General features: G+C 44.6%; 46 protein-coding genes, 3 tRNA genes and 1 pseudogene (1 of these 50 running past the window's edge). 45 read left to right on the top strand and 5 right to left on the bottom strand.

Translation table 11 applies throughout. The features are described from left to right. The 26 genes from EO124_RS03370 to EO124_RS03245 all read left to right on the top strand — a co-directional run. A protein-coding gene (locus EO124_RS03370; RefSeq protein ID WP_241230656.1) for a glutathione S-transferase C-terminal domain-containing protein crosses the window boundary here: on the top strand, nucleotides 1-1,070 show its 3' portion. Its footprint begins 22 nt before the window's first position; the window shows 1,070 of its 1,092 coding nt (coding positions 23-1,092); the start codon falls outside the window, past its left edge; it ends in the stop codon at nucleotides 1,068-1,070. A 9-nt stretch (nucleotides 1,071-1,079) separates the two neighbouring features. Then, entirely contained in the window at nucleotides 1,080-2,438 is a 1,359-nt protein-coding gene (locus EO124_RS03365) for an MmgE/PrpD family protein (RefSeq protein ID WP_206512529.1), read from the top strand. A 75-nt stretch (nucleotides 2,439-2,513) separates the two neighbouring features. Then, a complete protein-coding gene (locus EO124_RS03360) occupies nucleotides 2,514-3,356 on the top strand; it encodes a transporter substrate-binding domain-containing protein (RefSeq protein ID WP_127058328.1) in 843 nt (280 codons plus the stop codon). A gap of 20 nt (nucleotides 3,357-3,376) precedes the next feature. Beyond that, complete coding sequence (locus EO124_RS03355; RefSeq protein WP_127058327.1) at nucleotides 3,377-4,105, top strand: amino acid ABC transporter permease; 729 nt, start codon at nucleotides 3,377-3,379, stop codon at nucleotides 4,103-4,105. 5 nt (nucleotides 4,106-4,110) lie between these two features. Continuing rightward, nucleotides 4,111-4,833: an amino acid ABC transporter permease gene (locus EO124_RS03350; protein WP_127058326.1), complete on the top strand. Its 723-nt coding sequence runs from the start codon at nucleotides 4,111-4,113 to the stop codon at nucleotides 4,831-4,833. Between the two features lie 22 nt (nucleotides 4,834-4,855). Next, nucleotides 4,856-5,614, top strand: coding sequence for an amino acid ABC transporter ATP-binding protein (locus EO124_RS03345; RefSeq protein ID WP_127058325.1), 759 nt, complete (start codon nucleotides 4,856-4,858; stop codon nucleotides 5,612-5,614). Continuing rightward, nucleotides 5,611-6,189, top strand: a complete 579-nt coding sequence (locus tag EO124_RS03340; protein WP_127058324.1) for a GNAT family N-acetyltransferase — start codon at nucleotides 5,611-5,613, stop codon at nucleotides 6,187-6,189. Before EO124_RS03345 ends, EO124_RS03340 begins: the two co-directional genes overlap by 4 nt. A gap of 323 nt (nucleotides 6,190-6,512) precedes the next feature. Continuing rightward, on the top strand, nucleotides 6,513-6,905 hold the full coding sequence (panD, locus tag EO124_RS03335) for an aspartate 1-decarboxylase (RefSeq protein WP_127058323.1): 393 nt from the start codon (nucleotides 6,513-6,515) through the stop codon (nucleotides 6,903-6,905). A 57-nt stretch (nucleotides 6,906-6,962) separates the two neighbouring features. Then, on the top strand, nucleotides 6,963-7,820 hold the full coding sequence (panC, locus tag EO124_RS03330) for a pantoate--beta-alanine ligase (protein WP_127058322.1): 858 nt from the start codon (nucleotides 6,963-6,965) through the stop codon (nucleotides 7,818-7,820). Between the two features lie 155 nt (nucleotides 7,821-7,975). Further along, nucleotides 7,976-8,824 carry a bile acid:sodium symporter family protein gene (locus EO124_RS03325; protein ID WP_338142090.1) on the top strand — a complete coding sequence of 283 codons (849 nt, stop codon included), beginning with the start codon at nucleotides 7,976-7,978 and terminating at the stop codon, nucleotides 8,822-8,824. 29 nt (nucleotides 8,825-8,853) lie between these two features. Continuing rightward, nucleotides 8,854-9,459, top strand: coding sequence for a class I SAM-dependent methyltransferase (locus tag EO124_RS03320; protein WP_127058321.1), 606 nt, complete (start codon nucleotides 8,854-8,856; stop codon nucleotides 9,457-9,459). 369 nt (nucleotides 9,460-9,828) lie between these two features. Then, nucleotides 9,829-11,661 (top strand): carbon starvation CstA family protein, encoded by a 1,833-nt coding sequence (locus tag EO124_RS03315; RefSeq protein WP_164726539.1) that lies wholly within the window; start codon nucleotides 9,829-9,831, stop codon nucleotides 11,659-11,661. A 279-nt stretch (nucleotides 11,662-11,940) separates the two neighbouring features. After that, on the top strand, nucleotides 11,941-13,473 hold the full coding sequence (gene zwf, locus EO124_RS03310; RefSeq protein ID WP_127058319.1) for a glucose-6-phosphate dehydrogenase: 1,533 nt from the start codon (nucleotides 11,941-11,943) through the stop codon (nucleotides 13,471-13,473). Then, entirely contained in the window at nucleotides 13,458-14,204 is a 747-nt protein-coding gene (gene pgl / locus EO124_RS03305; RefSeq protein ID WP_127058318.1) for a 6-phosphogluconolactonase, read from the top strand. Before zwf ends, pgl begins: the two co-directional genes overlap by 16 nt. Nucleotides 14,205-14,312: 108 nt before the next feature. Next, nucleotides 14,313-14,549, top strand: a complete 237-nt coding sequence (locus EO124_RS03300; RefSeq protein ID WP_127058317.1) for a Sec-independent protein translocase subunit TatA/TatB — start codon at nucleotides 14,313-14,315, stop codon at nucleotides 14,547-14,549. Between the two features lie 115 nt (nucleotides 14,550-14,664). Then, complete coding sequence (locus EO124_RS03295; protein ID WP_127058316.1) at nucleotides 14,665-14,976, top strand: heavy-metal-associated domain-containing protein; 312 nt, start codon at nucleotides 14,665-14,667, stop codon at nucleotides 14,974-14,976. A gap of 82 nt (nucleotides 14,977-15,058) precedes the next feature. Continuing rightward, nucleotides 15,059-15,502 (top strand): cupin domain-containing protein, encoded by a 444-nt coding sequence (locus EO124_RS03290; RefSeq protein WP_127058315.1) that lies wholly within the window; start codon nucleotides 15,059-15,061, stop codon nucleotides 15,500-15,502. A gap of 103 nt (nucleotides 15,503-15,605) precedes the next feature. Then, nucleotides 15,606-17,417, top strand: a complete 1,812-nt coding sequence (gene typA, locus EO124_RS03285) for a translational GTPase TypA (RefSeq protein ID WP_127058314.1) — start codon at nucleotides 15,606-15,608, stop codon at nucleotides 17,415-17,417. Between the two features lie 8 nt (nucleotides 17,418-17,425). Continuing rightward, a complete protein-coding gene (locus tag EO124_RS03280) occupies nucleotides 17,426-18,214 on the top strand; it encodes a M48 family metallopeptidase (RefSeq protein WP_127058313.1) in 789 nt (262 codons plus the stop codon). Nucleotides 18,215-18,373: 159 nt separating this feature from the next. Further along, the gene (locus EO124_RS03275) at nucleotides 18,374-21,778 is read left to right on the top strand and encodes a DNA polymerase III subunit alpha (RefSeq protein WP_127058312.1); all 3,405 of its coding nucleotides are present in this window, start codon (nucleotides 18,374-18,376) and stop codon (nucleotides 21,776-21,778) included. A gap of 76 nt (nucleotides 21,779-21,854) precedes the next feature. After that, nucleotides 21,855-23,603: a pyruvate kinase gene (pyk, locus tag EO124_RS03270; protein WP_127058311.1), complete on the top strand. Its 1,749-nt coding sequence runs from the start codon at nucleotides 21,855-21,857 to the stop codon at nucleotides 23,601-23,603. Between the two features lie 149 nt (nucleotides 23,604-23,752). Further along, nucleotides 23,753-24,451: a Bax inhibitor-1/YccA family protein gene (locus tag EO124_RS03265; RefSeq protein WP_021840222.1), complete on the top strand. Its 699-nt coding sequence runs from the start codon at nucleotides 23,753-23,755 to the stop codon at nucleotides 24,449-24,451. 11 nt (nucleotides 24,452-24,462) lie between these two features. Further along, complete coding sequence (locus EO124_RS03260; RefSeq protein WP_127058310.1) at nucleotides 24,463-25,356, top strand: LysR family transcriptional regulator; 894 nt, start codon at nucleotides 24,463-24,465, stop codon at nucleotides 25,354-25,356. Between the two features lie 428 nt (nucleotides 25,357-25,784). Further along, the gene (locus EO124_RS03255; protein ID WP_127058309.1) at nucleotides 25,785-27,029 is read left to right on the top strand and encodes an aldolase/citrate lyase family protein; all 1,245 of its coding nucleotides are present in this window, start codon (nucleotides 25,785-25,787) and stop codon (nucleotides 27,027-27,029) included. Continuing rightward, nucleotides 27,019-28,572 carry a citrate lyase subunit alpha gene (citF, locus tag EO124_RS03250; protein ID WP_021840219.1) on the top strand — a complete coding sequence of 518 codons (1,554 nt, stop codon included), beginning with the start codon at nucleotides 27,019-27,021 and terminating at the stop codon, nucleotides 28,570-28,572. Before EO124_RS03255 ends, citF begins: the two co-directional genes overlap by 11 nt. Nucleotides 28,573-28,761: 189 nt before the next feature. Further along, nucleotides 28,762-30,090: a CitMHS family transporter gene (locus tag EO124_RS03245; protein WP_127058308.1), complete on the top strand. Its 1,329-nt coding sequence runs from the start codon at nucleotides 28,762-28,764 to the stop codon at nucleotides 30,088-30,090. Nucleotides 30,091-30,324: 234 nt separating this feature from the next. Here the strand turns inward: EO124_RS03245 and EO124_RS03240 are convergent, their stop codons facing one another. Both EO124_RS03240 and EO124_RS03235 read right to left on the bottom strand, forming a co-directional pair. After that, a complete protein-coding gene (locus EO124_RS03240; RefSeq protein ID WP_127058307.1) occupies nucleotides 30,325-30,786 on the bottom strand; it encodes a tol-pal system YbgF family protein in 462 nt (153 codons plus the stop codon). 5 nt (nucleotides 30,787-30,791) lie between these two features. Continuing rightward, a complete protein-coding gene (locus tag EO124_RS03235) occupies nucleotides 30,792-31,721 on the bottom strand; it encodes a LysR family transcriptional regulator (protein ID WP_021840826.1) in 930 nt (309 codons plus the stop codon). A 624-nt stretch (nucleotides 31,722-32,345) separates the two neighbouring features. On the opposite strand from EO124_RS03235, the gene nifJ reads away from it, so the two are divergent. Continuing rightward, on the top strand, nucleotides 32,346-35,876 hold the full coding sequence (gene nifJ / locus EO124_RS03230; RefSeq protein ID WP_127058306.1) for a pyruvate:ferredoxin (flavodoxin) oxidoreductase: 3,531 nt from the start codon (nucleotides 32,346-32,348) through the stop codon (nucleotides 35,874-35,876). A 208-nt stretch (nucleotides 35,877-36,084) separates the two neighbouring features. Here the strand turns inward: nifJ and EO124_RS03225 are convergent, their stop codons facing one another. Together EO124_RS03225 and EO124_RS03220 are read right to left on the bottom strand one after the other, a co-directional pair. After that, nucleotides 36,085-36,438, bottom strand: a complete 354-nt coding sequence (locus tag EO124_RS03225; protein WP_226974666.1) for a P-II family nitrogen regulator — start codon at nucleotides 36,436-36,438, stop codon at nucleotides 36,085-36,087. Nucleotides 36,439-36,517: 79 nt separating this feature from the next. Further along, nucleotides 36,518-36,700, bottom strand: a pseudogene (locus EO124_RS03220) (ammonia channel protein); the annotation flags it as partial. 133 nt (nucleotides 36,701-36,833) lie between these two features. On the opposite strand from EO124_RS03220, the gene EO124_RS03215 reads away from it, so the two are divergent. Continuing rightward, a complete protein-coding gene (locus EO124_RS03215) occupies nucleotides 36,834-38,378 on the top strand; it encodes a WG repeat-containing protein (protein ID WP_127058305.1) in 1,545 nt (514 codons plus the stop codon). A 108-nt stretch (nucleotides 38,379-38,486) separates the two neighbouring features. Here EO124_RS03215 and putP read toward each other — a convergent pair whose 3' ends face one another. Further along, entirely contained in the window at nucleotides 38,487-39,968 is a 1,482-nt protein-coding gene (putP, locus tag EO124_RS03210; protein WP_127058304.1) for a sodium/proline symporter PutP, read from the bottom strand. Between the two features lie 150 nt (nucleotides 39,969-40,118). On the opposite strand from putP, the gene recQ reads away from it, so the two are divergent. The 17 genes from recQ (at nucleotide 40,119) to EO124_RS03125 (ending at nucleotide 57,263) form a co-directional block, all read left to right on the top strand. Continuing rightward, entirely contained in the window at nucleotides 40,119-41,969 is a 1,851-nt protein-coding gene (gene recQ, locus EO124_RS03205; RefSeq protein WP_127058303.1) for a DNA helicase RecQ, read from the top strand. 11 nt (nucleotides 41,970-41,980) lie between these two features. Continuing rightward, nucleotides 41,981-42,772 (top strand): thymidylate synthase, encoded by a 792-nt coding sequence (locus tag EO124_RS03200; RefSeq protein ID WP_127058302.1) that lies wholly within the window; start codon nucleotides 41,981-41,983, stop codon nucleotides 42,770-42,772. After that, a complete protein-coding gene (locus EO124_RS03195) occupies nucleotides 42,772-43,263 on the top strand; it encodes a dihydrofolate reductase (protein WP_127058301.1) in 492 nt (163 codons plus the stop codon). The genes EO124_RS03200 and EO124_RS03195 overlap by 1 nt, the downstream gene beginning before the upstream one ends. 3 nt (nucleotides 43,264-43,266) lie before the next feature. Beyond that, on the top strand, nucleotides 43,267-45,774 hold the full coding sequence (locus EO124_RS03190; RefSeq protein WP_127058300.1) for a Tex family protein: 2,508 nt from the start codon (nucleotides 43,267-43,269) through the stop codon (nucleotides 45,772-45,774). Between the two features lie 148 nt (nucleotides 45,775-45,922). Then, complete coding sequence (cshA, locus tag EO124_RS03185) at nucleotides 45,923-47,494, top strand: degradosome RNA helicase CshA (protein WP_021840755.1); 1,572 nt, start codon at nucleotides 45,923-45,925, stop codon at nucleotides 47,492-47,494. Between the two features lie 187 nt (nucleotides 47,495-47,681). After that, on the top strand, nucleotides 47,682-48,101 hold the full coding sequence (locus EO124_RS03180) for a Fur family transcriptional regulator (protein WP_021840756.1): 420 nt from the start codon (nucleotides 47,682-47,684) through the stop codon (nucleotides 48,099-48,101). Nucleotides 48,102-48,211: 110 nt separating this feature from the next. Then, nucleotides 48,212-49,048, top strand: coding sequence for a deoxyribonuclease IV (locus EO124_RS03175; RefSeq protein ID WP_127058299.1), 837 nt, complete (start codon nucleotides 48,212-48,214; stop codon nucleotides 49,046-49,048). An 88-nt stretch (nucleotides 49,049-49,136) separates the two neighbouring features. Then, nucleotides 49,137-50,318: an exonuclease SbcCD subunit D gene (locus tag EO124_RS03170; protein WP_127058298.1), complete on the top strand. Its 1,182-nt coding sequence runs from the start codon at nucleotides 49,137-49,139 to the stop codon at nucleotides 50,316-50,318. A 1-nt stretch (nucleotide 50,319) separates the two neighbouring features. Further along, on the top strand, nucleotides 50,320-53,403 hold the full coding sequence (locus tag EO124_RS03165; protein ID WP_127058297.1) for an AAA family ATPase: 3,084 nt from the start codon (nucleotides 50,320-50,322) through the stop codon (nucleotides 53,401-53,403). Nucleotides 53,404-53,614: 211 nt separating this feature from the next. After that, nucleotides 53,615-53,986 (top strand): VOC family protein, encoded by a 372-nt coding sequence (locus EO124_RS03160; protein WP_021840760.1) that lies wholly within the window; start codon nucleotides 53,615-53,617, stop codon nucleotides 53,984-53,986. Between the two features lie 130 nt (nucleotides 53,987-54,116). Beyond that, nucleotides 54,117-54,818 (top strand): tRNA threonylcarbamoyladenosine dehydratase, encoded by a 702-nt coding sequence (locus EO124_RS03155; RefSeq protein ID WP_127058296.1) that lies wholly within the window; start codon nucleotides 54,117-54,119, stop codon nucleotides 54,816-54,818. 1 nt (nucleotide 54,819) lies between these two features. Continuing rightward, entirely contained in the window at nucleotides 54,820-55,251 is a 432-nt protein-coding gene (locus EO124_RS03150; protein WP_006555874.1) for a peptidylprolyl isomerase, read from the top strand. 89 nt (nucleotides 55,252-55,340) lie between these two features. Beyond that, entirely contained in the window at nucleotides 55,341-55,970 is a 630-nt protein-coding gene (locus EO124_RS03145; RefSeq protein ID WP_127058295.1) for a hypothetical protein, read from the top strand. Nucleotides 55,971-56,092: 122 nt separating this feature from the next. Beyond that, entirely contained in the window at nucleotides 56,093-56,932 is an 840-nt protein-coding gene (speE, locus tag EO124_RS03140; RefSeq protein WP_127058294.1) for a polyamine aminopropyltransferase, read from the top strand. Between the two features lie 95 nt (nucleotides 56,933-57,027). Further along, a tRNA-His gene (locus EO124_RS03135) sits at nucleotides 57,028-57,103 on the top strand. A 3-nt stretch (nucleotides 57,104-57,106) separates the two neighbouring features. Continuing rightward, nucleotides 57,107-57,181 (top strand) — tRNA-Gln (locus EO124_RS03130). 6 nt (nucleotides 57,182-57,187) lie between these two features. After that, a tRNA-Lys gene (locus EO124_RS03125) sits at nucleotides 57,188-57,263 on the top strand. Nucleotides 57,264-57,671 lie beyond the last annotated feature (408 nt).

Genomic DNA, 57,671 nt, shown 5'->3' with positions numbered 1-57,671 from the left:
AAGAAGCTAGAGCAGAGATACATTTTACCCGTAAAATGAACGCCTGCCCAATCGATTTTTCACCATTCCAATCCAGCAATCCGCGCGCTATTGGGGAACAAAAAGAATATGAAGGCCGCGATGCATCTAACTTCAATCGTCGCCAGAAATATGCCGATCCTGAAGAACCGCAATTCACTACACCATTTGGTGACGGTGAAGGGGAACTTCCGGTAGAAGAAGGCCGTTACCGTTTAATCTGGTCCCGTCATTGCCCTTGGGCTAACCGCGTATCTATCGCCATTGATTACCTTGGTTTGGATAAAGTAATTTCTAAAGGCGTCGTTGATCCGCTTCGTCCGGCCGGCGTTATCGGCGACTGGTTCTTCACCCTTGACGAAGGCGATGTAGACCCTGTTTTAAAAATCCACTCCCTTGGTGAAGCGTATCGCAAAGGTGACCCTAACTACGATCAGCGTTCTACCGTTCCGGCTATTGTTGACGTGAAAACCGGCGCTGTTGTTAATAATGACTACCATGTATTGACTACCGAAATCGCTACGGCGTTCAAGAAATTTATTGATCCGTCCGTGCCTGATATTTATCCGGAAGACCTTCGTGAAGACATCGATGCGCTTAACGAAGTTATTTATGCGGACGTTAACTTAGCGGTTAACTTGGCGGCTATGGTTAATAATCAGAAAGATTATGAATTTTACTTCAATCGTATTTTTGACCGTTTAGATTGGTTGGAAGAACGTCTCGGCCGTATGCGTTACCTCATGGGCGACACCATTACGGACCCTGATATTCGTTTATTCGTAACGTTACAGCGTTTTGACCTCGTATTCTATCAAAAATACTTTGTTAATAAAAAACGCTTGGTAGACTATCCAAACCTTTGGAATTATGCAAAAGATTTATATTCCATTCCGGCCTTCGGCAATAACACGGACTTCGACTCCATGCGTAAACGTTTCTACTATGTAGACCATACGCCAATCGAAGACTTACCTCGTTTGGTTCCATTGGGTCCTGATGATTCTATCTGGGCTGAACCGAACGACCGTGCTGAAAAATTCGCTAAATAAGAGGCTTTTATGAAGGGGATGGATGAAAATACAGCCACGATTGTGGAGTTAATCCGAGAGACGGATATAACCAATCGTCCTGACTTATTAAATCTAGCCAAAGTGGCCTTTATCGATTACGTTGCTTCCACCTTAGCCGCTCGTAAGGAGTCTAAGGTGGTGGCCTTGGCTAAGGAATTGGCTACGCGACGGCTGGCCGAAGGGAACCGAAAATTAATCGGCCAACCCTTTGAAACGGCGCCTGAGTATGCCGCTTTCTTTAACGGCTTTTGCTCGCATTATTTAGATTATGATGATGCCCAGGCCAATATTGCCGGGCATTTCAGTACCGTCCTGTTTTCCGTGTTATTAGCGGTAGCTAAGCCGACGGATACGGTGCTCGATATTCTGACCGCCTATGTGGTAGGCGCTGAACTGGAGGGCATTTTGGGGGCCTATTTAAACCCTAATCACAAGGTGGCCGGTTGGCATTCAACCGGTACGATTGGTCCGTTAGGTGGTGCGGCGGCGTTAGCTAAATTGGCAAAACTGTCGAGTTCTGAAACGGCTCAATTATTATCCTTAGCCGGCACGCAGTCGGCCGGCATGGGCTTTGAAGCGGGCTCCGATACGAAGCCGCTTCATTCCGGTTTTGCCGCTCGTAACGCAGTATTCGCCTTTTGGCTGTTGCAAACTACGAGTTTGACCGCTAATCAGAATGTGTTTAATAATGAAACCGGTTGGCTTAATACCTTTGGGCAGGTTCCGGTGACTCCGGATGAATTACGTTCAAAATGGTTAGCACCCGGTCAAATCAGTAAGCCCGGCTTGTGGATGAAGTTACATCCCTATTGTTCGGCGGCTATTTGCGGTGTGTCAGCGTGTGAGAAAATTCGCAGGGAACAGTTGTCGCCTCAAGGTTACAGTTGGTCTGATATTGAAACGGTAACGTTTCATTTTCCGCCTAAGGCAGATACGGCTCTTCGCTATAAGAATCCGCAAAGCGGCCAGGAAGGTCGTTTTTCCATGGAATTCGTGGGCTGGCAAATGCTCAGTTTGGGTCATATAGATGATGAACTTTTTAAAGAGTCATCCGTACCGGCTGAGTTTAAAGCAGCCCTTGAAGCGGGCCGATTCAAACGCACGAATGATTTACCGGCGGTAGCTAAAGATGTGCGTGTAATAAAAGTGACGGTTCGTCTAACTGACGGTACCGAATTCAGCTATACCGAAGATGCCCCCTTAGGTTCTCCCAATAAGCCGTTTACGGCGGCGATACTGGCGACTAAATTAACGAATGCCACGTCGGGGGACTTCAGTAAACAATTGCTTGCCATGCTAGTTGACTGGCCAAACGGCACAATGGCTGCCGTGCTAGAGCAGTTATAATATTTGTTGCAAGTTATACATATATGGTGTTGTGAATGAATTCATAATGTTGTGAAAAGAGATGAGGAAAATACAATGAACTTTAAAAAATCTTGGAAACGCTTTGCCTTATTAGGCACTTTAGTTCTTGCTTTAGGTGTTGTAGCCGGTTGCGCCAGCGATGACAGTGCCGATAAAGCGGCTGCATCCAATCCGGATGCGAAAGTGGTAAATGTTGCGACTCGTGGCACATCCAAACCATTCTCCTATACTAATGATGACGGTACTTTGACCGGTTATGACGTGGAAATTTTGAAAGAAGTAGAGCGTCGTGACCCAAGCTTAAAATTCAACTTCAAGCCGATGGCTGTTGACGCTGCTTTCGTAGCGATGGACGCCGGTCAGGTGGATATGATTGCGAACCAAATGCGTAATAATCCGCAACGTGCCGCTAAATATCTCTACACCAAAGAAATTAACAACTACACTGTTCGTAAATTAGTTGTTAAAAAAGGCCGCACCGACATTCATTCCTTAAAGGATTTGGAAGGTAAAACCGTAGCCGCCACTACTAATTCCGAATTTGTTGATTTATTGAAGAAATATAACGAAACCGCCGCTACCCCAATCAATGTTATCTACACTGATAAAGGTACCGTAGAAACGTTGAACTTAGTAGCGACCGGCCGTGCCGATGCTGCCGGTGAGTATGAATACATGGTAAGTACGGCGCAGAAAGATCGTAATTTACCGGTAGAATCCGTAGGTGATACGTTGACTGATGTACCGACTTACTTCTTGCTTCGCAAAGACCCTGAAATGCAAAAAGTAGCGGACAAAATTGACGCCCAAGTAAAAGCTATGCGTGAAGACGGTACGCTTAAAAAATTATCTGAGCAGTATTTAGGTGGCGATTACACCGTTGAGCCTAAGAAATAATTGTTAACGGAGGCAGTGATATGGGACAGTATTTTGACGTTACCTATATGGTGAAGTCCTTTCCAATCCTATTAGCATCGCTCAATATAACCTTAACAATTACGATTGTGGCCACTATTTTAGGCATCCTCTTAGGATGCCTAATCGCCATTGCCCGTGTAAACCGAGTGCCTGTTTTAAGACAGGCACTTACTGTTTATGTCTCCTTTATGCGCGGAACGCCCTTTTTAGTACAATTATTTTTAATCTACTTTGGGGTTCCGGAAATTTTGAGTCACATGGGAATCAGCACGAAAAATGTGCCAGGCTTATTATTTGTTATCGTTGTATTTACGTTACATATAGGGGCGTACAGTTCTGAAATTTTACGCAGTAGTATTCAGGCGGTAGCGCAAGGTGAAAAAGAAGCGGCTATGAGTTTGGGCATGACGAGCTTTCAAAGCTATCGTCGTGTTATTTTGCCGCAGGCTTTTACCATGGCGATTCCGCCGCTTATTAACAGTGTTATCGGCATGATGAAAGGCACTTCTTTGATTTTTAACGTAGGTGTCGTGGACATTATGCGCCGCGCCGATTTGATGGGCGCGAACTCCCAGCGTAGTTTGGAACTTTTTGTAGACGTAGCCATTATTTATGGCCTACTTGTATTGATTATTTCGTTAATCGGGCGGTTCTTAGAGCGTCGTTACTCTATCAGTGAACGGGTAGCACGCAACACAGCAGCACGCACCGCAGTAAGTAAGGGGTGAGGCTCATGGAATCGACGAGTATTATTAGCTTTCAATATATAAGCGGCACCTTTTGGTATGTCCTGGGCTATGTAAAAGTAACCTTGTGGCTTACCTTCGCCAGTGTGGCTTTCGGTATTTTGTTGGGCCTTTTGAGCTCCGTTGCGCAGCTTAATCGCATTCCGGTACTCAAGCAATTGGCTGATATTTTTGTTATCGTATGTCGCAGTTTGCCGAACATGGTGCTTTTGTACTTAGTTTATTACGGCTTGCCAATTTTATTCTTGGCCTTGGAAGACCAGACCGGTGTTCATGTGCCGTATGAAAAAGTGCCGGCCGCACTCGTAGCCGTCGTAGGTTTAACCTTACATACGGGGGCCTATTTAAGTGAAATCTTCCGTGCCGCCATTCAGTCGGTGCCGAAAGGTCAGGTTGAGGCCGCTTTATCTATCGGTATGACTTGGCCACAGGCATTTCGCCGAGTTGTATTGCCACAGGCCGCGGTATTTGCGTTACCGCTCTTTGCCAATCAGTTTTTAAACACCATGAAGAGCACCAGTATCGTGTTCATCATTACGGTGGTGGAATTGTTGGGCGCAGCCAAGCTCTATGTAGAAGATAATTCGGCGTACTTTGAAGCGTATATCGTGGTGGCTCTTATTTATTGGGGCCTCGGCATTGTATTCGAATTTATTTTTGAACGCTTGGAACACATGATGAGTAAGTATAAACGCGGTAATGCGGTGTAATTAATTGAGATTAGAGGATCCTATGATAGAGATAAAAAATGTAAGAAAATCCTTTGGGGACCGTGAAATCTTAAAAGGTATCGACATGACTGTGCCGACCGGTTCGGTTACGGTTATTCTGGGCCCGTCGGGGAGTGGTAAAACGACGTTTTTACGAACTCTCAACTTTTTAGAAAAAGCCGACGCCGGTCAAATGACCTTGAATGATATTACGGTAGATTTGCACAAGGCCTCGAAGAAGGAAATATTGACGATTCGTCGCCATACATCCATGGTATTTCAGATGTATAATTTGTTTTCCAATATGACGGCTATTGAAAACGTCATGGAAGGGCTTGTGACAGTAAAGGGCATGAAAAAAGCCGACGCTCGCGCTAAAGCTGAAAAATGCTTGGAAGCGGTGGGCATGAAAGGCTTTGAAGATTATTATCCCGTGCAATTATCCGGCGGCCAGCAACAGCGTGTGGGCATTGCCCGTGCCATTGCTATGGACCCGGCAGTGATTTTATTTGACGAACCGACCAGTGCCTTAGATCCGGAACTCGTTGGCGAAGTATTGGGTGCCATTAAGAATATTGCCTGTGAAATGCACGTTACCATGATTGTGGTAACCCATGAAATCGGTTTTGCCAAAGAAGTGGCGGACCAGGTTATCTTCATGGAACAGGGCGTTATTGTGGAGCAGGGGACGGCTAAAGAAGTTATCAGCAATCCTCGTGAAGACCGTACGCGCCAATTCTTGAATCGTTATTTGGGTCAGTGGGAGGACTATGTAATATGAGTCAACCAACTGATACTAAAGCGGTCGATGCAACAGCCAAAGCGGCTGATACAGTTGTTAATGCAGCGGCCAAAGCGGAGCCGGCGGGGATTACCTATCGCCAGCTGACTAAAGACGATGGAGCGGCTTATTATAAAGTGCTTAATGAAGGCTATGCCAGTAATTTGGAAGTGGGCGTGGATTTCTCCGCCAGCCACATGACGGAAGCAGAAGCTATCGCTTGGGTAGCTGATCACCCTACCTACGGCTTATTTGTTGACGGTGAATTGGCGAGCTCTATTACGCTACGTATGCCGTGGGGACCAAATCCGGGCCCTCGTGAATTCCCTCATATCGGTCACTTCGTAACATCGCCTCGTTTTAAAAAGCAGGGCTATGCCAAGAAGATGCTGGCGTGGGTGGAAACGGCGGTTTTGCGCGATCAGCTGAAGTCGCCGTTGGTGACACTGGGCACGGCCGACACACATCCGTGGCTTAAAGATATGTACTTAAGCATGGGCTTCACTATTACGAAGGTGATCCAATTGCCGGGTAAAAAACATCATACGATTTATTTTGAAAAGAAAATTGTATAATGACTTCTAATTAAAAATTCTATCCTGCCATGGCACGATAGAATTTTTTTATGCGTAATATTCAAAATGAAGGCTAGGTATGTAAAGATTTTTATGGTATACTGCAGTGGGAGATAGTATTCTGTGGAAACTATACTCTATCTGACACACAATGCTTCATGTATGAATAAACAGCCGTTTTAAGTATGGGCAAGCGCACGGTAATGGCGATGTCTAATACGGGAAGGGCTCAGTTTGTCTATTTTCGGTGTTCGATGGAGAAATCTCCGCGAACGCCGTTTTTTATTGCCTCAATGCTGAGGCCTATAGTAAAGGAGAAACGAATGATACGTGAAGTATTAGCGGGTAAAATTCACCGCGCCACGGTGACGCAAGCCGCTTTAGATTATGTAGGCAGTATTACAGTAGATACGGATTTGCTCGAAGCTGCCGGTATTTTGGAATACCAAAAGGTAGATATTGTAAATGTAAATAACGGGGAACGTTTTCAGACGTACACTATTAGCGGGGAAGCCGGCAGCGGTGTGATCTGTCTGAACGGTGCCGCCGCTCGTTGCGCTTGTCCCGGCGATGTAGTCATTATTATGGCCTATGGACAGTTAAGCGATGAAGAAGTTAAAACTCATAAACCGTCCGTGGTGTTTGTGGATGAAAAGAATGCCATTGTAAGGGTAACAAATTATGAAAAACATGGTTTGTTAGCCGATATGAAGTAATTGTGCTGTCAGAGCAGAGCTATCTTCACAAACAACTTGTGAAAGGACGTAAAATATATGAAAACAGTAAATACGATTAAAGAAGTGCGTGACGCCGTTAAAGCCTGGCGCCGTGCCGGTGAAACAGTAGGCTTGGTACCGACTATGGGCTTTTTGCATGAAGGCCATGCATCGCTGATTAAGCGTGCCGCCGAAGAGAATGATCATGTGGTCGTATCCACATTCGTTAACCCTACGCAGTTCGGACCGAATGAAGATTTAGAATCCTATCCGCGCGATGAAGCCCGTGATGCGGCTTTATGTGAAGAAATGGGAGCGGATTTGATGTTCCGTCCGGATCCTAAAGAAATGTATACGGATGCGAAAGTATCCGTCATCGTGAAGGATATGAATGAGCATTTATGCGGTCTATCCCGTCCGATTCATTTCCACGGCGTTTGTACGGTAGTAACCAAGTTATTTAACATTGTGACGCCGGATAAAGCTTATTTCGGCGAAAAAGACGCCCAGCAGTTGGCCATTATCCGCAAAATGGTGGAAGATTTAAACAGCCCGGTTGAAATTGTAGGCTGTCCAATCGTCCGTGAAGCAGACGGCCTCGCCAAATCCTCCCGTAATACCTATTTATCGGCGGAAGAACGGCAGGCGGCGCTTTGCTTGTCTCGCGGGATTTTTTACGGGAAGGAACATATTAAAGAAGGTATGCCGGCAGCTGAATTGGTACAGGCCATTACCGATATCGTGGCGGCTGAGCCAATGGCTAAGATTGAATACATTAAAGCCGTTGATGCATTGACCATGGAAGATGTGGACGTTATCGATCGTCCGGTCTTGGTGGCCATGGCCGTTTATATCGGTAAAACACGTTTGATTGATAATTTCAGTTTTAATCCGGCTGACAATGCTGCTAAATAAGGCGGGTGATTCTATGAAACCGTTGCTTTCGACGTTAAAAAGCCTGACCGGCTTTGTGACTAAGTATATCGGTGTGATTATCATTGCGTTTACTATTTGGGCGTGTGTGACGCCTTCCATGTTTAGTTGGACCGGTAAGTTATACGTCGGTCTTCTTGGGCGTCGCCATGTTCGGCATGGGGCTCTCTATTAGGGCCAATGATTTTAAAATGGTTCTTGCCAATCCGAAAGAAGTAATTTTGGGCGGCGTATTGTTACAATATACGATTATGCCGTTAACGGCGTATGTGCTTTGTAAAGTCCTTAATCTGCCAACGGATATTGCCATCGGCGTGATTCTCGTAGGCTGCTGCCCCGGCGGTACGGCCAGCAACGTGATTACCTACATTGCCAAAGGTGATGTGGCTTTGTCTGTGGGCATGACCATTGCGTCAACCTTGTTGGCACCGTTATTGACGCCGTTTTTGATTTATTCGCTGGGCGGTACCTGGGTGGAAGTATCATTCTTAGCCATGGTTATGTCCGTAGTTAAAGTGGTGTTGATTCCCGTGTTGGTGGGCATTGCCATCCATCATTTCTTCGGTAAAAAATTGGAAGCCTTGTTGGCTACGATGCCTTTGGTGTCATCCATCGCCATCGTTATGATTATTGCCGGGATTATTTCGGTGAATGTAACAAAGATTTTTACGGCCGGTCTCGTCGTACTGGCGGTTGTGATTTTGCATAATCTTATCGGTATGTGTCTTGGGCTTACGGCGGCTAAAGTGTTGCGTGTTTCCTATCCTAAGGAAACGGCTATTACCATTGAGGTAGGCATGCAAAACAGTGGCCTTGCCGTATCGCTCGCCACGCTTCATTTTGCCATGAATCCGCTGGCTACCTTGCCGGGTGCCATCTTCAGTGTTTGGCATAATATTTCGGGGGCTATCTTTGCTTCCATTCGTCAAAAACACGACGGCACGGAGACTTTGGTAGGCTCTAATGTGGTAAAAAGTGCCGAATAAACTAAGTTGTAAAGGAGTAGAAGTATTGTATGGATGAGCAAGCTTGGGAACAGTTGCTTAATATTAAAACAGCCGGTCGCGATGACAGTCAGTTTGATGGCGAACATCATCCCTATGAGCCCACTCCCTATGCGGTGCTGGAACGTTTAATCAGTACGGGTTATATCGGTAAGCGCAGTACGCTTATCGATTACGGCAGCGGTAAAGGGCGGGTCAGTCTCTTTCTGGTTCATGAAACTCGTTGCCGTTGTATCGGCGTGGAATTTGATGAGCGTTTATGGGAACGGTCGTTGGCTAATCAGAAAACGGCGGTGGCCGGTAATCGTGTGGAATTTATTCACGGTGATGCGGTAAAATTTAAAGTACCGAAGGAAGCGGATTGCTGCTTTTTATTCAATCCCTTTGCGCTACATACCTTGAAGCGGGTATTGGCGAATATATTCGATTCCGTTTATCAAGAACCGCGGCATTTGCGATTCTTTTTCTACTATCCGTACGAAGAAACGGAAGCGTTTTTACTCAACCATGTGAATCTTACCGTAGAGGACGTTATAGACTGTCGTGATTTATTTGACGGTACGGATAGGCGCGAAAAAATCCTCGTACTTACTGTCGATGAAACAATTTTTAGATGAAACATATGACCTGGAGCCGTTTTATAAGGGTTTCAGGTCTTTTTATTATGGCTGATTATGTATAAAATTAATAAAGTTTTCTATACATTAAAGTCATAGGGGAGAAAAACAATTGATTCCTACTGAAAGGATCGGGATTTTTATTAGACGATTTTTTGACATTTGAATACTGAAATGTAATATTAGAATTGCATTATTCGTAAATGATAATTGACACTCCAATCTCAGGCGTTACAATAAGGGCGTAGAATTTTCTACTAGGGTAACAACATTGTTTGTGACGGACGTATTACCTGTTAGCTCTTATTATTTATGATGCGAGCCCTCACCTTCAATGTTGTTAGAACATTGGAGGTGTTTTTTGTGGAAATGAATGGGTTGTACATTGTAATCGCCTCGGCGTGCATCCTCATTTTAGCCTACCGCTATTATGGGGCCTTCTTAGCCGCCAAGGTACTCGTGTTGGACCAGTTCCGTCCGACACCGGCCGTAGTTCATAACGACGGCCATGACTATGTACCTACGAATAAGTGGGTAACATTCGGTCACCACTTTGCAGCGATTGCCGGTGCAGGTCCTTTGGTAGGTCCTGTTATTGCTGCTCAATTCGGTTATTTACCGGGTTTATTATGGATTTTGATCGGTTCGGTTGTAGCCGGTGCCGTTCACGACATGGTAATTTTGTTTGCGTCGGTTCGTTACGACGGCAAGTCCATTGCCGATATTGCTAAGGAAGAAATTTCCAATTTGGCCAGTATCGGTGCCATGCTCGCTACCTTGTTCCTTTTGATTATCACTTTGGCCGGTATGGCCGTAGTAGTAGCCAATGCGCTTCATAACTCCGCATGGGGCTTCTTCTCCGTCAGCATGACGATTCCAATCGCTATTTTCGTAGGTATTTATTTACGCTGGCTTCGCCCCGGCAAAATTCAGGAAGCAACGGTTATCGGTGTAGTACTTATCTTTGCCGCTATTATTTACGGTCCTCAAGTAGCCGCTTCTTCTTATGCAAGCTGGTTCCTTTACGACTTACAGACAATCGAAATCATGTTGGCCGTGTACGGTTTCTTCGCAGCGGCCTTGCCTGTATGGTTGTTGCTTGCACCGCGTGATTATTTATCCACGTACTTAAAAATCGGTACCATCGGTGCTTTGGCATTAGGGATTATCATCGTTATGCCAATAATCCAAATGCCGGCCGTTACCCAGTACATTTACGGCGGCGGTCCTGTCCTTAAAGGTTCCGTATTCCCATTCATTTTCATTACCATCGCCTGTGGTGCTTTATCCGGTTTCCATACTGTAATTGCTACCGGTACAACACCTAAGATGATTACGAATGAAAAAGAAATCTTACCTATCGGTTACGGCGCTATGCTTACGGAAGCATTCATTGCCATGATGGCTTTGATTGCCGCTACCGCATTACATCCTGATGACTATTTTGCCATCAACTCCACTACTGAATCCTTCAAAGCTTTGGGACTTCAGGTTCACGAATTACCGGCTTTATCCCAGATGGTCGGCGAAGATTTAATGCATCGTCCGGGCGGCGCCGTTTCCTTGGCCGTCGGCATGGCACATATCTTCTCGCGCTTGCCTAACATGGCTCATCTCATGGGCTACTGGTACCATTTCTGCATCATGTTCGAAGCTTTGTTCATCATGACTTTGATCGATGCCGGTACTCGTGTAGGTCGTTATTTATTGCAAGAATTATTAGGCCGTTTTTACAAACCGCTTGAAAACGTTAATTGGGCACCGGGCGTATATGGCTGTGCTGCTTTAATCTGTATCATGTGGGGTTACCTCGTATTACAAGGTAACATCGGTATCATCTGGCCGTTATTCGGTGTATCCAACCAGTTGCTCGGCACCATGACTTTGGCCGTAGGTACTACAGTAATCATGCGTCTCGGCCACAAACGTTACGCTTGGGTAACCGGCGTGCCATGTTTCTTCATGGCCATCATTGCCATTGCCGCTGATTATGAAAACGTATTCTACAGTTACATTCCGGCCGGCAAATGGACCTTGGTTGCTTTCAGTGTAGTCATGTTCCTCATGATTGTCATCGTATTGGTAGAAGCGGTTCGCAGCTGGATTCGTTTGGCTAAAATTCCGCAAAACTATAAGACCCAAGCGGAGGTAGAAGCAGAAAGTCTAAAAAAATACGGTGCCGTAAAGGTAGAAGTTAAATAAGACTCTTAAAACTAAGATAGAAAAAGCTTTAGCCGAGTTCATGTAAATCGGTGTAGGCAAAGCTTGGTTTGAATGACATTTATATAAATAACCGCTCTGATTCATTACGAATTCGGGGCGGTTATTTGTATATGCATAAGAATATAGGGATATGCGGGGAAATATAGTAAAAATTTTGTCAATTAGGGGGCAAGATATACCCATATATTGAAGTTCTAGTCGTTTTGTGCTAGAGTAAGCATATGAATGATATTCTATAGTAATAGGAGATTGCAAATCATGAGTGCACAACCAATGACAGTTTCGTACAACTATCGCGAGCAGCTCTGTATTGACTCGGCTCCGGGCCCCGGGGCTATCGTCATATTCGGCGCCTCCGGTGACTTGACTAAACGAAAATTGTTACCAGCTATATATGCTTTGTTTGAGCGTAAATTATTGCCTGAGAAATTTGCCGTAATCGGCGTAGCCCGTACTGAAATGAGTAATGAAGCCTTTCAGGAAGAGGTGCGTGAGGCCATGGCCGCCAACGGCGATACCGTAACGGACGATTTCTTGGCACGATTTTCTTATGTGGCCGGCCAGTATACAGAAGCGGCTACCTTTGAACAGCTTGAAACAGAGCTTAAACGGGTCAGCGAAGAACATGGCACGGAAGGTAATGCCTTGTTCTATCTCGCTATGCCGCCGACGATGTTTGAACCGATTGTAAAAGGTTTGGCGGAACAGGGCCTACTCGATGAAGAGGAAGCATGGTCCCGTGTTATTATTGAAAAACCGTTCGGTCATGATTTGGAAAGTGCCGTAGCGCTCGATAAATCCTTGAAACGTTATATTAAAGAATCACAGACCTATCGTATCGACCATTATTTGGGTAAAGAAACGGTTCAGAATATTTTGATGCTCCGTTTTGCCAATGCGATTTTTGAACCGCTTTGGAATCATACCTATATTGAAAAAGTGGAAATTACGGTAGCGGAAGAACTAGGCGTCGAAAAACGGGCCGGCTATTATGACAAAGCCGGTGCTTTGCGCGACATGTTCCAGAACCACATGGTGCAGATGCTTTCACTCATCGCCATGGAACCGCCGGCTATTTTTGAAGCTGATGCATACCGCGATGAAATCGCCAAATTGATTTCGTCCATTCGTCCGCTCGAAGGGCAGGACCTCGGCAAAATATCTGTGCGCGGTCAATATGTGGAAGCCGTTGATTCGGAACGCCCGGCCGTAGGCTATCGCAAGGAAGACGGAGTTGCCCCGAATTCTCAGACGGAAACGTATGTGGCGTTAAAACTCTTCATCGATAACTGGCGTTGGCGCGGCGTGCCGTTCTACATGCGCACGGGCAAACGCTTACCGAAAAAATCCAGTGAAATCGCCATTACCTTTAGACCGATTCCACACTCGATTTTTAAACCGATTCGTCCGAAAGATTTTAACCAGAACGTCTTGTTGTTGCGTATGCAGCCTCATGAAGGGATGGGCTTATCGTTGGAAGTTAAATCGCCGGGCTCCAAGCTTTGTGTGAATACTTTGGAGATGGATTTCTCCTATAGTGATTTTATGCAAGGTGAGGACATTCCGGATGCCTACGAACGGTTAATTTTGGATGCCCTTTTAGGGGACCAAACCTTGTTTGTGCGCAATGATACGGTAGAAGCATCTTGGCGATTATTTATGCCGTTATTGCGTGCTTGGGAAGCTGATTTGGACAATGTGCCACTTTGCTTCTATCCGGCTTATAGTGAAGGACCAAAAGAAACTAATGAGATTTTAGAAGGAGGCTCCTTACAATGGCGCAAGATTTAATTCGAGCTTTTGAGACCGCTCAAGAAGTAGCAGAAGCGGTTGCTAAGGATTTTATTGCCTTTACGGATACTTGTATTGCCGAGTCCGGAAGTGCTGTAGTAGCTATTTCCGGCGGTACCACGCCAAATACTTTATTTGAGCTTTTAAATACCGATGCATATCGTACGCAATTGGATTGGGAAAATATATTTTTCCTCTGGGTGGATGAACGCTTTGTGCCGCAGACCGATCCGGACAACAATTTCTATCGTGCCAAAGAACGTCTTTTTGCATCTATTGGCGGCAGCAGTCATTTTTATCCGGTACCGACAAACAGCGGTACCGTCGAAGAAGCAGCCGATGCCTATGAAAAAGAAGTGGCTACAGTGCTCAGTGCTTGTGAAAAAGATGGCGTAGATCTTGCGTTGTTAGGCCTCGGTGATGACGGTCATACGGCGTCCTTATTTGCTCGTTCCGAAGCTCTTAACGAGAAAAAACGTAATGTAATTCCCGTAACGGACGGCAAAGTATGGAATCGTGTGAGCATGTCGTTTCCGTTTTTGGCTAAGGCACGGAATGTATGGTTTACCGTTGTAGGTGAATCTAAAGCAGCCGCTCTCGGCCGGGTACTTCGCCAACGGAAGGAATATATGGACGAATCGTGGGAAGAACGTATCGGCCATGTGCTTCCGGGTGCTGTTCTCTCACAAGATACAGTGACATGGTATGTAGACAAAGCCGCTAAAAACTAATATTTAAATTGACAAATCGTTATGACATTTTCTATAGCGTTTTAGTGGGGTTTCGTGTTACACTGTAATTAGAAATGATAGTTATTGTAGCTAAACGAGGTGAAAATTATGTTTAATTTCGGAACACAGGAACTGATTTTAGTGCTTGTCATTGCGCTCGTTGTGTTCGGACCGGGAAAGCTACCGGAAGTAGGCAAAGCCATTGGTAAAGGAATCAATGAGTTTAAAGACGCTGTAAGCTCTGATAAGAAAAAAGAAGAAAAAGTATCTGATGTGGCTAAAGTGGAAACTATTGACGTGGAAGCGGGAGCCGTTAATGATAAAAAACATAAAGAAATAAAATAAATTGATAATTAAGGCCTCCCTATGCCGTCAGGCCAGGGGAGGCCTTTGCGACTAAATCGTTAATAGTTTAGTGCGGTTTGCACAGCAGACCGGAAGAAGAATGGAGGAATTCATTATGTGTAAAGATTGTGGTTGCGGCAGTACAGGACATGCTCATCAGCAGGTATTCAATGTACCGGGTATGATGTGCAGTAATTGTGAAAATACAGTAAAAACAGCTGTGCTTGGTTTACCTGGCGTTATGGCAGCTGATGTGGATTTGAAATCCAAAGATGTAACTATTTCCTATGACAGCAACAAAGTTAATGCTGATGCCATTAAAGAAGCCATTGATGCAACGGGCTTTGAAGTAGCTTCCGTATCCGAAGCTACTCATGCTCATGAAAAGGGCGGCCTCATGGGCACATTGAAACGTATGTTTAAGTAAAATAGCGATGCGTCCGTTGCGGTAGTAACGGGCGTTTTTTGCGTTAAACGTATTGGCAGGCCTTAATGTTGAGGAGTTAATTATGATTAAAAAGTTTAATACAGAAACCTTTAATTGGGAGGGCGTAGATACTTTAGTCTATAAACAGGACGGCAGTCCCTTCAAAGATGTAACACGGCAGGTACTCTTTGACGGCGCCTTTGACATTCCCTGCCAATTCCGTTATTTTGAAGTGAAACCGGGTGGTTATTCGACCTTGGAACATCATGAACATACACATATGGTTATGATTTTCAGAGGCCATGGGCAATGTTTGCTGGGTGAAAATGTGGTGGATGTAAAAGTGGGAGATTTTATTGAAATCCCGAGTCATACAATTCATCAATTTCGTGCCAATAAGGGCGATTATGTAGGCTTTTTGTGTCTTGTTAATATAGACCGTGATAAGGTGAAAATTCCAAGCGAAGAAGAAATTGAAGTCTTAAAAGCAAATCCAACGGTTAAAGAATTTTTAGAAAGTTGTTAAAAGGTATAAGCTATGTTATAATTAACTGTTATTTATATAGATTGATACTTTTGACTATATCAGTAGTTAATATTTTTTATAGCGAAACAGGAGGCATACATACATGATTCGCGAAGATATTCGTAATGTCGCAATTATTGCGCACGTTGACCATGGTAAAACAACCTTGGTGGACGCCCTTTTAAAACAAAGCCATATTTTTAGAGAGAATGAAAAAGTGGCAGAGCGTGTTATGGACTCTAACGATCTTGAAAGAGAACGTGGTATTACCATTTTGTCTAAAAATACGGCTGTCATGCATAATGGCGTAAAAATCAACATCGTTGACACCCCGGGCCATGCTGACTTCGGCGGCGAAGTAGAACGCGTACTCAACATGGTTGACGGCGTATTGTTGTTGGTTGACGCTTTTGAAGGTCCAATGCCACAGACTAAATACGTACTTCGTAAGGCGTTGGAACAGAAATTAAAACCAATCGTTGTTATCAACAAAATTGACCGTCCGGACCAACGTGTACACGAAGTAGAAGACGAAGTATTGGAACTCTTCATGGAACTCGAAGCCGATGATGATCAGTTGGACTTCCCGGTTGTATATGCATCCGCTCGTGACGGCATTGCTAAATTGTCCATGGACGATGAAGGCAAAGATATGCAGCCTTTATTCGAAGTATTGTTAAAAGAAATTCCGGCTCCGCAGGGCGACATTGACGGCCCATTGCAGTTCATGGTTACAACCCTTGACTATGATGATTATGTAGGTAAAATCGCCGTTGGTCGTATTGTTCGCGGTCGCATGAGAACTAACCAACAGGTTGTAATCATGAACGGCGAAAGTACTCGTAAAGCTAAAATCGGTCGTGTTTATACCTACAACGGCTTGAACCGCGTAGAAACCGATGAAACCGCCATGGGTGACATCACTGCTTTCGTAGGTATCGAAGACATCAACATCGGTGAAACCGTAGCTGATGCGGAACATCCGGAAGCATTACCGGCTATTAAGATTGACGAACCTACTTTGTCCATGATGTTCTCCGTTAATAACTCCCCGTTTGCCGGTCGTGAAGGGGATTATGTAACGAGCCGTCATTTACGTGACCGTTTGTTCAAAGAAGTAGAAACCAACGTGTCCATGAAAGTAGAAGAAACCGATTCGCCGGATTCCTTCAAAGTATTCGGTCGCGGTGAACTTCATTTGGCCGTTTTAATCGAAACTATGCGTCGTGAAGGCTATGAATTACAGGTTGGTAAACCTCGTGTAATTTACAAACGCATTAACGATCAGCTCTGCGAACCATTAGAATACTTAACCATCGACGTACCTCAGGAATTCATGGGTACCGTTATGGAAAACTTGGGCGTTCGTAAAGCCGAATTAATCAACATGACCGAATTGGCCGGTTACCTCCGTATGGAATTCATCATTCCTGCCCGTGGTCTTATCGGTTTCCGTGCTCAATTCTTAACCAGCACTAAAGGTAATGGTATCATGAACCATGTGTACCATGGGTATGCACCGTTCAAAGGCGATATTCCAAGCCGTACGCGCGGCGCTTTGGTAGCTTTTGAAGACGGCGAAACAACTCCTTACGGTTTGAACTCCGTACAGGATCGCGGTACTTTATTCGTAGGTCCTAACGAAGCGGTTTACACCGGTCGCATTATCGGTGAAAACTCTCGTGAAACTGACATGGATGTTAACCCATGTAAGAAAAAACATGTTACCAACATGCGTTCCAGCTCCTCTGACGAAGCTGTTCGTTTGACACCGCCTCGTATTTTCAGCTTGGAACAGGCTTTGGAATGGATTAATGACGACGAATTGGTAGAAGTAACACCGCACAGCATTCGCATGCGTAAAACTATTTTGGATCGTGCTGCCCGTGCTAAAGCAGCTAAAAACGCTCGCTAAGCGATACTATGAGTTGGTGGCAGCGACGGTCGTCGCGTAAGACACAGTCGAAGACATATGAATTACGAATAGCCGGTGAGCTTATACCGTATACGGTGACGTGGAAGGCTGTCAAAAACATGAACCTCCGCGTCATGCCGGACGGCACGGTCAAGGTATCGGCACCGTGGCGTATGCCCGCTCAAACCGTTACTCAATTTGTATCGGAGCATGAAGGGTTTATCGATAAAGCCCGGCAACGCTTCAAAGATCATCAAGCTAAACAGGCTGATGTGAGACCGTATCAGTATGAAACAGGCGAATTGTTTACCATTCTGGGCTATGAAGCTCATTTGACAGTGGCACCGGCAAAACTCCATCATGCACCTTACGTGACTTGGAGTGAATCGGAACCCGCGAATATTTATATGTTTGTCAAACCGCATAGCACAGTGACTGAACGAGCGGCGTTAATGGCGGATTTCTGGGAGCATTTGGTAGAAGATGTAGTGAAAGATATGCGTGATCGTATTTATCATCGCTATATTGCAGCCGGTTATGATGTGCCCTATCCAAAACTTCGTATTCGCGAAGCGAAAACTCGCTGGGGTTCCTGCTCGCTTGTGACCGAGCGGATAATGATCAATCAGAAATTATTGATGGGACCTCGTTTGTTCTTAGAATATGTAATGATTCATGAGTTTGCCCACTTTATTCAACCGAACCATTCCGCTCGCTTTTGGCAGGTAGTGGCTGAATTTATGCCCCAGTGGCAGATGGTGCGTCGTGAATTGACTCATTATTTTCGAGGTCGTTAACGAATATTCCCGTTCGCCGGAAGGCTATTTCATAGTAATGTTTGATAATTAAGCAGTACGACTTCCAACTTATGATATAATTAAATAAGGTACAGATACAGTAAAAGGACTGACCTCGGGGTCGGTCCTTTTTATATAATTTTGATTGAGGAGGGAACCATGAAACCATTTGTTCATTTGCATAGCCACACTGAATACAGCTTGCAGGACGGCATTAGTCGCCTGCCGCAAATGGTAGCCCGTGCCAAAGAACTCAACATGCCCGCTTTGGCGATTACGGACCATGGTAACATGTGTGGTGCCATTTATTTTTATAAAGAAGCAAAAAGTGCGGGGATAAAGCCGATTATCGGCTGCGAAGTGTATGTCACGACGGGCAGCCGTTTTGATAAAGACGCAAGTCGGCAAGAGCGATTGAAACATTTGATTTTGCTGGCTGAGACCATGGAAGGCTATCAGAATTTGACTAAAATCGTATCCCGTGGTTTTACGGAGGGGTTTTACCGCAAACCTCGTGTTGATCACGCATTATTAAAAGAACACAGTAAAGGTATCATCGCCTTGAGTGCCTGTATTCAAGGGGAAATTCCACAATGTGTATTGCAGGATAATCCGGAAGGGGCCAAACGAGCACTGGAAACCTATTTAGATATTTATGGCAAGGATAATTTCTTTTTAGAAATACAGAATCACGGCTTACCCGCCGAAGTGAAAGCGCAGGAAGCACTCATTCAGTTAGCCAAAGAGTATGGCGTAGGCTTGGTATGCTCCAATGACTTTCATTATGTATTAAAAGAAGATGCGGATGCGCAAGATATTAAGGTCTGCATTGCGACCGGCGCCAAAGTGGCTGAGACGGATCGACTTAAATTCCCGAACGATGAGTTTTATATGAAGAGCGGCGACGAAATGGCGGAATTATTCAGTCATATTCCGGGTGCCATGGAAAATACCTTGGCCATTGCGGACCGTTGTAATGTGGAATTTAATTTTGATGAGCATCATTTGCCTCATTTCGATGTGCCGGAAGGGGAAACGGCGACTACCTATTTGCGTCATTTGTGTGAAAAAGAAGTGCCGCGACTGTACGGTACGATGACACCGGAGCTGAAAGAACGGCTTGATTATGAACTCGCCGTTATTGCCCAAATGGGTTTTGACGATTATTTCCTCATCGTGTGGGATTATGTGCGTTACGCTCGTGAGCACGACATTTTAGTAGGGCCCGGTCGTGGTAGTGCGGCCGGTTCCGTGGTGGCGTATCTGCTCGGCATCACCGGCCTTGATCCGCTTAAATATAATTTACTCTTCGAACGCTTTTTGAATCCGGAACGTGTCAGCATGCCTGATATTGATATTGACTTCTGTTATGAAAAACGCGGTAAGGCTATCGAATATGTAACGGAAAAATACGGTCAAGCTCGGGTGGCTCAGATTATCACCTTCGGTACGGAAGCGGCGCGCGCCGTTATTCGCGATGTGGGCCGCGTGCTCGATCACCCGTTGCCTGAAGTGAACCGCCTGGCTAAGATGATACCCAATGAATTGGGCATTACGCTCGACAAAGCGTTGAAGGGTAAAGATTTAAAGCAGCTCTATGATACGGATCCGAAGGTTCGTGAACTCTTTGATTATGGCCGTAAACTGGAAGGTATTGTGCGCAACGCCTCCACTCATGCGGCGGGCGTCGTGATTTCGGCGGCGCCGTTGGAAGACCATGTGCCGATTCAGAACTCCAATGACGCGGGTTTTGTTACGCAGTATGATAAAGATAATATCGAAGAATTGGGCCTTTTGAAGATGGACTTCTTGGGCCTTCGGACGTTGACTGTTATGGATGACGCGTTGAAGCTCATTAAAGCTAATCGCGGCATTGATATTGACCTCGATAAAATTCCCCTTGACGACAAGGCAGCGTGTGACCTCTTAACCCGCGGTGATACGCCGGGCGTATTCCAGCTTGAATCGGATGGGATTACTAAGCTCGTTATGGATTTACGACCGGAGCATTTTGAGGACCTCATTCCTTTGGTTGCTTTGTATCGTCCGGGGCCTTTGGGCAGCGGCATGGTGGAAGATTTTATTAAACGCCGTCACGGGGAGATGGAAATTACCTATTTACATCCGTTGTTGGAACCGATTTTGAAGGATACCTTCGGGGTTATTTTGTACCAAGAACAGGTTATGCAGATTGCCTCCGCCATGGGTGGTTTCAGTCTCGGACAAGCGGATTTAATGCGCCGTGCCATGGGTAAAAAGAAAGAATCCGTCCTTAAAGCGCAACGGGAATCCTTCATTGCCGGATCGGTGCAAAATAACATTCCGGAAGCTATTGCCAATGAAGTGTTCGATTTGCTTGTATACTTTGCGGGCTACGGTTTTAACAAATCCCACAGTGCGGCCTACGCTTATATTGCGTACCAGACGGCCTATTTGAAGGCTCATTATTATCCTGAATTTATGGCGGCTACCATGAGTAGTTTCATGACCAACGTGGATAAACTGACGTATTATATTAATGACTGTAAAAAGCGCGGCGTCGAAGTGCTGGGCCCTGATATTAATTACGGGGAACAGGCTTTTGCCGTACAGAACGGTGCTATTCGTTTCGGTTTGGGTGGCGTTAAGAGCGTAGGCGATAATGCGGTGGAACAACTCTTAGCAGAGCGCCACCGGAACGGTTTATACAGCTCCATTCTTGATTTTTGCAAACGGGTCGATGCGCGCGTGGTAAATAAACGCTTACTGGAAAGCTTAATTCGTTGCGGCGCCATGGACAGCTTTAAGGAAAACCGCAATCAGCTCCTCGCCATGTATGAAGGAGCGCAGAGTTTGGGACAGCGCCTTCAAAAAGAAGAAGCCCGCGGCACTATGAGCCTTTTCGGTGATGAACCGTCCGTGGCGGAAACCATTGAAGTGCCAAAGCTCGACGATTTGACCATGGATGAAAAATTGCGCGATGAAAAAGAATATACCGGTTTTTATATTTCCGGCCATCCTCTTAATTCCTATGAAGCTGAATTAAAAGGTCTTTTCGAAGTGGGTAAACTTAATGAAAATCCGGAACAATACGATAAACAGGAAGTGACCGTAGGGGGCCTCATTGTAGAGAAAACCGATCGAATTACGCGGCGCAATGATGTGATGTCCATTATTCGGCTCGAAGATTTTTCCGGATCCGCGTCTATCGTCGTCTTCCCACAAAAGTTTCAGCAGTATCAGGCCATGCTGGCCGTAGATATGGCGGTACGCATTTCGGGCCGGATTGATGCGGATGAAAAAGGCGTACAGATTATTGCCGATACGATTAAGCCGTTAAAAGTTAATTACGATACGGCCAAGCGTATTGTTATTCATATTCGTCCCGGTTTTGACACGGCCGAGGCCAGTAATGCGTTGAAAAAATTACTCCTGAAAGCAACCGGGACGGTACCGGTCACCTTTTATTTACATCGTCAACGGAAACGCATTGATGTAGCCAAAGAATACTATTTTGCCCCCGGGACTGAAATATGCCGGGCGGTGGAAGAAATTTTAGGCCCCGATAGTGTAGAAATACTTTAATTGATTAGTGTATAATGGTTACTATGAAGGGAAAACATAGGCTTTATTCCAATCCATTATGAGTGAGGTATTTACTATGAAAAAGACTAAAATTGTTTGTACCATTGGACCGAGCACTGATGCGCCCGGCGTATTGGAACAGATGCTACAGGCCGGTATGAACGTAGCACGCTTCAATTTTTCACATGGCTCTTATGACGAACATACGAAACGTATGGAAGCGGTGCGCGCTGCTTCGAAGAAAACCGGTATTCCGGTAGCACTTATGCTTGATACCAAAGGCCCTGAAATTCGTTTAGGTCATTTTAAAGACGGCAAAGTAATGCTTGAAGCGGGTAAACCGTTTACACTTACTATGCGCGATATTGAAGGGGATGCTACCATTTGTTCGGTTAACCATAAAGGCTTAGTGGATGACGTTAAAGTAGGGTGCGAAATTTTATTATCCGACGGTTTGGTTACCTTGCAGGTAGAAAAAATCGAAGGCACCGAAATTTACACGACAATTAAAAACAACGGACCTATGAGCGATCGTAAACGCGTAGCCGTACCGGGCATTCCACTCAGCTTGCCACCGGTTTCGGAAAGCGATATGGCAGATTTGCGTTTCGGTTGCCAAATGGATGTGGACTATGTAGCCGCTTCCTTTATGCAGCGCGGCACTGATGTAGTGGCTATTCGCCGCATTTTGGAAGAAGAAGGCAAAGATATTAAAATCATTTCCAAGATTGAAAATGAAGAAGGTATCAATAATTTAGATGATATTTTACGCATGTCCGACGGCCTCATGGTAGCTCGTGGTGACCTTGGCGTTGAAATTCCTGCTGAAGAAGTACCGGTTCTTCAGAAGATGATGATTACTAAATGTAACAAAGCCTCGAAGCCTGTAATTACGGCCACTCAAATGTTGGAATCTATGACGAATAACCCTCGCCCTACACGTGCCGAAGCCAGTGACGTAGCGAATGCTATTTTGGATGGTACTGATGCGGTAATGCTGTCCGGCGAAACGGCAGGCGGCAAATATCCGGTGGAAGCGGTTCAAACGATGGCACGCATTGCGGAAGTAACGGAACATTCTACTTTGTATTGCAATATTGAACATCCCTTTGCAGCCGATACGGTGCAAACAACGGATGCTATCAGTGTGGCTACCGTAACGGTGGCTAAGAATCTTGATGCGGCGGCCATCATTACTTGTACCGAAACGGGTAAAACGGCTATGAGTATTTCCCGTAACCGTCCGCGCGCTAAAATTTTAGCGGTTACCCCGCATGAAGCTACGGTTCGCCGTGTGCAGTTATACTGGGGGGTTGAAGCCGTGCTTGGTGCCGGCCATGAAAATTCCGATGAAATGGTATACAGTGCGATTACGTCGTCCTTGGCTGAAAATCATATTGAATCCGGCGATTTGGTTGTTATCACCGCCGGGGTACCATCCGGTAAGGCCGGTACGACCAACATGATTCGTGTACATGTAGTAGGCAAAGCCGTATTAAGTGGCAATGGTGTAGGTAAAGGTGCCGCTACGGGCCGTGTTTGCCTCGCTTATAATGCTGAAATGGCAGGGCAGAGTTTCCGCGATGGCGATGTGTTGGTAGTTCGTACGTTAGAACCTGAATTAATGCCATTTGCTAAACGAGCCGGTGCTATTATTGCGGCTGAAGACGGCTATACTTCGGCGGCTGCTATTGCCGGGATTAACTTCGGTATTCCCGTAATTTTAGGTGTAAGAAATGCAGAAACTGTAATTAATAATGGTGAAGTTGTAACTGTCGACGGCTCCCGCGGTAAAGTATTTGAAGGCATTGCCAACGCACGCTAATTGTATTGCTAGTGCGTATTAAGGTATTGCTGAGGCATGCTGAATAGGTAGTGACGTAAATCTTGCTTGTGTCAAGGTGAGTGGCACAAGCAAGATTTTATATTAAGAGGCCGATTTGAGCCGTGACAGATTTGATTGAGGAGGTATATATGAACTATTCAATGCCCGTGAATGCGGATCAATCTGTAATTTCGCAGATTGTAGCGCGTAAATTGCGCAACTCCATGCTCTGGATGGGCTGGGGAATTTTGACAACATTTGTTACTATGTTGGCAGCTTTATTTAACCCTCAATGGCTTTCATTGGCTGTTTCCAACTACAATATTTTGTTGATCTTGGAATTGGGTGCGGTCTTCTTATTCAGTGCGCGGCAGATGTCGGCCAGCTTGACTACGCTGAAAAGCATGTTCTTTATTTACTCTATTTTAAATGGCCTTACATTGGCGGCCTTAAGTATGGTGTACGGTACGACGGCGTTCTTTTATGCTTTTGTGGGGACGTTGGCGTTTTTCGGTACCTTTGCGGTTATCGGCGGTGTGGTTAAACGTGACTTAACATCGTGGACGACCTATTTGTTAGGTGCTGTTATTGCGCTTATTATCGTGAGCTTGCTTAATGTTTTCGTATTCCAAAATGGTTTCGTTAATTTAGCCCTCGGTGCTTTCGGTGTGATTATCTTCACGATTTTTACGGCCGTTGATGTGAATCGTATTAAAGGGATATTGACCACGGTAGCCCTTGAAGATGACGAAGTGTTGGAACGGGTTGAATTAATCGGCGCGTTAATGTTGTACTTGGATTTCATTAATATCTTCTTATCCTTATTGCGGTTTTTCCGTAGAGACTGAGGAGGGATTTAATGGATGAACGGGAATGGCAAACTTTTGTAACAGTTGTGGAAGAAGGCAATATTACAAAAGCCGCTGAAAAACTATTTCTATCCCAACCGGCGTTGAGTTATCGTCTGCGCCATTTGGAAGAAGACTTGGGGAGTCCGTTATTACTTCGTACCAGTGAAGGGATTACGTTGACGCCTCAAGGCGAAGTCTTTCATGCTTACTGCCGTCGCATGCTCCAGGAAATGGAAAGCTTGAAGCAGGCTATCGGTGAGATGAGCGGAGAGATACAAGGGACTTTAAAAATTGCTTCGTCCATCAACTTCGCGGACTATCAGTTGCCGCATTTATTGGGTAAATTTACGAAGCAATATCCCAATATTCATATCCAAGTAAAAACCGGGCACAGCTCCCATGTAAATAAGATGTTTAACAGCGGGGAAGTGGCCGTAGCAATCGCTCGGGGCAATCATAAAGAAGCAAGCAGCAGTATTAAGCTCTTTGAAGAGCCTTATTGCTTGGTTTATAAAGATCCGGTTACAATTGATGAGTTGGCGGATTTGCCGCTCATTCAATATCGTTCGGACGGTTCGATTACTACCGTTCTTGATACATGGTGTAATGAAAATCTACCGAAAAGTCATGAAGCGGCTATGGAGATGGACTCTATGGTTACTTGTCGTCACTTCGTGCGTGAAGGTCTCGGTTGGTCAATCTTGCCGTATTTAGGGCTTGGTTCCTGCAAAGATGAAGGAATCTATGTGGAACCGATTTATCAGAAAGACGGCAAGCCTTGGGTGCGCAGTACGTTTTTATACTTCAATGAAGTGAGTGATAAATTAATTGCCGTTAAAACGTTTATAGATTATGTACAAGAATATTATAAAGATAATTCACCGGTAACGATACAGTTTTAACGACGTTTCGTAGACAGGTGTAAACTTGTGTTGAACGAATCTTACGTTTTACTTTTTGTAAAGCCCAAAAGAACTTTTTCTTATATGGAAATTGCAAATGCAGTGATAATTTTTAAGAATCTTTTTGCTAAATGCAAAAAGATTCTTTTTTTATGCGTATTTATAACACATTACTAAATGTAATCTATGGAATGAAAAAATGTGTATAAAAAATTTATACAGTATATAACGGCTTTTTATTATCTTTATATGATGAAGGTAGATATAATGTTTTTAGAAGTAAGAGATAAAAAAATGTTTAAAATTCAAATCTAAGTTATGTAATGGCTTAAATTATTATCAGTAGTTTAAATGTTGATGTATTTCCTTAACTTTTATCGTTATTTTATTTTTCAGTAATTCGATTCGTCAGGAAAGGATGCGAAGCTATGAACAAATTAGTAAAGGCAGCGACTGTCGGTTTTGACGAAAAGCAAGATTGTCTTGTAACAGTTGAACCAATTGCGGCCGGTATTGAAGTGGAATTGACTTCCAAAGTTCAACGCCAGTATGGTAAACACATTGAAGAATTAATCGTAAGAACGGTTAAAGAAGCCGGTTATGACGGAGTAAAAGTTATTGCCGACGATAAAGCCGCTTGGGACTATGCCATTAAAGCTCGTGTACTCGGTGCCTTGGAACGCGGTTCCGAACCGAAAGCTCCGGTAGCTCACGACGAAACTCGTCCTGTAGAAGCCAAAACATTACCTTTAAGCGAAGCAGCTAAAGCACGTATTTCCCGCAGCATGATGTTTGTACCGGGCAATACTCCTAAAATGATCAACAGTGCTGACATCCACGGTGCTGACAGCTTGATGTTTGATATTGAAGACTCCATCCCTGTAACGGAAAAAGATACGGCTCGTTTGATGACGGCTGAAGCTTTAAAAAGCATGACCTTCCGTTCTGAAACGGTAGTTCGTATTAACCATCCGACTCAGACTCCTTACGGTTATGATGACCTCGATGTAATCGTACCGGCTAAACCTAACTTGATTCGTATTCCTAAAACGGAAGACGTTTCCGAAGTTGAAATCGTAGCTCGTAAGATTGAAGAAGTAGAAAAAGCAAACGGCTGGGAAGAAGGTACGATTAATATTATCGTAGCTATCGAATCCGTAAAAGGCCTTTACAATGTTCGTGAAATCTGCCACGCACCTCGCGTAGTAGGTATAGCTTTAGGCGCTGAAGATTATCGTGCCGACCTTCGTACCGGTAAACATAAACCGGCTGTTGAATTGGCATTCGCTCGTCAGTCCATCTTGTTAGCTGCCCGTGAAGCCGGCATCCGTTGTGTTGATACTGTATTCTCCGACGTTAAAGATCCTGAAGGTTTCGTTGAAGAAGTTGAATACATTAAAGCCCTCGGTTTTGACGGTAAATCTTGTATCCATCCAAGCCAGATTAAATTAGCTCACAAAGTATTCACACCGGATGAAAAAGAAATTGCTCACTCCGTAAAAGTATTGAACAGCTATGCTGATGCTTTGAAAAATAATAAAGGCGTAATCGCCGTAGACGGTAAAATGATTGACGGTCCTATCGTAGTACGTGCACAACGTATCGTGGACAAAGCACGTGCTGCCGGGATTAAAGTAGAAGTAGATGAAGGAGCTGAAATCAATGTTAAATAAAGCAAATCGCGAAATTCCAATGAATATTCCGGCTCTTGAAGGCCGTGAAGTGTATCAAGGCGAGTTCGCAGTTGAGCCAAAAATGCACCGTGCCGGTCGTCCGGTTGCTAAATATAATAAAGGCGGTGCCGATAAATTATTGGCTTCCATCGACGAAGCTATTGAAAAAACCGGCTTAAAAGACGGTATGACTGTATCATTCCACCATCATTTCCGCAATGGTGACTATGTTATGAAAATGGTTATGGAACGCATTCAGGCTAAAGGCATTAAAGACATTACTGTAGCATCCAGCTCTTTGAGCCCATGTCATGACTTCTTAATCGATATGATTAAAGATGGTACCGTAACAGCTATCGAAACATCCGGTTTACGTGATGCACTCGGTAAATTCTTGACGAAAAACCCAGGCGTATTAAAACGTCCGGTAGTGATTCGTTCTCACGGTGGTCGTGCTCGTGCCATCGTTTCCGGCGAGCTTCACATCGATGTAGCTTTCATGGGCGCCCCAACTTGCGATCGTCGCGGTAACTTTACCGGCATGCAAGGTAAATCCGCTTGCGGTGCTCTCGGCTATGCTATGGTAGACTCTCATTATGCTGATAAAACAGTAGCTATTACCGATAACTTGGTTGACTATGTATATCCATATTCCGTACCTCAAACTGATGTAGATTACATCGTTGAAGTCGAAGCTATCGGCGACCCTGCAGGTATTGCTTCCGGTGCGGTTGGTTTTACTAAAAACCCAATCCAGATTAAAATCGCCGAAATGGCCGCTGAATTCTTGGATCAGGCAGGCATCATCAAAGAAGGTTTCTCCTTCCAGTTAGGTGCCGGCGGAGCTCCTTTGACAGTTGCTAAATTTATTGGCGAAAAATTGAAAGCCCAAGGTGTTAAAGCCGGTTTTGGCATCGGCGGTGCTACCGGTGTATTAGCGGGCATGTTGGAAGACGGCTTAATCGAAGCTATCTATGATACCCAAACATTTGATACTGATGCAGCAGCTTCTTTACATAAAAATGCTAACCATATCGAAATGAGTGCCTCCATGTACGCCGATCCTTGGACCGACAACATGACAAACTATCTCGACGTAGTATTCTTAGGTGCTACCGAAATCGATACTAACTTCAATGTTAACTGCATGACTGATTCCAACGGCATCCTCATGGGCGCTTCCGGCGGTCACAGTGATACAGCAGCCGGTGCTAAATGCACAGTAATTACTTGTCCGCTCGTTCGCGGTCGTTTGCCAATGATTCTCGACAACGTTCAGACAGTAATTACACCGGGTGAATCCGTAGACGTTATCGTAACTGAACGCGGTATCGCTATCAACCCTCGTCGTACCGACCTTATCGAACGCTTCAAAGATTCCAATTTGCCAATCTATACGATTGAAGAATTACAAAAATTGGCCTTCGACTTGGTAGGTAAACCTGAAGGTGTAACTGTTAGCGATAAAGACGAAGACGTAGTAGCTATTGTAGAATATCGTGATGGCACTATCATCGACGTGGTTCGTAAACCTTTAGACTAATGGCATTAATGTCTGCTCCAATCAGTAGTAATGCTGACTGTGATTAGGTAGTCGACTTTAATAAAAAGACTCCTGTGAGTGAGATTAAGTTTATTAATCTCACTCGGCAGCGAGTTGTTAACGCATTATATATTGTGATATGATAATTTTCTCATTTATTTTGTAGTCGTTTTAAAGGAGGATTTTCTCATGTTTTTAGGTTTTCTTGGCTTGATGATGATTGTTATCATCGTATGGGCCTTAATCCAATCTAAGACAAATCCGGTGCCGATCTTCGTAATCGTACCTATTATCGCGGCCGTAATTGCAGGTTTCGGTCCTGAAGATATTTATAAGTTTGTACAAACCGGTGTATCTAAAACCTGGTCTACTGCGGTATTATTTATTTTCTCTATCGTATACTTCTCGTTAATGAGTGACGTTGGTTTATTTGACCCATTGGTTAACTACTTGGCTAAAAAAGCCGGTAACAACATTATGTTGGTAACCATTGCTACAGCTATGATTGCTGTAATCGGTCACTTGGATGGTGCGTTGGCTTCCACATTGTTAATTACAATCCCTGCTATGTTGCCAATCTATAAGAAATTGCACATTCGTCCGGTTGTATTAGTTTGTATCATCGGTGCTGCTATGAGTATCATGAACTTGGTACCATGGGGTGGTCCGGTAGCTCGTACCGGCGTTGTATTGAACGCTGACGTAAACGCTTTGTGGCAGGAATTGATTCCATTGCAAGGTGTTGGCCTTGTAATCTTAATAGTATTTGCCGCTTACATGGGCATAGTTGAAAAACGCCGCGGTGCGGGCCTTAACCCTACCGGCGAAGCTGCTTTGCTCGATTCTTCTATCGTACCGGCTGACAGCAATGCTACTACTGAAGATATTGAAGCTATGAAACGTCCTAAATTGTTATGGTTCAACGGTCTTTTAACTTTAGTTGTTATCTTGTTACTCTGCTTCACGAAGATTCCTTTGTACGGTGCGTTCATGTTCGGTTTGGCTATTGCCTTAATCGTTAACTTCCCGGGCGCTAAAGCGCAGGCTAAAGCTATCAAAATGCATGCTGATACGGCTTTAACAATGCCTATGATCTTGTTGGCATCCGGCGTATTCCTCGGCGTTTTGAGCGGTACTAAAATGATGGATAACATGGCTACTATGTTAATCGCTCTTGTTCCTGATTTCTTAGGACCACATTTACAGACTGTATTCGGTATCCTCGGTGTACCTATCGGTATGTTGCTTGGTACTGACTCCTACTTCTTCGGCTTGGTACCATTGGCTATCAGCGTAGGTGAAAAATTCGGTGTAAACCCTCAGGACATGGCTATGGCTATGTTGATTTCCAAAAACTACGGCGTATTGGTAACTCCACATGCTGCAACTACATTCTTGGCTTGCGGCTTGGCCGGTATCGAAATTAAAGATATGTTGAAATTCTGTGCTCCACGTCTTTTCGTAATGTCCTTAATTTCCTTGGCTTGCGGTGCTATGTTAGGTTTATTCCACATCTAAGCCGTCAGGTTATGGTGAGGAATTATTAATAAAAACATAATATAATGCAAATAAAAAACGACGGCGCTCCTTCGGGAGCGGCGTCGTTTTGTTATGAGCGCTTAGTCGTAGTATCTGGGCTGAGCTGTACACGCACATAGTCGTAATAAAAAGCTGCGAATCGAATTCAATCCGCAGCTTTTATTTTGCATTTATGTTTAGTTTTTCTATGCCTAACCACTGAGGTGTGCGTGATTAAGGCGTTTCATTACTCATAATACTTTCGTCCGGTTTTAACGGGAACGGAACATTACCCGGATTGCTGTTGAAATCTTTCAGTGATGGTTTAGTGGGCTCTGCTTGAGGGACCGTTATTTCCGGATGTATCCATTCCAACTGCATGAGGCGCCACTGGAGATTATCGATTTCCTTGCGCAATATCCATATATCTTTTTCCGCTTCTTTTAAACGGGCTGCATGGGCGTTACTGATATGTTCCAGATTAGTGATACGATAGTCGAAGCTGTCCGAATCACTCATATTGTGTTGACCGTAAACCTGGGAGGCCAACTCATCGATTTGTGCCTGTTGGTAGGCTATATAACCGGCCATGGCGATAATAATGAGGCAGAGCCAAAAGCCGGTCTTTTTTACCGTTTGCAACAAATAGTTGCCTATATTCTTAATTCTTTGATGGCGAGGGCGTTCCTCACTCATAGCGCTTATTTCCCTTCAGTTGCAATAGAACCGCTTGGCAACGGCAATTTAGCCGTTACGAAGTCAAGCCACAAGCGGGACGCATGAGATAAATAATGACCTTTTTTCCAGATTACATATAAAGTATGAGTAATTTCAGGGCGAACCAACGGACGAACCACTACGCTGGTTCCAACTTTAGTGTTTTCACCTTTAGTAGGGCAGAGGCGGCTAGGCAATAAAGCGATAGCCAAGTGAGCCCCTACAGTCTGAAGCATGAGATCGCGCTGGCTGGTTTCGAAGACGATGTGCGGTTGGAAGCCGGCATGTTTACAAGATTTAACAACTTCATCATGAAGATTGAAATCATCTTTGTGGAGTACGAAGGATTCTTCGGACAACATATCAAGGGAGATTTCTTTTTCTTTAGCGAGCGGGTTATCGCGCGGTAAGATTACGCACAACGGATCGCTGGTGAGGTAGAACGATTCAAATTCTTTAGGATTTGGTTTCGTACAAATAATACCGATGTCGATAAGACCTTCTTGGACACTAAGTTCGATTTTCTTGGAACCGTGTTCATATAATTCCAATTCAATCTGCGGATAAGCACGTTTAAATTCGCCCAAGAGCTGCGCAAAAATCGGTGCATCCGTAATCGGTGGTAAACCGATGAGAATAGAGCCTTGTTCCAAACGAAATTCGTTCTCAAAATCTACTTTTAAATGCTCAAACATAAATACAACCCGTTTGGCATGTGTTAAGAAAATAGTGCCGCCGTCAGTTAACTCTACAGATTTGGCATTACGCATGAACAAAACGACGCCCAATTCATCTTCCAAAGCCTTGATGGTACGGCTGATGGCGGACTGGGAAATATGCAGATTGCGAGCTGCCTTACTGAAGCTTTTTTGATCGGCTACTTCTACAAAGTACTTTAAATGATGAAAATCCATAATACACCTCGACTAGTTAAATAATATATGAAAAACTCGAAGCTGCTTTTCAAGAATGAGTTATAGTCATACCTTGAACCAAATGGAGCGGTTAAGGGGGCAAAAAATATCTTATTGAAAAGCATTCGCAATATTGAGAACCTATGAAAAAATATCAACTCAACATCTCATAATTAGCAAGCCCGATACGCCTCTTTCAGTTGCTATATGCACGTTATAATTGTATAATTAAAGCATGAGGCTATATCGAATTGTTATTTTAGGAATGAAATAGGTCCTCCAAATGCAAAAGAGTTTTAATAACTATTATATTATTACATTTTTGCAAGATAGGCAATGCTTTTACGAAAAATACGACAAAGAATGCATTAAATTTAACGTCCTTTGTTGCTTAGAATGTAGAAGCAATGCGAATTAGAAGCGATTTGCCAATATGTATGTCAAAAATTTATACGCGGTATAAAATTAAATCCTATAGTGTATTCATTATACTATAGGGTCTTATCGTGCGTTTATGCAGTAATCGACATAGATATGCGCTAGGTGCGGGGGAATTTGTTCCTGAGATAATAAGGGTAAGCAAGTGTAAAACTCATTCTTAATGCTTAAGGAGGCTTTTTTAACATGCGTAAAATGAAAACTATGGACGGCAACCAGGCTGCGGCTCACGTTGCATACGGTTTTACTGAAGTAGCAGCGATTTTCCCAATCACTCCGTCTTCTCCAATGCCGGAACACGTTGATGACTGGGCTGCAACAGGTCGTAAAAACATTTTCGGCCATACAGTACAGGTTGTAGAAATGCAATCTGAAGCCGGTGCTGCCGCTGCTGTACACGGTTCCTTACAAGCAGGTGCTTTAACAACTACATTCACTTCCTCTCAAGGTTTATTGTTAATGCTCCCTAACTTGTACAAAGTAGCCGGTGAATTATTACCGGGCGTATTCCATGTAGCAGCTCGTGCTCTTGCTGCACACGCATTGGCCATTTTCGGTGACCACCAGGACGTTATGGCGTCTCGTGCCGCAGGTTGTGCAATGCTTTCCGAAGCATCCGTACAGGAAGTTATGGACCTTTCCCCTGTAGCTCACTTGACAGCTATTAAAACTCGCGTACCTTTCATCAACTTCTTCGATGGTTTCCGTACTTCTCATGAAATTCAGAAAATTGAAGTTCTTGACTATGACGAATTAAAACCATTAGTAGATATGGAAGCAGTTGAAGAATTCCGCAAACGCGCTTTGAATCCTGATGCTCCTGTAACTCGCGGTACTGCTGAAAACCCTGATATTTACTTCCAGCATCGCGAAGCTTCCAACCCATTCTATCTTGAAGTTCCTAACGTAGTAGAACACTACATGGCTGAAATCAACAAAATTACCGGCCGTAACTACCAGTTGTTCAACTACCATGGTGCTCCTGATGCTACTGACGTTATCGTAGCTATGGGTTCCAGCTGCCAAGTAGTAGAAGAAACAGTTGACTACTTGAACAAACAAGGCCGCAAAGTTGGTATGGTAACAGTTCACTTGTTCCGTCCATTCGCTACCGATCGTTTCGTAGCTGCTTTGCCTAAGACAGTAGAACGCGTTGCTGTATTAGACCGCACTAAAGAACCTGGTGCTTTGGCTGAACCTTTATTCCTCGACGTACAAGCTGCTTTAGTACAGAACGACATTAATGCTAAAGTATATGGCGGTCGTTACGGTTTGAGCTCCAAAGACGTTATCCCTGCCGACATCGTGTCTGTATTCGATAACATGCTTGCTGACGCTCCTAAACGTTTCTTCACTTTGGGCATCGAAGACGATGTAACCAACTTGTCCTTGAAACGTGCTGAAGGCGTATCTGTTACTGCAGAAGGCTTAACAGGCTGCAAATTCTGGGGCTTCGGTTCTGACGGTACTGTAGGTGCCAACAAATCCGCTATCAAAATCATCGGTGACCACACTGATATGTATGCTCAAGCATACTTCGACTATGACTCCAAAAAATCCGGTGGCGTAACGATGTCTCACCTTCGTTTCGGTAAGACTCCTATCAACAAACCTTACCTCGTAACCGAACCTGAATTCATCGCTTGTCATCGTCAGTCCTATGTTCATGAATATGACCTCCTTCGCGGTATCAAAAAAGGCGGTACATTCCTCTTGAACTGTACTTGGACTCCTGAAGAATTAGAAGAAAAATTACCTGCAAAACTTCGTCGTACCATTGCTGAAAAAGAATTAAACTTCTACATCATCAATGCTGCTGAAATTGCTCGTGAAATCGGCTTAGGCGGCCGTATCAACATGATTTGTCAGTCTGCATTCTTCAAATTGACAAACATTATCCCTGTTGATAAAGCTATTGAATACCTTAAAGATTCCGTAGAAAAAACTTACGGTAAAAAAGGTCAGAACGTTGTTGACATGAACAACGCTGCTATCGACAAAGGCGTTGACGCTCTTGTTAAAATCGACGTTCCTGCATCTTGGAAAGACGCAGTTGACAACGGTGAAAAAGCAGTTAAACCTGGTTGCCAGTCTTGCCCAAGCTATGTAGAAAACATTGCTAAACCTGTAAATGCTCAAGCAGGTTATGATTTACCTGTAAGTACTTTCACAGGTTTCGAAGATGGTACTTTACCTGCCGGTACTGCTGCTTATGAAAAACGTGGTGCTGCTCTCTTCGTTCCACACTGGATCAAAGAAAACTGTATCCAATGTAACCAATGTGCGTTCGTATGTCCGCACGCAACTATCCGTCCTGTATTGGCAACAGCTGAAGAAGTAGCTGCCGGTCCTGACAACTTCGAAGCAATCCCAGCTTTAGGTGCTAAAGATCTTCAATTCCGTATTGCTGTATCTCCACTTGACTGCTTAGGTTGCTCCAACTGTGTAAATATCTGTCCTTCCCCTAAAGGCAAAGCTATTGAAATGCGTCCTATCGACGGCGAAATGGAATTTGCTGAAACTTGGGATTATGCAGTTAAATTACCTGTAAAACCAAACCCAATGAAGAAAGAAACTGTTAAAGGTAGCCAGTTCGAAACTCCACTTCTCGAGTTCTCCGGAGCTTGCGCAGGTTGTGGTGAAACTCCATATGCTCGTTTGATTACTCAATTGTTCGGTGATCGTATGGTTATTGCTAATGCTACCGGTTGTTCCTCCATCTGGGGTGCTTCCATGCCTGCATCTCCATACACTACTAACCAAGCCGGCTTTGGTCCTGCATGGGCTAACTCCTTGTTCGAAGACAACGCTGAATACGGCTATGGTATGTTAATCGGTGCTAATAAAGTTCGCGCTCAGTTGGCTGAAACTGCTCAAACAATTGCTGAAAATGCAGCTCCAAGCTTGAAAGAAGCTATTGAAAACTGGGTGGAAGCTAAAGACCAGGGCGAAGGTTCCCGTGAACGCGTTGCCGCTTTAGTTAAAGAATTGGAAGCAGCTGAACAAACTCCTGAAGTTAAAGAAATGTTGGCTAAGAAACAATACTTAGTTAAACGTTCCCAGTGGATCTTCGGTGGTGACGGTTGGGCTTACGATATCGGTTTCGGTGGTCTTGACCATGTATTGGCTTCCGGCGAAGACATCAACGTATTCGTATTCGATACCGAAGTTTACTCCAACACCGGTGGTCAGTCTTCTAAATCCACTCATACAGCTGCCGTAGCTCAGTTCGCTGCCAGCGGTAAACGTACTAAGAAGAAAGACCTTGGCATGATGGCTATGTCTTACGGTTACGTATATGTAGCTCAAGTATCCATGGGTGCTGATAAGAACCAGTTGATGAAAGCTATTACCGAAGCTGAAGCATATCCAGGTCCATCCTTGATTATCGCTTACGCTCCATGTATCAACCATGGTATTAAAGGCGGTATGGGTAACGCTCAGGAAGAACAACGTCGTGCTGTTGCAGCCGGTTACTGGGATCTCTATCGTTACAACCCAGCTCTTAAAGAAGCAGGCAAAAACCCATTCAGCTTGGATTCCAAAGAACCAACTGAAAACTTCCGTGATTTCTTAATGAACGAAGTTCGTTATGCATCCTTGAAGAAAGCTGCTCCTGAAATGGCTGAAGAATTGTTCGCTAAAACTGAACGTGACGCTATTGAACGTCGTAAGAGCTATGTACGCCTTCAAAAAGGTTTTGACGAAGTACAATAATAAAAATTTAGGTTTTGACTGTTAGCCAAGCAATTGTGAGGTTACCGCCTAGCGGTAAACAGTGAGACCTGTAATACAAAACCGCAAGGGTTTCTTAGAAGCCCTTGCGGTTTTTGTATGTTACTTTGTAAGATTTAGCCCTTATTTACTTATACAACCATACCAAAAAAGCGGTTTGAAGCTACGAGTGAGCTTCAAACCGCTTTTATTATATTTCATCATCAGTCACAGCGTTAGTACCACGCGTACCGGTTCGAATCCGCATAGCATCTTCCACGTCATATACAAAAATCTTACCATCACCAACTTCGCCGGTCTGCAAAGTATCGCGGGCCGTATCCATTACCAGATCGACCGGTATATCACAGACAACAGTTTCAACTTTTACCATAGGCACTAGATTTACGGTATATTCTTTCCCGCGATATACTTCGGTATGTCCTTTTTGCAAACCACAGCCAAATACCTGAGACACCGTCATACCTTGAACGCCTATACGATTCAAAGCTTCTTTTAGATCTTCTAATTGTTCTGCGCGGGCTATTATATCTACTTTTTTCATCCGTTTCACGCTACCACATCCTTTGTATGTTAATTAACAGTATTGTATTGTTGGTAAACTATTTTTTATGAAAACCAACCTAAACCAGTGAATGGTGATCGGACGTAATAAAACGGCCGCTACTTTTAAATTCAGACTGATTATATGCTTCTTCACCATGTTCACTAATATCAACACCTAAAGATTCAGCACCGATGCTGACACGCATATCCATAAAGAGGCTGACTACTTTAAAGATGATAACAGTGCCGATAACAGAAAAGAGAACAGCAGCAGGGCATGCGGCAAGGCTGTATTATAAGGGGAATGGTCTATATTGCTAATTTGAATGGCGCGTCATATAATATGAGTAACTAACAAGTGAGTGTGTAATACGTTTGTTGGGAGGTAGTTATATGAAAGTTTCAAAGCGAACAAAAACATGGTTAGTAGCTGCTGTATGTACTTTTTGCTTAGGTTACGGTCAAAGTCAGGCGACCATAACCGATACGGTAAATTATTTGCCACCTACAGTAGTACTCAGTGATGAAGTAACCTATGCAGGTAACGGTCAGTTGTGGCCAACCTTGAAGCATGACGGCGTTGCCATGGCTGATAGCGCTGTAAAAGGGGAAGATGCCAATGCACTTAAAGAGATAAATCGCGCCATTGCCATTGTGCAAACTAAGGGCGGCTATGGTCTCTTGGACTCAAAAGGTGAATATGTTGTTCAACCGGCCTATAAAACGGTAAATAGTGCTAACCGCGGTCATGAATTGGTGTTCAGTAATCCGAAAGAAAAAACAGCCGTAGGGGTTAAATTGGATGCACCTATGATTAAGCGCCAAGGCTATGCCTCCGATTTGTATTTTCCGTTTAAGGATGAAAGCACTAAACGGTATGGTTTTAAAAATGTAAGTGATCAAATCGTAATCGCACCGAAGTATAAAGATGTAGTGGCTTCGTTCAGCGAAGACCGAGCTTTTGTAAAAACGGAAAAAGGCCAGATTGTGGGCATTGACGGTACGGGCAGTGAGCTCTTTACGGTGGCGGCCGATTATGTATCGCCGTATAATGACGGATTAGCGCAAATAGAACGGCGAGCATCCGGCTTTAATTTATTTGGAGGCTTTGGCGGCCTTGCCATTGGCGGTATTTTCGGCGGCGGTGACAGCGGCCTTGGTATCGGCATCGGCGTTGGTCATGGTCACGGCGGTTATTTTGGCTGGGGCGATTATGACGACGGCTTTTTCGGCTTCGGTGGTGTTGAAGTGGCGCGCGATAAGGTAAAGCGCGGTTATATCGATCGTGACGGCCGCATTGTAGTGGACAGTAAACTGGACTATGTATATCCGATGATGCCATTCGGGACCATTATCGAAAACGACAATCAGTTGGCTGTTGTGGATAAAAAAGGTAACTTCCTCATTCCGTTCGGTGACTATACGTTTGAAGGGATTAATCTTTCCGATTCGTATATTGCCCTTAAGAATAAGCATACGGAAAAACGAGGCGTGCTAAACTATTTAACGAACAAGAATGTGCTGCTGTTTATTTACGATGGCATTGATTTTATGAATGATAGCTATATCGTGGCCACGACGGCAGATAACAAGCGGGTGTATAAAATGGAGCCGGCTCGTACAGAAATGTTTAGCTTATCCAAGGGGGCTAAACATACCTATTACGGTGCCGAAGGATATGCCTGGGTTACGGGCGATTCGCTTTTAGGTGATGGTTTTACAGGGTATAAAATCATCGATAAAACAGGTCAGGTAGTCTATGAAGCCAAGGATATCAAAATCCAGAAAGTCTCTAATTTTATCGGCGATTATACAGCCGTAAAAGTAGGTGGTAAATGGGGGATTATGACGATTAACGGTCAGTGGCTCGTTGAACCGACTTACAAAGATATTCAATTTATTGTGCCTACGGGCGAAGCTGTGATGATATTCCGATAAGTTTTGTCCTATAACCCAAGTTTTGAATCGGTTAATCGATAGTCCATATAACTAAAAAAAGCTGAGGCAACGATTTGTTGCCTCAGCTTTTGTGTTTTTATGAAAATGTTATAAAATATGCATGCGCTGTGCTTCATCGAACTCATCGGTAATTTCTTTAGATGGTGGATTGTCTAAAAGGCTTACCACATAAATAGCGATGAGGGAGAACAAGAAGCCCGGCACGATTTCGTAGATACCGAACCACTCGAACTGTTTCCAAATAAGCACAGTCAAGCCACCAACCACAATGCCGGCTACGCAACCTTTTAAGGTCATGCGGCGCCAGAAGAGGGAGAGCAAAATGGCCGGACCGAAAGCGGCACCAAAGCCGGCCCACGCATAGGCTACCATGGTTAAAATGTAGCTGTTCGGATCGAGAGCGAGCCATAAGGCAATGGCGGAAATCACAAGTACCGTAATACGGCTGATAAGTACTAATTCCTGATCGCTGGTGCGATGGCCGATGATGTTTTTATACAAGTCCTGAGAAACGGAAGAGGCCGTTACCAATAACTGTCCGGAAGCGGTACTCATGATGGCAGCAAGTACTGCGGACCATATAAGACCGGCTACGAATGGCGGAAAGAGTTCTTCGTTCATAACGAGGAATACTTTTTCCACATCAGCACCGGTGAGCGGTGTGCTGAGGAATACTTTACCAACGAGACCAACCATTACGGCGGCTATAAGGGAAATAACAACCCAAACCATGGCGATGTTGGTAGCTTTCTTGAGTTCACGCGCATCGGAGATGGCCATGAAACGAACCAAGATGTGCGGTTGACCAAAATAGCCAAGCCCCCAAGCAACAGAAGAAATAATGCCGATAACTAAGGTATAAGTATCCGTTTCAGGCCCCCAGATGGAAAGACCTTGCGGGAATTCCGTGGCAATTAGATGAGCCGTATTAATCGGACCGTTCAAAGTAAAGGCTGCTGCGATAGGAATTAATAAAATCGCAAAGAACATCATGGTACCCTGAATAAAGTCGGTCCAACTTACGGCTAAGAAACCGCCCAGGAAGGTATAGAAAATAACAACACCCGCCGTAATGAGGAGGGATATATTATAATCAAGTCCGAAAATAGTGGTAAACAGTTTACCGCCGGCTACGAATCCCGATGATGTGTAGATCAAGAAGAAGATAATGATAAAGATAGCGGATACAATCGGTAAGATTCGTGAAGTGTCGCGGAAGCGGTTTTTTAAATAGTCCGGAATGGTTAAACTGTTATTGGCTACTTCCGTATGGTTGCGCAGACGCTTCGATACAAAGGCCCAGTTTAGCCAGGTACCGCCGGCAAGGCCGATGGCAATCCATATGGCTGAAATCCCGGTGCTATACGCAAAGCCCGGAAGGGCCATAAGCATCCAACCGCTCATGTCGGACGCTTCGGCACTCATGGAAGTAATCCAGGGTCCCAGTTTACGACCTCCCAGAATATAATCACTCAGATTACGTGACTTTCGATAGTAATAAATGCCAATGTACATCATCAAGCCCAGATAGATGGCAAAGGCGAGAATAATCGAGAATTGATCGTGCATACTTAGATGCACCCCCCTTTCGTAATAATAGATTCTTATATTTTAGCATAAAAATACAGTTTCTACTATATTAAAGGTGATGTGTTTTTGCTAAAAAAATGGTAAAATAATATGATATGATAATTCGGATTGGAAAGGATGTGAACGGATATGGCTCATAAACAGGCAGAGGCGGCATTGGCTCATTTCTTCGGCTATACTTCGTTCCGACCGGCGCAAGAAGTGCCGGTAGCGTCACTCTTGGCCAATAAAGATGTGATCGCCATTATGCCAACCGGTGCGGGCAAATCGATTTGTTTTCAAATTCCCGCCATACTAAAACCCGGTTTGACCATCGTTTTTTCACCGTTAATTTCCTTAATGCAGGACCAGGTAGACGGCCTTAGGATGCAAAAAATCCCGGCGGCGTATTTAAACAGCACGCAAGATAAGGATGAGTCCCTCAAGGTATTACAAGCTCTGCGACAGGGGCGCATTAAAATGTTATATTTGGCGCCGGAGCGATTAAGCTCGGACTGGTTTAGAAACTTCATCAAAGAATTGCCTATCGACCAGGTCATTATCGATGAAGCTCATTGCGTATCGCAGTGGGGCCATGATTTCAGACCTTCGTATCAGCTCATAGCACCGTTTATTGCGGAATTACCAAAGAGACCGGTTATCGGGGCCTTTACGGCCAGTGCCACGCGCGAAGTGGAAAACGATATGAAGCGCTTGCTCGGTTTAGAAAATGCTACCGTCCATGTAACCGGTTTTGACCGGCCCAATTTATCCTTCGAAGTGGTGCAACCGCAGAATAAGCTGCAATATGTGTTGCAGTTCGTGGCGGACCATGATGCGGCGAACGGGATTATTTACTGTGCCACCCGTAAAGATGTGGAAATGGTGTACGGCGAACTGGCTAAACGGGGCGTTGAGGTGGGCTATTATCACGCCGGCCTCAGTGATGAAATTCGCAAGATGCAGCAGGAGCGCTATGCTTACGATAAGGTGCGCGTTATGGTGGCTACCAGCGCTTTCGGCATGGGGATTGATAAGAGTAATGTGCGCTATGTACTGCATTACCAGATGCCGCGCAATATGGAAAGTTACTATCAGGAAGCGGGCCGTGCCGGTCGTGATGGGGCACCGTCAAAATGTGTGCTCCTTTATAGTGGCCGCGATGTGATGATACACAAGTATTTAATTAATGAATCGGTGCACGAACCGGAGCGGCGCCGTATTGAAATGAGCAAATTGCAGCAGATGATTAACTATTGTTTTACGACGGATTGTTTGCGTAAGTATATGCTTAACTACTTCGGTGAAACGGTGAACTGGACGCGCTGTGATAATTGCGGTTCTTGCTTACACAAAGGGGCACTGCGTGATTTGACGCAGGAAGCAAAGGCTATTTTTAAAGCGGTCGTTGATACGGAAGAGCGGTATGGGGCGGCTATGATTACGGATATTGTGGCCGGCAATCGCACCGATAGAATTGTGCGTTACGGTTATGATCGCTTGCCTGTATTTGGCCGTTTGGAAGATATGGACGACCGTGAAATAAAAGGCCTTATCCGTCAATTTACATCGCTTGGCTATCTCGATTGTGCCACCGGTAAATATCCGATTTTAAGCATTACGCCGGCCGGCGAAGCCGTGCTTGACGGTAGCGCCAAGGTGACCGAAGTACGTCGTCAGCTCGTAAAAGTACGGCCTGACGGACCGCGTCAAAGTGCGGGGGTCGCGCGCGTGGCCGGCGCCGGCAACAGCATGACCATGAAACGGCGGGCCTCGAATAAGCCTAATTTATTTGAAGCTTTACGCCAGCATCGCAAGACGCTGAGCGAACAGCTGAAAGTGCCGCCGTATTTGATTTTTCCCGACACCGTACTCATCGATATGGCGTCTATGAGACCGCAAACATTGGCGGATTTATATAAAATTAAAGGCATCGGCGAGGCAAAACTACAACGCTTCGGGCTGTCCTTTTTAAAAGTAATCAGTACATTCAGTGATTAAAGGAGACTATCATGAGCTCAGCAGATACTCAATACTTAGCGATTGTGGAACGCATTTTGAAGGATGGTTATTATGCTAATAACCGCACCGGTATTCCTACCTATAAATTACCGCACCAAATGATGCAATTTGATTTGAGTAAAGAATTTCCTATTTTGACGACTAAATTTGTGGCGTTCAAAACAGCTGTGAAAGAACTTTTGTGGATTTGGCAGAAGCAGAGTAATGATGTGAAAGAGTTGCAGGCTATGGGCGTCCATGTATGGGACGAATGGATGCGCGAAGACGGCACCATCGGCAAAGCGTACGGCTATCAACTGGCCAAGTACAAGCAGGTGGATAATTTACTTCGCATGTTGAAAGAAGATCCGCAGAGCCGCCGCATGATTGTTACTTTGTGGAACATTGAAGATTTGCCGGACATGGCATTGCAGCCTTGTGCGTATGAAACCTTATGGGATGTGGAAGGAGACCGTTTGAACTGTATGCTCGTACAGCGCAGTGGCGATATGGGTCTCGGCGTGCCGTTTAACATGACCCAGTACGCTACGCTTGTATACATGATTGCTCATGTAAGCGGTTTGAAACCGGGGCAATTTACCCATATTATCAACAACGCTCACATTTATGAAAACCACGTGGAAGCGTTGAAGACACAGCTGACCCGCTTGGAAGAAGCAAAACCGGCACCATCTTTATGGATTAATGATAAGGTACAAAACTTTTATGACTTCACGGCTGATGATGTAAAGCTGGAAGGGTATGAGCATTTAGGAAAATTGCCGATGGAGGTGGCCGTATAATGTTAGCGATGATCGTGGCACGGGCGAAGCATAATGTGATTGGCAAAGACAATCAGCTTATTTGGCATTTGCCGAAAGATTTGCAGTATTTTAAAAAACTGACTACCGGTCATGTTATCATTATGGGCCGTAAGACCTTGGAATCATTGCCGTTTTTACTCCCAAATCGTGAACATTGGGTAGTGACGCGTCAAACCGACTATGTACCGCCTTATGAAGGAGTACGCGTATTTACATCACCGGAAGCGGCCGCGGCGGAAGCGGCTAAGATCGATGTTGCCTATTGCATCGGCGGGGCGCAGATGTATGAATCGTTTATGCCTTATGCTGATGTTCTCTATGTTACGGAAATCGAGCATGAGTTTGAAGGGGATGCATATTTTCCGACTATTGATTTGAATGTCTTTGAAGTGGTAGAATCAATTCCCGGTGAAGTGGACGAGAAAAATCCATGGCCATTTAGTTTTGTTACGTATCGTCGAAAGGAGTAGTTCATGTTGGAAAAAATGTCCCAATATATTGCGGCCGAATTAGGAGTTAATCCTTGGCAGGTAAAGGTGGCCGTTGAATTATTGGATGAAGGGAACACGGTTCCTTTTATCGCCCGTTATCGTAAGGAAAAAACGGGTGAATTAAAAGATGAGCAACTTCGTGAAATCGAAGAACGCATTAAATATTTGCGTAATTTGGAACAGCGCCGTGAAGAAATTGTCCGTTCCATTACGGAACAGGAAAAAATGACGCCTGAATTGGCCACGGCTATCGAAGGGGCTATGAAGCTTCAGGAATTGGAAGATTTATATTTGCCCTATCGCCCTAAGAAGCGTACCCGTGCCTCCATTGCGCGTGAACGTGGGTTAGAGCCGTTGGCACAATTAATGCTGGCTGATACTACCGAGGATACGACGAGTACAATTAAAAGCTTAACGGCTCCATTCATAACGGAAGAAGTGCCTGACAGCGAGGCAGCCTTGCAAGGCGCCATGGATATTGTGGCGGAAGATGTGAGTGACCGTGCCGATTTCCGTGCGTACTTGCGTGATGCTATTTGGCGTCAGGGCAAAGTTAAAACCGTAATGGTGGGCGATGAAGATACGGCGGAAACCGATGAGGTGCGTCAAGTGTTCTTGAAATACGCCGACTATGAAGAGCCGATTCATCAATTACCGTCCCATCGTATTTTAGCTATTAATCGCGGTGAAAAATTAGGCGCCCTTAAAGTAACTTTGACCGCACCTGATGAAAAATATATCGAATACATGGTAAAGGCTATGCCGGAAACGGGCGTAGCAGCTTTAAAAGAATTTAAAGCCATAGCGGTGGCCGATGCGTATAAACGCCTTATCTTCCCGGCCATGGAGCGTGAAATTCGCAAGACGTTAACGGAAAATGCCGATGAACAGGCTATCAAGGTATTCGGGACAAATCTTCGCAATCTCTTATTACAGCCGCCGTTGGCCGGTCATGTAATTATGGGCCTCGATCCGGGCTATCGCATGGGCTGTAAAATGGCTGTCATCGATGCACAGGGGAATGTGCTCGACCAAGGCATTTACCATTTGACGTCCGGTGAGCGCGGTAAGGAAGCGGCCAAGAAAGATATGGCCGACTGCATTCGTAAGTGGAAAGTTACCTTGTTATCCATCGGTAACGGTACAGCCTCTTATGAAACGGAACAATTTGTTTCCCAATTGATTGAAGAAGAGCAATTGGATTGCCATTATATCATTACCAATGAAGCGGGTGCTTCAGTATATTCTGCTTCGAAATTGGCCATCGAAGAGTTACCGGATTTAGACGTATCCATTCGTGGCGCCGTGTCCATTGCGCGTCGTGTACAGGATCCGTTGGCAGAATCCGTTAAAATCGACCCGAAATCTATCGGGGTCGGTCAGTACCAACATGATGTTAATCAGAAACAATTGAGTGAAACCTTGGACCAAGTGGTGGAAACCGTAGTAAACCATGTGGGGGTTGAACTCAATACGGCATCGCCGGCTATTTTGGAACATGTGGCAGGGATTTCCGGCGCCGTAGCTAACAACATCGTAACCTATCGTAAAGATAACGGCGTTTTTCACAATCGCAAAGAATTGTTAAAAGTTAAACGCTTGGGACCGGCCGCCTTTACGCAATGTGCCGGGTTCTTGCGCATTAAGGACAGCGACAATCCCCTCGATAATACACCGGTTCATCCGGAATCCTATGAGTTGGCCGAAACGATTATTAACAATTTAGGCTATGCGTTAGAAGATTTAAATGATAAAGCGAAATTGGCTGATTTCCATACGAAGCTGGCTTTGGTTGATGCGGAAACAGTTGCTAAAGAATTGGATGCGGGCGTGCCGACGGTACGCGACATTTTGGACGCTTTGGCAAAACCGGGCCGCGACCCGCGTGAAGATTTGCCGGCGCCAATGACTCGTAAACACATCATGAGCTTGGAAGACGTAAAGGTGGGAACCGTTGTAAAGGGGACGGTTCACAATGTGGTAGATTTCGGCGCTTTCGTTGACTTCGGTTTAAAAGTTAACGGCCTCTTGCATCGCAGCGAATTCTGTCGCCGTGACCAACATCCGTCCGATGTCTTGGCTGTAGGCGATATTATTGAAGCGGAAATTATTTCCGTTGAGCCGAAACGCAATCGTATTGGTCTCTCTATGAAGGCGTTACGTGATAAAGAAAAAGCCGCGGCTGCCGTAGCAGCCGGTGATGATTCTAAGCAGAATAATCGCAATCGTGATAATGGCGGTAATCGCCGCGATAATCAAGGCGGTGAAAATCGCAACCGCAATAATCGTCGTGACGGCCGCAATCAGGAGCGTAATGCGGCTAACAACCGTGATGGCCGTCAAGGAGATCGCCATAACCGCCGTAATGATGACCGTCGCAATCGCAACGATAATCGAGGCGGTCGCAACAACCAAAATCGTCAAAAACGCCATGAACCGGCACCGTTTGAAAATAACAACATAACAATCGTATATAGTAAGAAAAAATAGGATAGTTTTTCATAAAGATAACCAAATTAGAAAAAAATAGGTATTCTGATTTGGTTATCTTCTTTTGTTTGTGATATAATACTAGAATGCGCCGACGAAAATTAGACGAAAATAAGATTGATTTACATAAGGAGGACTCATATAGTTCATGCTTGAAAAATTTGAAGAATTACAGATTAGCGAGCCCATTTTACGGGCTTTAAATGATATGGGGTTTGAAGAACCTACACCGATTCAGAAGGAAGCAATTCCTGTGGCAATGAGCGGCTTAGACATGATTGGCCAGGCTCAGACCGGTACCGGTAAAACTGCCGCTTTCGGTATTCCTGCATTGGAACAGGTTGATGAAAATCTTCGTGCCGTACAGGTTTTAATTTTATCGCCAACCCGTGAATTGGCTATTCAAGTAGCGGAAGAACTCAATAAAATGGCACAGCACACTCATATCCAGGCCTTGCCTATCTACGGCGGTCAGGATATTCAGCGCCAATTCCGCAGCTTGCGCAAAAATCCTCAAATTATCGTCGCAACCCCGGGTCGTTTAATGGATCACATGGAACGCGGATCCATCAATTTTGATAATGTAAAAGTTATCGTTCTCGATGAAGCCGATGAAATGCTTAATATGGGCTTCATTGATGACATCAATAAAATTTTGGCAGCCGTGCCGGAACAACGTCAGACATTGTTGTTCTCCGCCACTATGCCGCCGGCCATTCAGACTTTGGCTGAAAACTACTTAAAAGAACCACGCCTTATTCGCATGAAACCAACTCAGGTAACTATGGACTTAATCGAACAGTACTACATCGAAGTACAGGACCGTCAGAAGTTCGATTTACTCTGCCGTTTGCTCGACATGCAAGCCCCTGATCTTGCCATCGTATTCGGCCGTACGAAACGCCGTGTTGACGAAGTTACGGAAGGTTTGAAAAAACGCGGTTACATGGCTGAAGGCATTCATGGTGATTTATCGCAGCAGAAACGTGACAGCGTAATTCGTCAGTTCCGTGAAGGTACTATCGATATCTTGGTAGCTACCGACGTAGCCGCTCGCGGTCTCGATATCAGCGGTGTAACTCATGTATATAACTATGACTTGCCGCAAGACCCTGAAAGTTATGTTCACCGTGTAGGCCGTACCGGTCGTGCCGGTAAAGCAGGGATGGCAAACACGTTCGTTATTCCTCGTGAAATGGAACATTTACACGCTATCGAACGTTTGACTAAGCGTAAAATTGCTCGTCGTAAAGCACCGTCTTTAGGCGAAGTGTTGGAAGGTCAGCAGAAATTAGCCGTGCAGAGCTTAATCAACATGGCTGATGATACGGAAAACCTCAAAGAATACCGTGCCAGTGCGGAAGAATTATTGAATGATTTGGATTCCGTAACGTTGGTAGCGGCAGCTATTAAATTATTGACTAAAGAACCGGATACGACACCGGTAAATATTACGGAAGAAGCACCTTTACGTGTTCGTAAAAAACGCTCCTTCGGTAAAGACGGCCGTCGTCGTGACGGTCAGCGCAGCTCTCGCAGTTCCGATCGTCGCGGTGATCGCCGCAATGGTGAACGCAGTTTCCGTGACCGCAGTGGTCGTGATGATTCCCGTCGTGCCGGCGGCAATCGTTCCAAACGCCGTAATCCGGAAGGTCAAGGTCGTCGCGGTGGCCAGGAAGCACATAAGAGCGGTGCCTTTAAACCGTACTTCAAAGACTAATCCTACCATATATAATTAGATTTGATGAGCGGTTATCTTGCCAAAGTATACTAAATTTGCTATAATTACTTAACCAATAATTGTTATTGGTTAGAATTGATATTCTGGTTAAAGCAACTTAGCTACAGGCAACGTGCAGAGTTGCACGAAACACTTTTAAATCCGAGTGGAGAGAGGATTGATTGCTATGGATATTGCACAAAAACTGCGTTCCGAAGGTTACAAAGTAACCCCTCAACGTATTGCGATTTACCAAGTGCTTTATGGTCAAAATGAGCATCCAACGGCGGAAATGATTTATCAAAGTTTACGCCAAGATCATCCTACCATGAGTTTAGCAACCGTATATAAGACGATGGAAATTTTTGAAAAAATCGGTCTTGTAAAAGTTCTTGATATTGGTGATGATTCCAGCCGCTATGACTGGGATACTCATAACCACCCTCATATGCGTTGCAGCGTATGTAATCGCGTTGATGATTTACACGATATGAATATGGAAGATACCTTAGCTGAAGTCGAAGCATTGAGTCACTATAAAGTGACCGGCCAGCAAATTACGTTTGAAGGTATTTGCCCTGACTGTTTGCGTAAAGGAACCCATTAAACAAAAAGAGCCGCAAGGCTCTTTTTTTGTTATAATTAAAAAGTAACATGAAATAAATTTGCTATAAAATTTTAAAATATATTGTATTAATTGTATCGAAGGAGAGCAGTATGTTAACTATCGGATGTCATTTATCAATCAGCAAAGGCTATTTACATATGGGCACAGAGGCTTTAAGTCTTGGGGCCAATACATTCCAGTATTTTACACGCAATCCGCGCGGCGGCAAGGCCCGTACGTTTGACGAAGCGGATATGAAAGCGTTGGAAGCTTTTATGGCGGAGCATAACTTTGGTAAAATTTTAGGTCATGCACCGTATACGTTAAATGCTTGTGCTGCGGATCCGTCCCTGCGTCAGTTTGCTAAAAACATGATGCGCGAAGATTTAGAGCGTTTGGAATTTTTGCCGAATCAATTATATAATTTCCATCCCGGCAGTCATGTCAAACAAGGTGTTGATCAGGGCATCGAATATATTGTGGAAGCACTCAATGAAGTCATGTTTGAGGGCATGCACACTACCGTACTGTTAGAAACTATGGCCGGCAAAGGGACTGAAGTGGGCCGCACCTTTGAAGAAATTGCCCGCATTATTGATGGCGTGAAGTTAAAAGAGTACATTGGTGTCTGCATGGATACCTGCCATATTCACGAAGGAGATTATGATATTATCGGCGACTTGGATGGTGTTATGGAGTCTTTTGACAAAATCGTCGGCCTCGACCGTTTACATGCCATTCATTTGAATGATTCTAAAAACCCGCGGGGCGCCCATAAAGACCGTCATGAAAAAATCGGCGAAGGTCATATCGGTTTGGAAGCTATTACAAAGGTAATCAATCATCCGGCACTGCGCAATTTACCATTCTATTTGGAAACGCCGAACGAATTGGATGGTTATGCGAAGGAAATTGCCTTGTTGCGCAGCGTTTATAAAGAAGCGTAAGGTATGAGATACTTAGGTTTTTCAAAATCTCTATAAAAGGGAGCTTATAGAGAAATTCAGTGTTTAGCGTGTTTTGAAGAGGGATACTATGCGGATATTACACACCGGTGATTGGCATTTAGGTCGAATTTTTTATGCCCGCCATCTTACGAACGACCAGGCCTATGTACTGGAGCACCAATTTTTTAAGCTGCTGAAAGACGAAAAGATAGATGCCGTTGTTATTGCGGGCGATGTGTTTGATCGCGCCGTGCCGCCTGTGGAAGCGGTGGAACTATGGGATATGGTGATCACTAAATTGGCCTTGGACTATAAAATTCCGACGCTGGTAATCGGTGGCAATCATGATAGTGCGGAGCGTCTCGACATGGGCCGTGATTTGTATTCTAAATCACACGTTCATGTGTGGGGGCGTATGGACCGCAGTTTAGAGCCTCTTTATTTAGAAGATGGGCATGGCGAAATTGCCTTTTGTCCTATGCCGTTTACGGAACCGCGCACAGTTTTGACCAATTTATTGGAAACCGTTCCGGCGGTACATCGTTTGGATGAGTGGCAAAATCTGGCGGTAGCCTATGGCGAAACTTATGCGGCTTGGGCCGATTATTTGCGTAGCCTCGTACCGGAAGGAATGCGTACGGTCGGCATGGCTCATACTATGGTAGCCGGCAGTATTACCAGTGAATCGGAACGACCTTTGGTAATTGGCGGTACCGCTAATGTGGGGGTGGACGTATTTGCGCCGTTTAACTATACGGCCCTGGGGCATATTCACCGGCCGCAACGCATGGGGGCCGACAACATTCGCTACAGCGGGTCTCTATTAAAATATTCCTTTGATGAGGCGAATCATAATAAGTCGTTTACCATTGTTGATATGGATGCAAAGGGTGACTGCCAAATTGAACAGGTCGGTATCGAAGCGTTACATGATGTAGCCATTGTCAAAGGCAATTTTAATGATATTTTGCAAGATACGGCACTTCATGAAACTTACAAAGATACGTATTTACAAGTTGAACTGGCGGATACGGAACCGGTTATCGACGGCATGGCACGCTTGCGTGACGTTTTTCCATACGCCATGTCCTTGGAGCTTACGGGCCGTATGCAGGCGGAACTGACTGCCGACAATCGCGTAAATTATAAAGAATTATCAGAGCGTGAATTATTTGAAAATTTTGCTTTGGCCGTTCGTAATGAGCCGTTAAGTGACGAGGAGAAGGAATTTATGAACTCTCTTTGGGAACGTTTGATTAAGGAGGACTGACATGAGACCTTTAACTTTAACAATGACGGCGTTTGGTCCTTACGCGGAAACGGTTCACTTGGACTTTGATGATTTGAAAGAAGAAAGTTTATTTCTCATTACGGGGCCGACGGGAGCCGGTAAAACAAGTATTTTAGATGCCATGGTGTATGCTTTGTTCGGCGAATCCAGTGGCGGTTTGCGCAGCGGCACAAGCATGCGCAGTGATTACGCTTCCCCGGAAACATTGACGAAAGTTACCTTTACTTTTTCAGTAGGTGACGGCCAATATAAGATTGAACGCTGTCCGAAACAAAAAGTAAAGAAACGACGCGGTGAAGGCTTTCGTGAGCAGGCTGCCGTAGCATCATTAGCCGTTTTAGACGATGGCGAATGGCAGGAATTCAGCAGTCGCGCCAATGACATTAAGGAAAAGGTGCATGAGATTCTGGGCTTTAGAGCGGAACAGTTTTTGCAAGTCGTATTACTGCCGCAAGGGGAATTTCGTAAACTCCTGGTAGCCCCTACTTCAGAGCGTGAAACGCTGATGCACAGTCTCTTTCGCACTGAAATTTATGCCCGTTTACAGGACATGCTCAAAGAAGAGCATGACAAAGTATATGCATCGGCGCGTGAGGTGGTAGACCGTCAACGATATTTATTGAGTACAGAAGACGTGAAGACGGAAACAGATTTGCGTGAAAAATTAAGCAGTGCCGAAGCGGAACAGACGAAAGCGGCAGGCATCTTAGCCGAGGCGCAAGCCAATCAGGTAAAAATTTTGGCTGACTATGAATTAGGGGAAAAACGCCAAACATTAGGCGCCACCATTAATGAAAAACAAGCGGAACTCGCTGATTTGATGAAACAAGCAGAATCTGTTAATGAATCGCGGCAAATTGTAGAGCGTTTGGAGCAAGTGATGCCGATTTTTCAGAAAGAAACGGAACTGGCAAAGCTAGAAGCTAAAAAACAGCAGCTTGCCAATGATTTAATAGCTGCGCGGATCGACAAAGAGGCACTCGTGAAAACTGGGGCGACGCTAACTGCTACGAAGGCATCTTTGGGAGAGCGTAAACCTATGAGTGAAACCTATCGTTTGGATATTCACAAGGCAGGCGAGATTAAAGCGCATTTTGATGCTATTACGTTACTTCAGACTGAATTAAAACAGCTTGGGGAAGACGTTGAAAATGCGGAAGAAGCTGTAAAGGCGGCGAATGAACTTTTAAAAACTAAGCTGGAAGAAGCGGATACGACAAGTAAGAGTGTAGCAGAACTTCGGCAGGCTTTAGGTAATCAAAGTCAACTCATGAAGGAACGTGAGGCTGTTTTGACGGCCGTTCAATTGGGTGAAAACGCAGCGCGGTTAATAGAAGAGCGAGCAGCGGCCAAAGTACAAGCGGCTAACACGCGTCATGCTTATGAAGAAGCTAAGCAGCAGGAAGAATTAGCTTTTATGGAGCGAGCGCATCAGGAAAATCTGCGCCGGCAATTTGCGGCAGCGGGATTAGCAATCGCTTTGAAGGCTCATGAAGCCTGTCCGGTTTGCGGATCTACGGAACATCCTCTCAAGGCTGTTTTGCCTGATGAATACTCGGAAGAAGCCATGGCGAACGCAGAAAAAGTGTATAGTGAAGCGCTACAAGAATCATCCGCTCGGGCGGAACGACAGAGCGCGGCTGCCGAACTATGGACCCGTGCCGATGAGGCGGTCAAAGAAAGTGAAAGTGCTATAGCAGGCTGGTTGGCTGAACATGGCGATATAGATATAAAATCAACGATTGCCTGTGAGTTCTTGGCAGAAGCGGAAAGTGTTAAAACTATTCTGAATCAGCGCAGTCAAGCCCTAGCCGTAAAAGAGAAGAAAGTTACACAATTGAATGATAGCCTTACGGCTTTAAATAATACGATTGAGACCATTCGTACCGAACTGAAAGAGAAAGAAATAAGCTATCAGGATATGCGCACGAAGCTCGTAGGTAAGCAGGAAGGTTTGACGCTTCATCAAGATGCGGTAAAAGCGATAGATAAGGTTTCTTGGGCGAAAGAATTACAAGCTAAAGAGACATGGCTCGTTGCTTTTGAAAAAGAACAGCTTCAATTTGAAGAAGCGGAACGTGATTATTTACAAGCCAAGAGCTCAAATGAAACGACGATTATAAATCTGGAAAAACAGCAGCGGGAAACGATGCACGAGGCTACGGTTAAAGCACAGGAGATTGAAGCGGAACTTCACCGATTAAAATTGAGTACCGCAGAGTTGATGGTTCTTCGGCCGATGGTGAAACGCAAGCCGGAATTCGTAACAACCGTCAAGAATTATGATGCGGCAGTGGACCGAGTGCAAACTTTGTTGACGGCGGCCTCCAATGATTTAGCGTCGCTGGCAGAACCGTCCATGGTCGTAACGAAAGAAATGAAGGACGAAGCGTCAGCTATCTATGAAAACGCTGTGCGTAACGAAACGAAGGCAGCGGAGTCGGTTCGTCATCTTGGGGAAGTTTTAACCGAATACAGTAAATTAGTGGCCGATAATGCGGCGATAACCGAACGATTTGCGTTTATTAATAATCTCTATGAGCTTGCTAATGGCGGCAATGCCGGGCAAAAAGGGGTGACCTTTGAACGCTATGTGCTCGGGGCTATTTTGGAAGAAGTGGTGGTGGCCGCCAATGTACGGCTGCGTCAGATGAGCCGAGGGCGCTATGAATTGCGACGTGCTCAGGCGGACAGTGTCAGTCGCGGTCATCGTGGTCTTGATCTGTCGGTGCTTGATACCTATACGGGTTATGAACGGCCGGCTAATACCTTGTCCGGCGGTGAAACCTTCCTTGCTTCTTTGTCGTTGGCTATGGGTTTAGCCGATATTATTCAAGCTTATGCCGGAGGGATTCACTTGGATACGATTTTCATTGATGAAGGTTTCGGGACTTTGGATCCGGATACGCTCGATATTGCCATGGAGACCTTGGTGGAATTGCAAAAATCGGGACGCTTGGTTGGTATTATTTCTCATGTACCTGAATTGAAGGGGCGCATACCGACCCATCTGGTAGTGGAAGCTACTAATAAGGGCAGTACGGCTCACTTTTTAGTACCATAAATATACGGGCGTAGAAAATGTATAGCCCTAAGCATGTTGTAAGCGATACATCATATAGTAGTTTGTCATATTGTTACTTCATCATATAGCAATATATCGAGATTTATGATACTATTAAATAGCAGTATTAAATATTTTGAGCAGTAAATTTTGAAATAGAAAATTAAATAAGTTCCTATGACTTTTTATGTGATGAGAGGAGATTACAAACATGAAATTTACAATGGTACATAATAATTTTAATGTTCGTGATTTAGATAAAAGCATTAAATTTTACGAAGACGCTTTAGGTTTAAAACCGGGTCGTCGCATTGAACCGGCTGACGGTTCTTTTAAAATCGTATATTTGGAAGACGGTAGCAGTAATCATCAGTTGGAATTGACATGGTTACGTGATTGGGACCGTCCGTACAATTTAGGTGATAACGAATTCCATTTGGCATTCGTTGTTGATGATTATGAAGGGGCTTTCAAAAAACACAAAGAAATGGGTTGTGTTGTGTATGAAAACCCTAACATGGGCATTTACTTCATTGCCGATCCGGATGGTTATTGGTTGGAAGTAATTCCGGCGACTCGTTAATTTGGAATTATAGCGACTCGTTAATTTGAAATTATAGTCGTTTTTAAAACGCTGTTGCCTAAGAGCGGCAGCTTGTAGTAGTCACTTCGGTGGCAGTCAGTAAAAAGTGTATTATTGATGGGAGATTTGAATGGAACACATGTTTACCCGCTTGGAATGGCTGGTAGGAAAAGAAAAATTAGAAAATTTGGGTACTAAATCGGTAGCCTTGTTTGGTTGTGGCGGTGTAGGCGGTTTTGCCATGGAAGCATTGGTGCGCACCGGTATCGGTCGTTTAGTTTTGATTGACGGCGATAAAGTTACAGTGAGTAATTTGAACCGTCAGCTTATTGCGACGCAGGAAACTATCGGTCGTCGTAAGGTGGAAGTGGCGAAAGAGCGCGCTTTGTCGATTCATCCTGATATGCAGGTAGATACTTACGATATCGTATATACCAAGGAAGCGTATCCTGATTTTATCAAGGACATTAAGGTAGACTTTGTTATCGATGCGATTGACATGGTAACGGCTAAATTGGCGATTATTGAAAACTGTCAGGAATTAGGTATTCCTTGTATTTCGTCAATGGGCACGGGTAATAAGATGCATCCGGAATTACTTCGCATTTCCGATATCAGTAAAACTCACACCTGTCCTTTGGCCAAAGTTATGCGCCGCGAATTGCGCAAACGCGGTATCAAGAAACAGACCGTAGTTTTTTCCACTGAAAAGCCGATGACGCCGACTCGTGATGACGATTCACGCAGTCCCGGCTCTTGCGGTTTCGTACCATCCGTAGCGGGTCTTATGTTGTCGAGTTATGTACTGCGTACATTGTTGGAGGTAGAATAGCATGAAAAAAGCGATTATCCATATGGAAAAAGGCGATATTACGATTGAATTATTTGAAAAAGAAGCACCGGGCACGGTTGCTAATTTTGAAAAATTAATCAAAGAAGGCTTTTATGACGGCCTTACATTTCATCGTGTAATTCCGGGCTTCGTAGCCCAAGGCGGTTGTCCTAACGGCAACGGTACGGGTGGTCCGGGCTACACCATTAAAGATGAATTAATCGGTAATCCGCACAAACATGAACGCGGTGCTTTGTCCATGGCTCACCGCGGACCGAATACAGGGGGCAGTCAGTTCTTTATCGTGTATGAACCACAGCCTCATTTGGACGGTGTTCACACTGTATTTGGTAAAGTAATTGAAGGCATGGATGTAGTAGATGGCATTCAGCAAGGCGACCGTATGGTTAAGGTTGAAGTTGTAGAAGACTAAGCTTAATCGTAGGTCTATGTATAGAAGGTCACTATTACAATAATTTTATATGTTAAATTAAGTTGATGTAATAGAGGATTGAGTAATATATGGAGAGTTTGACACTCAAACATCCTGAATGGTTGCAGGTGAAAAAAGACGGCCGTTTTTCTTACGGTTATAACCAAGAATGGTATCATGATGATTGGCAGCGTTTGTCCGGGTGCGGCCCGACGACGGCTACACAGGTAATCAGCTACGTGCAGTTTCGTGACGGTTTGCTCGATAGCACGACCAGTAATGATGGCGAAGCTGCTTTAAAGCGCATGGAAGAATTATTCCAGTATGTGCGTCCCCGCATCGGTGGCGGTTTGTATAAAACACAGTGGTTTCAAGAAGGTTTGAACGACTATTGTGAAAAGAAAGAATTGCCTTACACCGTTAAGATGATGGGGGTTTACCCGTTTGCTGTATGTCGTCAACCGTTGCAGCAGGTAGTAAATTTCATTAAACAGGGCCTCGGCAGTGATTCGCCGGTTGCTTTTTTGAATCGTCATCGCGGTAATGAAAAAGGCTTGTCCACATGGCATTGGGTTCCTATCGTAAAATTAACGGAAAACAATGATGATGTGCGTTGCGTAGTGTACGATGAAGAAATTGAACGCATTTTTTCGCTGAAAAGATGGTTACAAGATACCATGTTGGGCGGCGGTTTTGCCTATGCCGTACGCAAGCAGTAGTAATTGGTTGCAGTGAACGGCAATAATCACGGAGCTTGTAATTATAAAAGGGATGGAGTTTTCAAATTTGTATTCACTGATTTGGTAGGATTAGTGCTTGTTAATCGATTAGGAGGTTACCAATGGCAGATTGGATTACAGAAAATCAGTCCGCTCATTTGAAATTGAGCGCAGAAATCGATAAAGTTTTATATTCCGGACAATCGGAATTTCAGAAAATTGAAGTGGTTCACAGCTTAGAATATGGCACTATGTTGTCCTTGGATGGTGTGTTCCAAACATCGGAACGGGAAGAGTTTATCTATCATGAAATGATGTCCCATGTTCCTTTGTTCTTGCATCCCAATCCAAAGCATGTATTGATCATCGGCGGCGGTGACGGCGGTGTAGCCAGAGAATGCGTACGCCATGATTGTGTTGAAACCGTAACAATGATTGAAATTGACGGTAAAGTCGTGGAATTGGCTAAAGAATACTTGCCGACCATTGCCGATGCTATGATTCGCAAAGATCCAAAACTCACAGTAACGATTGGTGACGGTATCGGTTTTATGGCGCAGGCTGAAAATAAATACGATGTTATTATCGTGGATTGCTCCGACCCAATCGGACCGGGGGAAGGTTTATTTACCGATGAATTCTATGCCAATACGTATAAGGCGTTAAAAGAAGATGGTCTTTTTGTGCAACAAACTGAATCACCTATGATGCATCAGCCGTTGGTTGAAAAAGTATTCGGCTACGTTTCGAATCACTTCCCAATTGCTCGTCTTTATACGGCGTTTATTCCAATCTATCCAACCGGAATGCATTGCTTCACTATGGGTTCGAAGAAATATGACCCACTAACATGGGAAGCTAATCGTGAACAGACGTTTACAACTAAATACTATAACGAGGGGATACAAAAGGCGGCATTTGCATTGCCTAATTTTGTAAAAGATTATTTAATCAAAAAATAACTAGTTAATTAAAAATAATAGTTGACAGTATCCCTCGGAGAATGATACAATATCATTCGTTACGGGGGATACTTTCCTCTGTATGTTCCACAGTGGTGGGTATGGTGAAGCGGTTAACACGGCGGATTGTGGCTCCGTTACGCGTGGGTTCGATCCCCACTACTCACCCCACTTAGGGGCGTCGCCAAGTGGTAAGGCAATGGACTTTGACTCCATTATGCGCTGGTTCGATCCCAGCCGCCCCTGCCATTGCATGACTCATTAGCTCAGTTGGTAGAGCACCTGACTTTTAATCAGGGTGTCCCGCGTTCGAGTCGCGGATGAGTCACCATTTAAAAGCATCGTCATTGCGACGATGCTTTTTCTCTATCTTTAACAGCTTGTTACAACAGCTAATGAAACTATTAACAGTTATCTTTGGATTGTCTGGGTGACGAACACTGTAATTAAACTGTAAAGCCTTAGTTTATGCGGGTTTTCGGCGAACGGTGTAAAAATAGTAAAAAAGTTGTAAAAAAATGGTTGACATAATCTTCTATCACTGATAGAATGATTAAGTCGTCAGGCGATGAAAGTTAAAAACCTGACGCGCAGATCTTTGAAAACTGAACAATATAAGGTAATCATTTTTAACGAAATGAACATAGCCAGAGTGCGGGTTTCAACAACGTTGAAACCAACCAAATAAATTCTAAGTCAGATAACTTCGGTTAAGCTGACAACAACGAAAACGAGCTAG

It is taken from the genome of Veillonella ratti (assembly GCF_003992115.1).
In the GTDB taxonomy this organism is placed as follows: Bacteria; Bacillota; Negativicutes; order Veillonellales; family Veillonellaceae; genus Veillonella_A; species Veillonella_A ratti.
This window is presented reverse-complemented; position numbering and strand designations above follow the sequence as displayed.

Coding starts and splice junctions, on each gene's coding strand:
- EO124_RS03365 (WP_206512529.1), top strand. CDS start 1,080: ATGAAGGGGATGGATGAAAATACAGCCACGATTGTGGAGTTAATCCGA.
- EO124_RS03360 (WP_127058328.1), top strand. CDS start 2,514: ATGAACTTTAAAAAATCTTGGAAACGCTTTGCCTTATTAGGCACTTTA.
- EO124_RS03355 (WP_127058327.1), top strand. CDS start 3,377: ATGGGACAGTATTTTGACGTTACCTATATGGTGAAGTCCTTTCCAATC.
- EO124_RS03350 (WP_127058326.1), top strand. CDS start 4,111: ATGGAATCGACGAGTATTATTAGCTTTCAATATATAAGCGGCACCTTT.
- EO124_RS03345 (WP_127058325.1), top strand. CDS start 4,856: ATGATAGAGATAAAAAATGTAAGAAAATCCTTTGGGGACCGTGAAATC.
- EO124_RS03340 (WP_127058324.1), top strand. CDS start 5,611: ATGAGTCAACCAACTGATACTAAAGCGGTCGATGCAACAGCCAAAGCG.
- panD (WP_127058323.1), top strand. CDS start 6,513: ATGATACGTGAAGTATTAGCGGGTAAAATTCACCGCGCCACGGTGACG.
- panC (WP_127058322.1), top strand. CDS start 6,963: ATGAAAACAGTAAATACGATTAAAGAAGTGCGTGACGCCGTTAAAGCC.
- EO124_RS03320 (WP_127058321.1), top strand. CDS start 8,854: ATGGATGAGCAAGCTTGGGAACAGTTGCTTAATATTAAAACAGCCGGT.
- EO124_RS03315 (WP_164726539.1), top strand. CDS start 9,829: ATGAATGGGTTGTACATTGTAATCGCCTCGGCGTGCATCCTCATTTTA.
- zwf (WP_127058319.1), top strand. CDS start 11,941: ATGAGTGCACAACCAATGACAGTTTCGTACAACTATCGCGAGCAGCTC.
- pgl (WP_127058318.1), top strand. CDS start 13,458: ATGGCGCAAGATTTAATTCGAGCTTTTGAGACCGCTCAAGAAGTAGCA.
- EO124_RS03300 (WP_127058317.1), top strand. CDS start 14,313: ATGTTTAATTTCGGAACACAGGAACTGATTTTAGTGCTTGTCATTGCG.
- EO124_RS03295 (WP_127058316.1), top strand. CDS start 14,665: ATGTGTAAAGATTGTGGTTGCGGCAGTACAGGACATGCTCATCAGCAG.
- EO124_RS03290 (WP_127058315.1), top strand. CDS start 15,059: ATGATTAAAAAGTTTAATACAGAAACCTTTAATTGGGAGGGCGTAGAT.
- typA (WP_127058314.1), top strand. CDS start 15,606: ATGATTCGCGAAGATATTCGTAATGTCGCAATTATTGCGCACGTTGAC.
- EO124_RS03280 (WP_127058313.1), top strand. CDS start 17,426: ATGAGTTGGTGGCAGCGACGGTCGTCGCGTAAGACACAGTCGAAGACA.
- EO124_RS03275 (WP_127058312.1), top strand. CDS start 18,374: ATGAAACCATTTGTTCATTTGCATAGCCACACTGAATACAGCTTGCAG.
- pyk (WP_127058311.1), top strand. CDS start 21,855: ATGAAAAAGACTAAAATTGTTTGTACCATTGGACCGAGCACTGATGCG.
- EO124_RS03265 (WP_021840222.1), top strand. CDS start 23,753: ATGAACTATTCAATGCCCGTGAATGCGGATCAATCTGTAATTTCGCAG.
- EO124_RS03260 (WP_127058310.1), top strand. CDS start 24,463: ATGGATGAACGGGAATGGCAAACTTTTGTAACAGTTGTGGAAGAAGGC.
- EO124_RS03255 (WP_127058309.1), top strand. CDS start 25,785: ATGAACAAATTAGTAAAGGCAGCGACTGTCGGTTTTGACGAAAAGCAA.
- citF (WP_021840219.1), top strand. CDS start 27,019: ATGTTAAATAAAGCAAATCGCGAAATTCCAATGAATATTCCGGCTCTT.
- EO124_RS03245 (WP_127058308.1), top strand. CDS start 28,762: ATGTTTTTAGGTTTTCTTGGCTTGATGATGATTGTTATCATCGTATGG.
- EO124_RS03240 (WP_127058307.1), bottom strand. CDS start 30,786: ATGAGTGAGGAACGCCCTCGCCATCAAAGAATTAAGAATATAGGCAAC.
- EO124_RS03235 (WP_021840826.1), bottom strand. CDS start 31,721: ATGGATTTTCATCATTTAAAGTACTTTGTAGAAGTAGCCGATCAAAAA.
- nifJ (WP_127058306.1), top strand. CDS start 32,346: ATGCGTAAAATGAAAACTATGGACGGCAACCAGGCTGCGGCTCACGTT.
- EO124_RS03225 (WP_226974666.1), bottom strand. CDS start 36,438: ATGAAAAAAGTAGATATAATAGCCCGCGCAGAACAATTAGAAGATCTA.
- EO124_RS03215 (WP_127058305.1), top strand. CDS start 36,834: ATGAAAGTTTCAAAGCGAACAAAAACATGGTTAGTAGCTGCTGTATGT.
- putP (WP_127058304.1), bottom strand. CDS start 39,968: ATGCACGATCAATTCTCGATTATTCTCGCCTTTGCCATCTATCTGGGC.
- recQ (WP_127058303.1), top strand. CDS start 40,119: ATGGCTCATAAACAGGCAGAGGCGGCATTGGCTCATTTCTTCGGCTAT.
- EO124_RS03200 (WP_127058302.1), top strand. CDS start 41,981: ATGAGCTCAGCAGATACTCAATACTTAGCGATTGTGGAACGCATTTTG.
- EO124_RS03195 (WP_127058301.1), top strand. CDS start 42,772: ATGTTAGCGATGATCGTGGCACGGGCGAAGCATAATGTGATTGGCAAA.
- EO124_RS03190 (WP_127058300.1), top strand. CDS start 43,267: ATGTTGGAAAAAATGTCCCAATATATTGCGGCCGAATTAGGAGTTAAT.
- cshA (WP_021840755.1), top strand. CDS start 45,923: ATGCTTGAAAAATTTGAAGAATTACAGATTAGCGAGCCCATTTTACGG.
- EO124_RS03180 (WP_021840756.1), top strand. CDS start 47,682: ATGGATATTGCACAAAAACTGCGTTCCGAAGGTTACAAAGTAACCCCT.
- EO124_RS03175 (WP_127058299.1), top strand. CDS start 48,212: ATGTTAACTATCGGATGTCATTTATCAATCAGCAAAGGCTATTTACAT.
- EO124_RS03170 (WP_127058298.1), top strand. CDS start 49,137: ATGCGGATATTACACACCGGTGATTGGCATTTAGGTCGAATTTTTTAT.
- EO124_RS03165 (WP_127058297.1), top strand. CDS start 50,320: ATGAGACCTTTAACTTTAACAATGACGGCGTTTGGTCCTTACGCGGAA.
- EO124_RS03160 (WP_021840760.1), top strand. CDS start 53,615: ATGAAATTTACAATGGTACATAATAATTTTAATGTTCGTGATTTAGAT.
- EO124_RS03155 (WP_127058296.1), top strand. CDS start 54,117: ATGGAACACATGTTTACCCGCTTGGAATGGCTGGTAGGAAAAGAAAAA.
- EO124_RS03150 (WP_006555874.1), top strand. CDS start 54,820: ATGAAAAAAGCGATTATCCATATGGAAAAAGGCGATATTACGATTGAA.
- EO124_RS03145 (WP_127058295.1), top strand. CDS start 55,341: ATGGAGAGTTTGACACTCAAACATCCTGAATGGTTGCAGGTGAAAAAA.
- speE (WP_127058294.1), top strand. CDS start 56,093: ATGGCAGATTGGATTACAGAAAATCAGTCCGCTCATTTGAAATTGAGC.